We start from the raw sequence: 57,671 nt of genomic DNA, 5'->3' as shown, positions 1-57,671 counted from the left end.
TAATTTTAATTTTAGTATTTTTATTAAGTTATTTCATACTTAAATACACAAAATTTGGACGTAGTGTGTTTAGCATTGGTGGAAATAGAGAAGCTACTAGATTGTCAGGAATAAATGTAAAAAGAACAGAAACATGGGTTTATACAATAAGTGGTTTATTAGCCGGTTTAACAGGAGTAATTTTAACTTCTAGACTAGGGTCTGCTCAACCTACAGCAGGATCTGGATATGAGCTGGATGCAATTGCAGCTGTAATTCTAGGTGGGACAAGTCTCTCTGGAGGACAAGGAGCAATTTTACCTACAGTTATAGGAGCGTTGATTCTAGGGGTATTAGATAACATATTAACATTAATGAATGTTAATCCTTTTGCAGCTAACATTGTTAAAGGAGCAGTTATCTTACTTGCTGTATTGGCTGATAGTAAATTTAAAAACTTATCAAATAAAGTTGATGTAAAATAGTTAATAGCCTCAAACTATTGAGGTTAATATAAAAGGAGGTTTTTGAGAATGAAAAAACTTGTAAAATTATTTTCTATTATTATGACAATACTTATGGTAGGCACAATTGTTGGATGTTCAAATGGTGAGAAAAGCAAAGATAATAAAGAAGCTGGAAAAGATCCTAAAAAGAAAATTGTTATTGGTCTTTCAATGAACACATTAAACAATCCTTTCTTCGTTGATGTTAAAAAGGGAGCTGAAAAGGGAGCACAAGAAAATAACGTGGAATTAATAGTTACAGATGCTCAAAACCAATCAAATAAACAATTAACTGATGTTGAAAACTTAATTCAGAAAAAGCCTGATTTATTAATAATTGATCCATGTGATAGTGATGCTATTGTAGCTGCTATTGAAGAAGCAAATGATAACAAAATACCTGTAATCACAATTGACAGAGCAGCAAAAGGTGGAGAAGTTGTATCACATATCGGATTTAATGCTATTCATTCAGGTAATATAGCTGGAGAATTCTTAGGAAAAGCATTAAATGGAAAAGGTAAAGTAGTAGAGATAATGGGAATTATGGGAACTAACGTAGCTCAAGACAGAAGTAAAGGTTTTAATGAAGCAATATCAAAATTCAAAGATATTAAAGTAGTTGCAAAGCAAACTGCTAACTTTGATAGAGCGGAAGCTATGAAGGTTATGGAAAATATATTACAAGCTAATCCTGAAATAGACGGGGTTTATGCTGCAAATGATGAAATGGCTTTAGGTGCTTTAGAAGCTATAGAAGCAGCAGGAAGACTGGACAAGATAACACTTATTGGATGTGACGCAATAGATCCAGCAGTAGCTGCAATAAAAGCTGGAAAACAAGAAGCAACAATTGCTGAACCACCATTCTTCCTTGGAAAAAATGCTGTATTAACTGCAATAAAAGTGCTAAACGGGGAAAAGGTTGAAAAATCAGTAATACTTGATTCTACACTTGTAACAAAAGACAATGTAAATAATGTAAAGACTAAAGAATAATATTATTGTTACAATAAAAAGAAATGGGGTTAATAACATATGAAAATTCAAGAATACATTGATCATACACTACTAAAACCAGAAGCTAGATTAGATGAAATTATAAAGATGTGTAATGAAGCTAAAGAATATAAATTTGCATCAGTTTGTGTTAATCCTTATTATGCATCTGTTGTAAGTAATGAACTAAAAGATAGTGGAGTTAAAACATGTGTAGTTATTGGTTTTCCTCTAGGAGCAAATACTAAGAATGTAAAAGCTTTTGAAGCGGAAGAAGCTGTAAAAAGCGGAGCTGAAGAAGTGGACATGGTTATAAATATAGGAGCTCTAAAGGATAAGAAATATGACTATGTAAAAGAAGATATTGAAGCTGTAGTAAATGCTGTTAAAGGTAAAGCACATGTAAAAGTAATTATAGAGTGTTGTTTACTTACAGACGAGGAAAAAGTTATAGCTTGTGAAATATCAAAAGAAGCAGGTGCTGACTTTGTTAAGACTTCTACAGGTTTTAGCACAGGTGGTGCAGTAGCAGACGATGTAGAGTTGATGAGAAAAACAGTTGGAGGACATATAGGAGTAAAGGCATCAGGTGGAATAAGAGACTACAAGACAGCTAAAGCTATGCTGGAAGCAGGTGCTAATAGAATAGGAGCTAGCGCAGGCATACAAATTTATAATGAGTCAATTAAAGAGAATTAATTTTGCATTTAAGATAAGTTGTTTTTCCTATTGAAAATTGTTTTATAATATATAAATAAAGCCCTTACCTTTATTTAAGAAGGTAAGGGCTTTATTTATATTACTTTAAAAAGTTTAAAATAAGGAGATAAGTAATAATACTTTCATTGCAGGAAATGCTTAATTTAACCTAAAAATCAGGTAAATTCATATATAAATTCCTTAATATTTGATGTAAAATTATAATGTAAGTGAAATTTTTAACTAAGTTTTATGATATATAATTCTTAGAAAATGCGGGGGAGATGTATGGTAACTTTAAGTGTATGTGTTGGAAGTGCTTGTCATATTAAAGGATCTTCTAAAGTAATAAAATCATTTCAAAGACTTATAGAAATAAATAATTTAAAGAATGAAGTAGAGTTAAAGGGGTCATTTTGTCTAGGAGAATGTACAGAGGGAGTTGCTGTAAGAATAGATGAGGATGACACAATTTACTCTATAAGCGAAAGTAATATAGAAGAATTTTTTAAAGTACAGATATTAGGGAGGATCTCTTAAATGAGTTACATGAATTTTTCTACAGCTAACTGTAAAAATTGTTATAAGTGTTTAAGAAGTTGTCCTGTAAAAGCTATAAAATTTAAAAATGAGCAGGCTGAAATTGCAGAAGATAGATGTATTGCATGCAGCCATTGCTTAGTGATATGTCCTCAGAATGCAAGAGAAATAGTAAGTGACTTAGAAAAAGTTAAGATAGCTATAAGTTCAGGTAAAAGAGTAATAGCTACTGTTGCACCTTCTTTTGCTGGATTTTTTGATATGAATCCTGATAAATTTGTTTCCCTTTTAAAAAAGTTTGGATTTTCTTCAGTAGAAGAGACTGCACTAGGTGCTGACCTAGTTTCAGGTTTATATAAGAATTATATTGAACAAAATTTTAGTTCTAATTATATCACTACAGCATGTCCTTCTGCTAATTATCTAGTAGAAAAGTATTATCCATCTTTAATAAAATATCTGATTCCAGTGGTATCTCCTATGGTTGCCCATGGTAAAATTCTTAGAGATGTATATGGAGAGGATAGTTTTATCGTGTTTATAGGTCCATGTCTTGGAAAAAAGGTAGAGTCTGAAAGTTTTTCAAACAAAGGAGCAATAGATGCAGTATTAACTTTTGAGGAAATATATGAATGGATAGAAGAGAATGCTATAGAAATTGATAAGCTGGAAGATACAAATTTCGATAAAAACTCTTTTATGGGAGGAAGAGGATATGCACTATCTGGAGGAATAGTTGACACTGTAAAAAATACTTTGGATGAAAAGTCTCTAGAAGTAATATCTGTAAGCGGAACTGAAGAGTGCATTGAGTTACTTGAAAGTATAAAAAATGGAGAAATAGAAAATGCATTTATAGAAATGAGCATTTGTAGAGGAAGCTGTATAGGCGGACCTGGTATGGTTAAAAATGAAAATAGGTATTTTAAAAAGTCATTAAGAGTAAGAAAATATATGAAAAATGCTAGAGATTCGAAGGATGATGAGCAGGTTTATAGCAAAGAATGGAATTTTAAAAATTTTACAAGACAGTTTATAGATAAGAGTATATCTAAGTTAGATGTTAGTGAAAGTGAATTAGATATGATAATGAAGGAAATGGGCAAACACAGTAAAGAAGATGAGTTGAATTGCGGAGTGTGCGGATATAATACCTGCAGAGAGAAGGCTAAAGCTATATATGAAGGTATGGCGGAAAGCACTATGTGCCTTCACTATATGAGGAGTAAGGCTGAAAATCTAAGAAATGTAATATTTGAAAATACAATAAACTGTATGATACTTTTAGATGAAAACATGAATGTAGTTGACATAAATCCAGCAGTAGAAAGAGCATTTATGATTAGAAGAGAAAATATAATAGACAAGCCTATATCATTACTTATGGATGATAAAGACTTTAAAAATATTGTGGAAGACAGAAGTAAGATAATAAATAAGAAAATAAGTTGTCTGAGCTACAATTTAGAATTCGTAGCAAATGCTGTGTATTTGAAAGAACAAAATATAGTAGTTGTAGCTATGGTAAATATAACCGAGGAAGAAAAAAATAAAAAGGAACTTATGAAACTTAAAGAAAATACATTAAATGCTGCTCAAGAAGTAATAGACAAGCAAATGATGGTAGCTCAAGAAATAGCTAGTTTACTAGGGGAGACAACGGCGGAGACAAAGATTACCTTAACAAAGTTAAAGAAGATAGTTGAAGGAGAAAATGGCATAATTTAAGGAGGTAGTTTTATGAGCTATTTTATAGATGTATCATATGGTACTTTAACAAAATACGGTGAAGAACTGCCGGGGGATATGGTAAGCATTTCAAGACTTTCTGATTATACTGTAATAGTTATGGCAGATGGATTGGGGAGTGGAGTTAAAGCAAACATATTATCAACATTAACATCAAAGATTGCAGGCACAATGCTAAAAAAAGGTGCAGATATATATGAAACAGTAGATACTATTGCTAAAACTCTTCCAGTTTGTAAGGTTAGGAATATTGCTTATTCCACATTTACTATTCTAAAGATATATGATGACGGAAGAACATATATAACTGAATACGATAATCCTCCAACCTTTATTATGCCCAATAAGCAAAGTATAGAATTAGAAGAAAATGAATTAGTGATAAATGAGAGAATTATAAAAGAAAGATATTTAAAATTAGATGACGGGGATACACTTGTAGTAGCTAGTGATGGTGTTATACATGCAGGGTTAGGTAATATTTTAAACTTGGGCTGGCAGTGGGATGATGTTAATAATTATTTAAAAAAGGTATGTTCTAGAACTAAAAGTGCAAAAATAGTAGCAGACGATTTATTGGAAAGCTGTTGGGATTTATATAACGGCAAGCCTGGAGATGACACAACTGTTGTAGCAGTGAAAGTAAGAAAGCCAAGCTATGTTAATTTATTTGCCGGTCCACCTAACGATAGAAATAATGATTCCCATGTAATTAAAGAATTTATAAAAAGTAAAGGGAAAAAAATTATATGTGGAGGTACTGCAGCTAATATTGCGGAAAGAGAACTTAATAGAAAGCTGAATGTAAGCTTAGAATATTTTAGTGAAGATATACCTCCTACAGCATCTATGGAAGGGATAGATCTTATAACAGAGGGGGTATTAACTTTAAGCAAAGTTATAGAAAAAATTAGAGCTTCCATGGAACCTGTGAATACTTCATTAGAAAAAGTAGATTTTGGAGAAATGGATGGAGCTAGTCAACTATTTGAAATTTTAATTGAAGACTGCACACGCCTTAATTTATGGGTAGGTATGGCAATAAATCCTGCACATCAAAATCCTGATTTTCCATCTCATTTAAGCATAAAATTAAAGCTTTTAGAGGAAATATGTGATCTTATGAAGAGATTGGGAAAAGAAGTTAATATAAAATATGTTTAATAATAAGGGACTGTCGCATTAAGAAATTTACATACAATATACTGTCTTGCAAGTTTAAAGTTAACACAATACATTGTAGTATTTATTCTTAGTGTGATAGCCCCTTATTCTGCTAAGATTTAAAAATATAATATGCTATATTTCATTCTTTGTATATTTTGTATGAAGTAACTTATGAGCTAATTCACTATTAGGTTTTCCAAGGAAATCCTTATAGATTTCTATTATAGCTGGATTTTCATGAGATTTTCTGATAGATTTATGTCTATCTTCTTCGTATATAGCATTCATTCTCTTCTCCAGTATTTCATGTTTACCATGTATAAATGGTTGACCACCACCATCGATACATCCTCCTGGACAAGCCATAATTTCAATAATTTGATAATCTGCCTCTCCATTTCTTATTTTATTTAAAAGAGTTCTTGCATTACCAAGACCACTGGCGATGGCAGCTTTTACTTCCATACCTTTTACATTTATAGTAGCTTCCTTTATACCATGGAAACCACGAACTATTTCAAATTCTACGTTGTCTAAATTTTCATCTGTAATCCATTCATAAGCAGTACGAAGAGCAGCTTCCATAACCCCGCCAGTTACTCCGAATATAACTGCTGCACCAGTAGATTCTCCTAGTATACAGTCAAACTCTTCATCTTTAAGGTCTGTAAAGTTTATACCAGCTTCTTTAATCATTTTAGCTAGCTCTCTTGTACTTATTACAATATCTACATCCTTGTTCATCTCAGGTCGTGCAGCTTCATATTTTTTTGCTAAGCAAGGCATTACTGAGACAACAACTATATCTTCAGGATTTATATTCATTTTTTCTGCGTAGTAAGTTTTTGCTACTGCACCAAACATCTGCTGTGGAGATTTACAGCTGGATGGAATATCTAAAAGGTCAGCAAATTCATGTTCAAAGAAATTTATCCAGCCTGGACAGCAGCTAGTTAACATTGGAAGTCTTCCGCCGTTTTTAATTCTATCCATAAGTTCTGCCGCTTCTTCCATTATAGTAAGGTCAGCAGCAAAATTTGTATCGAATACTTTATCAAATCCAAGTGCTTTAAGAGAAGAAACCATTTTCCCAGTTACAGCTTGACCTGGCTCCATGCCGAAGGCTTCTCCTAGAGCAGCTCTTACTGCTGGAGCAGTTTGAACTATTGTAAATTTTTTTCTATTGTTTAAAACGTTCCAAACTTTTGAGGTATTATTAACTTCAGTTAATGCGCCAGTTGGACATACAGATACGCACTGACCGCAGAAAGTGCAATTAGTATCAAGCATCTTATCTCCAAAGGCAGGAGATATAACTGTCTCAAAACCTCTATCTATAGCAGAAAGAACAGAAACAGTTTGTACTTTATTACATACAGTTTCGCATCTTCTACATAATATACATTTATCTAATTCACGGACTATAGAATAGCTAGAGTTATCTATTGGGAAGGTAGACATTTGACCATCATATTTTATTTCTCTTATACCCATATCTGCAGCTAATTGTTGAAGTTCACAATCTGTATTCTTTTCACAAAGAAGACAATTTTGCGGATGATCTGAAAGAAGGAGTTCAACTATGGTTCTACGAGATTTTATAGCTCTTATAGAATTAGTTTTTACAATCATACCATCTGTTACAGGAGTACTGCAAGCAGGGGCTAGATTTCTTCTTCCAACCACTTCTACCATACAAACTCTACAAGAACCCGGATTATTTTCTATATCATCATGTAGTTTTAAATGGCATAGTGTGGGAATATTTATATCTAATAGTTTTGCTGCTGCTAGGATAGTAGTTCCATCTTCTACCTTTACTTTTTTATCATTTATAGTAAGAGTAACTAAACTCAAAACCTTCACCTCTTTCTCAAAATTCAAAATTATTATTTCTTTATAATTGCGTCTACCGGACAAGCGTTGAAGCATGCACCGCATTTTATACATTTATCTTGAACTATAGTGTGTATTTCTTTTACTTTACCGCTAATACAAGATACAGGACAATTTCTAGCACATTTAGTACATCCTATACATTTATCAGTAATTTCATATCTTACTAGGTTTTTACATACACCAGCAGGGCATGTTTTATGAAGTATATGAGCTTCATATTCATCCATAAAATATTCCATAGTACTTAATACTGGGTTTGGAGCGGTTTGTCCAAGACCACATAGTGAAGTATCTTTTATTGTAGTTGCTAATTCATGTAATTTTTCTATGTCTTCTGGAACGCCTTGTCCATTAGTTATTCTTGTAAGTATTTCAAGTAGACGTTTATTTCCGATTCTACATGGAGTACACTTTCCACAAGATTCATCTACAGTGAATTCTAGATAGAATTTGGCTATGTCAACCATACAGTTCTTATCATCCATAACTATCATTCCACCGGAGCCCATCATTGAGCCTATAGATGATAGTGATTCATAGTCAATAGCAATATCTAGGTGAGAAGCTGGGATACATCCTCCAGAGGGACCGCCAGTTTGAACAGCTTTAAATTTATGTCCGTGTTTTATTCCTCCACCTATATCGTAAATTATTTCTCTTAAAGTAGTTCCCATTGGAACTTCAACAAGTCCTACATTATTTATATTTCCGGCTAAAGCAAAAACCTTAGTTCCTTTTGAAGTAGCAGTTCCGATAGAATTATACCAATCAGCTCCGTTTATTATTATTATAGGAACATTAGCTAGTGTTTCCACATTGTTTACGCAGGTTGGTTTATTCCATAGTCCACTTTCAGCTGGAAATGGAGGTTTATTTGTAGGCTCACCACGGCAGCCTTCTACTGAGTGGATTAAAGCTGTTTCTTCTCCACACACGAAAGCTCCTGCGCCATATTTTATATCTATATCAAAATTAAAACCAGTATTTAGTATATTTTCACCTAAAAGTCCAAGAGCTCTAGCTTGCTCTATAGCTATTTTTAATCTGTTTACAGCAAGAGGATATTCAGCTCTTATATAGATAACACCTTTTGAAGCTCCTATTACATAACCACCAATAGCCATAGCTTCAAGTACGCTATGAGGGTCACCTTCTAAAATTGAACGATCCATGAAAGCACCTGGATCACCTTCATCAGCGTTACAAATAATATATTTTTGATCTGAATCATATGATTTAGCAAAGGCCCATTTTTTACCGATAGGGAAGCCACCGCCACCTCTTCCTCTTAATCCAGAATCTATCATAAGTTTTATAACATCATCAGGAGTCATTTCTGTTAATACTTTTCCTAAAGCTTGATATCCTTTAGCTCCTATGCTTTCTTGTATTTTTTCAGGATTTATAAAACCGCAATTTCTTAATGCTATTCTATGTTGTTTTTTATAAAAGGACATTTGATCTTGTCTATGAACTTTTTCCTTTAAAGAAGGTTCCTCGTATAGAAGTCTTTCCACAATCTTTCCTTCAACCAGATGGCTTTTAACTATTTCTTCAGCATCTTCTGGCTTAACACTTACATAAAATGTATCATCTGGACTTACTTTAACTATAGGACCTTTTTCACAAAATCCAAAGCATCCTGTTATAGATACAGTTACTCTATATGATAATCCTGCTTTTTCAATCTCGTTTTTTAAATTCTCAAGAATTTTATCACTTTCAGATGATTTACATCCTGTTCCACCACAAATTGTTAGAAAGCGATTGCAGGATTGAGCTTCTTTTTCAGTTTTAGTATCTTCTCTTATCTCTAAGTCTAAAGAATATTTTTCATATAAATCTTGTAATTGTGCATAAGAATTTATTTTATTCAATGATAATTCCTCCTATTCTGAATATTCGTCTAAAACTTTATCTACCATTTCTTTAGTAAAATGACCGTAAACTTTATCATTTACAGTTACTACTGGTGCTAATCCACAGGCTCCTACGCATCTTAAAATTTGAACAGTAAATTTACCATCGGAAGTAGTTTCTCCAACCTTAATACCTAATTTTTTTTCAAATTCAGAAAGTATATCACCAGCACCTCTTACAAAGCAAGCGGTCCCCATGCATATATTTATAACATATTTGCCAGTTGGTTCTTCGGTAAAATAAGAATAGAAGGTTACAACACCATTAACTTTGGAAACGGGTATTTCTAATTTCTTGGCTATAAATTTTTGTACTTCTTTAGATAAGTAACCAAAGATATTTTGTGCCCTATGAAGCACTTCGATTAAGGCACCATTTTTGTCAGGAATGTTGTCAATGAATTGTTCCAGTTCTGTAAAATTTTTATTATCTTGATTATTACAACACAATTAAGTGTACCCCCTTATGTTTAAAAATAAAATTCCGTTTGTTTAAATTATATCAAACTTTACAAAAAAATAAAGATATTTATAAAAAAATAAAGGAATAAATTATATGATAAATTTTATTTTAATTAAAAAAATATCAAAAATTTTAAAGCGTTTGTCGTGAAATGGAGGAAAACCCTGTTATGTTCTATGTAAAAACTCTTAATATATGGTTTTTAAGTACTTAATATAGTTATTATAAAATCGAAAAAAGAAAGTAAAAGTACTAAAAATGGTTATAAATAACTCTAAAACATTGTTAATTTTAAAACATAGATTTGTTTTGAAATATTTAAACATTGACGATGATAATATGTTATAGTAATATAATTTTATAAACAGAGTTCTTGGCTTCAGATGGAGTCTGAAGCTTAGAAATCGTTATCCAGGGACGTAGCCGCCCTTTACTCCCACTTTAAAAAAAAGCAGAGAGTCCAAATCTTCGATTTGGTGCGAATCGCTTTCACAGAGTGCCATGGGAGTATTAGAGCGGGTAGTCATCGGATAAAAATAAAATTGAATAATAAAATTTAGTATAATAATCCCAGGGGAGCTGGTGTTTGCCGGCTGAGATTAGGAACGATATTCTTAGACCCTTTAACCTGATCTGGATAATTCCAGCGTAGGAAGAGGTTTTTAAACTTTGCTAATAATAAAAATATTAAAAGTATAAGTATAAGCACAAATCTCTTTTGAGGTCTGTGCTTTTTTATTTTTAACTTAATTGAACTTTATAAAAATGAGGAGGATTTGAAATGAAGTTTTCGAAAAAATTATATAAAACCGTGGAGGAAATCTGGAATTCGTATTATGAACATCCATTTATAAAAGGGATAGGTGATGGTACTTTAGATGTAGAAAAGTTTAAATTTTATATGATTCAAGATTATATTTATCTATTAGATTACGCTAAAGTATATGCCTTAGGTATAGTTAAGGCAGATAGTGAAGAGGTTATGCAAGGGTTCTCTAAAATGGTAAATGAAATATTAAATGGAGAAATGAGTATACATAGATCATATATGAAAAGACTTGGGATTACTTCAGAAGAAATTAAATTAGCTAAGGCTTCTCTTACTAATATTTCTTACACCCACTATATGCTTGCAATTTCTCATGTTGGAAATTTGGCGGAACTTACCACTTCATTATTAGCTTGTATGTGGAGTTATCTAGAAATTGGCGAGAAGTTAAGTCAATTACCAGGTTCTACGGAACATGAATTTTATGGAGAATGGATAAGAGGTTATATTTCTAATGAATATAAACAAGCCACCCAATGGGTTATAGATCTAGTAGACAGTTTGTCAGAAAACATGTCAGATAGTGAACTTAAAAAGTTGGAAGAGATATTTGTGAATACCAGCAAATATGAATATATGTTTTGGGATATGTCTTATGGCAAGGAGATGTAAAATTTTATGTTGAGGTTCTGTAATGTTAATTTTAAATATAAAAATGATTCAAAGTTTCTTATAGAAGACTTAAGCTTTCATGTAGATAAAAATGATTTTATAAGCATAATAGGACCCAGTGGATGTGGGAAAAGTACTATCTTTAGACTAATATTAGGTCTTGAGAAAGTTTCTAATGGAGAGATTTTTATAAATAATAATAATATCAATAATTTAAATGGGTATATAGGGTACATGCCCCAAAGAGATCTATTGATACCATGGAGAACTATTTCTGAAAATGCTTCTTTACCATTAGAGGTTAATGGTAAAAGTATAAGTGAAGCAAAGCAAAAGGCAGAAGAATTTTTGAAAGTTTTTGGACTTGAAAAATATAAAGATAAATATCCTAAAGATTTATCAGGTGGTATGAGGCAGAGAGTTTCTTTTATTAGAACCTTGCTTACAGGTTCTGAAGTTATGCTTTTAGATGAACCTTTTAGCGCATTGGATGCTATAACAAAAATTTCTATGCAGGAATGGTTATTAACTCAATGGGTTAGTCTGAGGAAAACTATATTATTTATAACTCATGATGTAGAAGAAGCATTATTTTTATCAAATAAAATATTTGTTATTTCAGAAAAACCTATAGCCACATTAAAAGAAATAATAGTTCCAGCTGATTATCCCAGAGATAGGCATATGTTGAGCAGACCAGAAATATTGTGCATAAAAGAGGAACTTATAAACGAATTAAAGCAGAGGATTGAGATATGAGAAAGTATAAATCATCAATAATAGTAGGAATTTTATTTTTTATAATCTGGGAATTGGTTGCAAGGTATATAAATGCCATGTATATACTCCCATCACCCAGTAGAATTTTACAAAAAACTTGGGAGCTGAGGGAACCTTTATTTTTAGTTCATCTGCCATCTACACTATTGATTACGTTTATAGGTCTTATCATTTCAGTTGCTTTGGGAGTTTTTTTAGCTGTAATTATGAGTTTAAACGAAAAAATAGAAAAGGCTGTATATCCTATTGTAGTAGTGACCCAAACTATACCAATTACTGCATTAGCTCCAATATTTGTACTTTGGTTTGGGTATAGCATTTGGAGCAAAGTAATAGTAACTATATTAATTACCTTTTTTCCTATAACAGTAAATGTATATGATGGTCTTAGGTCTACTAGAAAGGATATGGAGGAATTGCTGATTACCTATGGAGCAAGTAAGAAAGATATTTTCATTAAATTAAAACTTCCTTCTGCAATGCCATATTTCTTTTCTGCATTAAAAATATCTGTTCCACTAAGTGTAATAGGGGCTGCCATCAGTGAGTGGCTGGGAGCACAATCTGGTCTTGGATATTTTAGCAAAAGAATGATGACTCAATTGGATGGTGCTGCAGTCTTCGCTCCAATATTGATTTTATCTGTTGCTGCAATAATTTTAGTTTGTATAATAAATATCTTAGAAAATAAAATAATAAAATGGAGGAATGAAGCGTGAAAAAAGTAAAAGTATTATTAGTATTATTAGCGTTACTAAGCTTTATAGTTACAGGATGTTCCAGCAAAGGGGCTAGTGTAAAGAAATCAGACAAGTTAGAAGATGTAGATTTAGTACTGGATTGGTATCCGAATGCATTACATAGCTTTATATATGCAGCCATAGAAAATGGATATTTTAAAGAAGAGGGATTAAATGTACATATTAAATTTCCTTCAAATCCAACAGATCCATTGGCTTTACCAGCTGCAGGCAAAGCAACTTTAGGAATTTATTATCAACCAGATGTAATAATTTCTAGGGCAAACGAAAAAGTTCCGGTAAAATGTATTGGGACTATAGTACAATCCCCATTAAACGTTATTATTTCATTAAAAGAAAAAAATATAAATTCGCCTAAGGATCTATCAGGAAAGACCGTTGGATTTTCTGGAAACCCACTTAATACAGAGTATGTTAAGACAATGGTAAAAGCAGATGGGGGAGACCCAAATTCAGTAAAGATAGTAGATGTAGGATTTGAATTGCTTTCTTCAATGATAACAAAAAAAGTTGATGCAACTACTGGTGGACTTATAAATCATGAAGTTCCTGTTTTAAAACATGAAGGTCATGAGATAAATTATTTTGATCCATCTAAATATGGAGTACCTAATTATTATGAAGCAATTTTTGTTACAAGTGATAATACTTTAAAAGAAAAACCTGAAACTCTAAGAAAGTTTATGAAGGCTTGCCAAAAAGGCTTTGATTTTATGAAAAATAATCCAGATAAATCATTAAAAATACTATTAGATAATCAACAAAAAGATAATTTTCCACTTATAGAAGCAGTAGAAAAAGAAAGTATAAATGTATTACTTCCTAAAATGGAATCAAAAGAACAACCGTTTTTAAGTCAAGATAAGAAAGTTTGGGAAGAAAATATAGATTGGTTATATAAGAAAGGCCTTCTGAAAGAAAAGGTTAAAGCTGAAGATTTTTATGTAGACCTATTAAATACAAAATAGCACTGTAAAAAAGTAAACTATGTGAAATTTGCTGGTGAGCAATAATTAGTTTATAATATATTTGTTATGTAAATAAAACTTCTTAAGGATTTTATTTCCTAGGGAGTTTTATTATATTATATTGAAAAATATATTAAGAAGGTGTTAAATTGAAAAATAAACTCTTAGCAGGGATAATTTCTTTAAGTTTAGTTTTTTCAATGGTTGCTTGTATAGGTAAAACAGAAAATTTAAAAAGCAATACAAGCGGTAGCAATATAGAAAACAATAAAAAAGATCAAGCTCCAAAATATAAAGATACAGAAAATATAGAGGTTGGTAATAAAGATAAGCAATTAGAGAATAAAGAAGATAAAGAGAAAGAAGATAAAAATAAAGAAGTAGTTTCACCTAATAAAGATAATAATAAATCAGATAATGAGAATATAAAGAATCTTAATTTAACTGATAGGGAATGGTTTTTTATACCTAATACAAAAGGAAACCAACCAGATGAACCTAAAGAAGTTTTAGATATAATAAAAAATAAAGATGCATACTATGTTGGCAGTAAAGATGAAAAGGTGCTGTATCTAACCTTTGATGAAGGATATGAGAATGGTTATACTACAAAAATATTAGACATATTAAAAGAAAACAATGTGAAAGCAGCTTTTTTTGTTACAGAACCATATATTAGGGCAAATAAAGAGTTGATTAAAAGGATGGTACAGGAAGGACATTTAGTTTGCAATCATTCAAAAAGGCATCCTTCTATGGCTAAGCTTGCTAAATCAAATAAAAATGAATTTAATAATGAAATCTTATCCACTGAAAAAGCCTTTGAACAAGTTGCAGGAAAGAAAATGGATAAATTCTTTAGACCGCCAATGGGAGCATACAATGAACTTTCATTATATTATACAAAAAAGTTAGGATATAAAACAGTATTTTGGAGTGTTGCTTATAGAGATTACGAGGTAGACGACCAACCATCTCTTGAGGAGGCTAAGACAATATTATTAAATAGAACTCATAATGGGGCTGTTATACTTCTACATGCTATCTCAAAAACTAATACAGAAGTTCTAGATTATTTAATACATGAGTGGAGAAATAGAGGATATGATTTTAAATCACTAACGAATTTAAGTTAAGGAGGAACTATGAGAAGAGAATATATAAGTTTTATGGAACATCTTCCTCTTAGTATTAGTCTGCAGTCTATAAAAGATTATCCACTTCACTGGCATAACTGTCTTGAGATAATATTTGTATTAAAAGGAACTATATATGTTCAAATGGAATCAGAAACATATGAACTTAGAGAAAAAGAAATTGAAATAGTAAATGCAGATGAAACACATAGAATATATTCTGAGAGCGGAGATAACAAAATATTAATATTTAAGATGGACTTAGATTTCTTTGAAAAGTACTACAATGATGTTAAAGATATATACTTTTATACTAACTCATCAGAGGAAGATGTGCAGGAAAAGGAAAAGTATCAAATATTAAGAAGGGTTTTAGCTATCCTTGCCTATGAGGCAATCCAAAAAAGCGACGATTACGACGAAGAGATAGAAGAGCAAATGGTAAAATTATTATTTCATTTGTTAAACAATTTTCATTATCTAATATATGATGAAGAAGGTTTAAAAGAGAATGACATACAATTTCAAAGATATCATAGAATTTCCAAGTTTATATATAACAATTATATGAACAAGATAAGTCTTAAGGATATAGCAGAACGTGAATTTTTAAGTTCGTACTATCTATCCCATGAAATAAAAAATATGGCAGGAACTAATTTTATGGACTTTTTAAACTCAACAAGAGTTCATGAATCTGTAAAATTATTATTAGATACAGAAAAGACTATATCTGAAATTTCTGAGGAAGTTGGATTTTCACATACCAGGTATTACAATAAGTATTTTAAGATGTATTATAATGTTACTCCACTTCAGTACAGGAAGAAAAACTATATACCTGAAGAAAAATATGAAATGCGGAAAAAATATAAAGAACTTGAACTATTAGAAGCTATTGATTATATCTCTATGTATCTTGAAGAATATGATAGATTTAATTATGAAAAAGAAATTATAAAAATAGAAGTTGATACGTCTAATGATATTGGCCAAGTAAATGATTATTGGAAAGAAGTTATAAACCTAGGTGATGCAATAGAGCTTATAAAGGAGAAAGAACAAAGTTTTGTTAAAAGTATTCAGAAGGATATAGGGTTTAAATATGGAATAGTCCAATATTTATTCCATAAGGATATGAGAATCTACTTTAACAAAAATGTAGACTTTCTTAACTGGAATGAGGCTGAAAAACTTATGGAATTTCTTGTAGATATTCAACTTATGCCAATTATTATATTAGATAAGGTATTTGATGAAATAGAACTGTTTCTGAGACTTTTAGAGAGCTTTATTCTGTATTTTTCTGATCTTTATGGTATTGAAGAAGTTCAAGTGTGGAAATTTAGAGTAGCTAAAGATCTTCCAAAAGATTATATCGAGGCTGCTCAAAAGATATTTGATAGATATGAATTAGAGGATATAGTAGAAGAACCATTTGAAGAATATAACTCAGTAAACGCAATATTTGATACATCATATATGGTTCCTTATGTAATTCATAATTTTATTAATGAGAAAAATGATATGCTATTTTTGAAAGCTTATGATACTGTAGAAGAAAACAGTGTAATGAATAACGAATTGTTCTTTGGGGCACCGGGAATAACAACTCTTAATGGAATAAAAAAAGCTTCATATTATGCTTATTACTTTTTATCAAAACTTGGAGATGTTCTTGTTAAAAAAGATAAAGGATATATTGTAACTTCTTCAGAGGATAACTATCAAATACTCCTTTATAGTTTTAGTGAAGATCTAAATAAGCTTATAGATTTAGAAGCTCTAAAAAATAAAAGAATAGAAAAAAATGTTTTAGAAAGAGAAATATCATTGTCTTTAAAGAATTTACAGTATGACTACAAGGTAACTATATATGAAATAGGCGAAAAAGCAGGATCAGCTTTTAATAATTGGATATCTATGGGGAGACCTAAAAGACTTACAGATGAAGAAATGAATGTTTTATACAGTATATCAAAACCTAAAATATCATTAGATTTTGCAAAAAAGAAGCCTGTTTATAACATAATATCAAAAATAGAAGGGTATGGAGCTGTATTAATTACTCTTCAAAAAGTACAAAAACACCTATTTTAAGGTGTTTTTTTGTTATTTTGCAAATTGGAAACTTGTGCATGTGGGCAATTTAGTACTTTTTGTTCAGCAACTTAGTGAATGCCGGCAACACCTGAAAAGAACTATAATATTATTATAAGAATAAGTTTAGAGGTGAAAGATCATGTCAGCCAGTGCAAAAGTCACGGAAAAAAATGTACAATTCACAACTGAGAATATAAGTAAGCTGGTACTAAGATTTTCTATACCAGTTATAATTTCATTATTAGTAGCTGAAATGTACAATATGGTAGACTCGCTATTCGTAGGTCGAGTTGTAGGTGCAAAGGGTATAGCAGCATTAACCATTGCATTTCCGGTTCAAAGGTTGTTCCAAGCTATTTCCCTTCTTGTAGCAATAGGAGCTTCTACTGCTGTAGCAAGAAGTAGTGGTGAAAACAACTATTCAAAAATTAAGAAAATAGTACCCAATGCATTTATTATTTTAATTTCAATGATATTATCTTTAATATTAGGAATGTTTATTTTCAAGGATTCTATAATTATGAAATTAGGTTGTAGTGAGGCAATATTTCCATATGCCAATACTTATATATCAATTATTTTAATAGGAGTGTTATTTCAAGGACTAACCTTTTTAATATCATATATTCTAACTTCCTTTGGAGATACAAAGATAATCTTATTAAGTACTTCTATTGGCGCAATGTTTAATATCGTATTAGATTATATTGCAGTAGTTATACTAAATTATGGAGTTGGCGGTGCAGCATTTGCTACAGTTGTCTCTCAAATAATAGCCTTTATATATGCTCTTATCAAGTTTATCCATATAAAAAATAAAATGAGTTTAAAGTTTACAGGTAAATTAGATAAAAGTATATCTAAAGCCATTGTATTTGTTGGATTTTCTACATTTGTAATAGAAATATCAGATGCTGTGGTAGCAGTTATTTTAAATAAGATACTAGTTCAAATGGGAGGGGACGCAGCTATCGTAGCTGTAGGATTAATAAGCAGAATTTCTATGTTTTTGTTTATTAATATTATAGGAATAAGTTCAGCTATGCAGCCTATAGCAGCTTATAATTATGGAGCTGAAATGTATAATAGAGTTAGAGAAATAGTAAAGTTTTCAGTGAAACTAGTTACTATAAGTTCAGTGATATTATGGGGATTAACCATGATATTTACAAAACAGCTTATTTCAGTATTTGTTAATGATATGGATATTATTAACTATACTACAGGCGCTTTTAGAGTGGTAGTTGCTCTGTTGCCTTGTATAGGAATATACTATGTTACAATATACTATTATCAAGCAAGGGGAATGGCTAAGACATCATTCTTACTTTCTATATTTAGACAAATAGTAGTATTTATACCACTTCTATATATTATGGTTTATGGATTTGGACTTGGAATAATGGGAGCATGGATAGCTTATCCTATATCAGATGTCATTTCATTAATAATTTCAATAATTTACATCAAGAATGATGAATTAGAAGATATGGAACAAGAACTAGTAAAAGAGAAGAGAGGAATTGTTACAGCATAAGACCATTGGAATTACAATGGTCTTTTTATTTTTTGATTGCTGTCAAATTTTAAAAGTTATTGTTGAAAAGTGTTAATAAACCATGTATTATGTAAATATAATATAAACAAATAATATTACTGAATAATAAAAATAAAATTCTCAAAATTCTGAATAATAACTCTCCGTATATTTATCATAGTAAAACGAATAAAAACTTGAAAGAGGTGTTATTTATGAAAAAGATAAGTACAAAAATAGCATTAATATTGGTCTTAGCAGTTGTAGCTACTTCCTCTTTAATAGGTATAACTTCAGTTTTTGAACTAATTTCACTAAAAAATGAACTTATTAAAGATCAAAAGGAAACTATGTTTGGAGATTATGATATGAATATAAAACATCAAGTTGACGCCGCCATTACTGTTTTAGATTCAGTATATAAAAGATATGAAAAAGGGGAATTATCTTTAGAAGAAGCTAAAACTCAGGGTGCAAATATATTAAGAAATATGAGATATGGCAAAGAAGGATACTTTTGGGCAGATACTTTAGAAGGTGTCAATGTTGTATTATTAGGAAAAGATGTAGAAGGTAAAAATAGATATGAAGATAAAGATGCAAATGGAAAATATCTGATAAAGGAAATTATAGAAAATGGGAAAAAAGAAGACGGCGGATTTAGTAATTATTACTTTCCAAAAGAAGGAGAAACTAAACCGCTACCAAAGAGAGCTTATAGTAGACTAGCTAAGGGCTTTAATTGGGTAGTAGGAACAGGGAATTACATAGATACTATAGAAAGTGCTATTAATGAAAAAGAAATAGCTTTAGAACAAAAAGTAAAAAATAGAATAATGCTATTTGTAGTATTGGCATTAGGAGTTACTGTGATATCAGTTTTTGTAGGAATAATTCTTGGAAAAAGAATATCGAAGCCTATACTCCATATAACAAAGCTAGTAAATAGAACATCAGATTTTGATTTAACTTATGATGAAAGATTTAATAATATATTACAATATAAGGATGAAACTGGTATAATAGGTAAATCTGTAATTGATTTAAGAAAACAATTAAGAGAAATATTTGAAAGCTTAAAAATAGATTCTGGTAAAATTAAAGGTAACTCTGAAGTTTTATCTGAGTCATCGCAAACTACAGCTGAGTCTATAGAAGCTGTAAGTAAGGCTACAGAAGAATTAGTTAAAGGATCTGTAGAACAAGCGAAGGATTCTCAAAATATAGCAGAGATGTTATCTGATTTTTCTGATGAGATGAATGATGTAGTAAATAGCTCTGATATGGTTAAAGATTTTTCAAAGAAGACAGAAGAGGTTAATTTAAAAGGTAGAGATACTATGAACTTATTAAATCAAAAATTTGATGAAAATAGACAAGCGTTAATTAAGGTTGGCGATAGTATAAACAGTTTATCTGGAAAATCTACTTCCATAGATAAAATCGTAAGTAAAATACAAGGAATAGCAGAACAAACTAACTTATTATCCTTAAATGCTGCTATAGAAGCGGCAAGAGCTGGAGAAGCAGGAAAGGGATTTTCGGTAGTTGCAGCAGAAATCAGAAAGCTATCAGAACAGGTTGAACTAGCTACTAGAGATATATCATCTGAAATTGAGATTATACAACATGAAATAGAAAAGTCTAAAAGTAGTATGAATCAAGGAGAAAATATAATTTCAGAGGTAAATGAAGCAGTAGAAGAAACTCAAAATATATTTAATATTATAGATGAGAGTACTAAAAATTCAATAAACCAAATTAATAATTTATATGACAAAGTAATACATGCTTCTAATAATAAAGATAAAATATTAGAGTCAGTTCACTCTATATCTTCAATTTCAGAAGAATCAGCAGCAGGACTTGAAGAGGTATCAGCATCTATGAATGAACAGACTAAGATGGCAGATAATACTATGAATGCAGCAGAAGATTTAAAAGAGATAGTTGAAAATCTAAATGAAATAATTAATAAATTTAAGTTATAATAATAAATTTTTTTATTTTTGTGTTAAAACTCATAGCCTCTAAGCTATGGGTTTTTTATTCTGTAGGAAAAGAATCCTATGAAAAAATCCTAAGGGATACCTGTGCAGTATTAGGAGATAGAATGGCTATAAATGGAATTGCATTAAAAAATGAAAGGCAAAGATTTATCAAGTTCTATGACGCCAAGGAGGTAATAGATTTAAATGTAAGACCAAGAATAAAAGTTAAATTTGAGTAAAAAGAGGGTAAAACCTCTTTTTAGTATTTATATAAACTACATTGAAAGTTATAAAATAATACTTTATAATATTAATAATTAGTTAATTATTGATATTAACAATCAGAAGAGGGGGAGGGAATAGCCCGTGTTGAAAGAATTTAAGGAATTTGCTATGAAAGGGAATGTAGTCGATTTAGCTGTGGGTGTTATTATTGGAGGAGCTTTTGGGAAAATTATTTCGTCCTTAGTTAATGATATTATAATGCCATTAGTAGGTCTTTTATTAGGAAAAGTTGATTTTTCAAATTTATTTTTTGCTCTTGATGGAAAAACCTATAAAACTTTAAAAGAAGCTAAAGATGCTGGAGTAGCTACATTAAATTATGGAACATTTTTAAATAATGTAATAGATTTTCTAATTATAGCTTTTTCCATATTTATAGTTGTAAAACAGTTAAATAGATTTTCTAAAAAGAAAGAAAAACCGTCAGTACCATCAACAAAAAAATGTAGTTATTGTTGTTCTGAAATACCTATTGAGGCAACAAGATGTCCTCATTGTACATCTATTTTGGAATAATTAAAGTTAATAGTTATATGAGAATACCTATTGCATTTTATAGTATATCTGATATAATAATTTTCAGATAATATAATTTTAAATTAGCGAAAGAACTTATTTGACATATTTCTGAAATATTCGTGGAGCTCTTATTTTGAACCTACAGAGTTGACAAGGGAGCCCAAAATCTAGATGTGAATTGTTCTATAAGACCAGGTTTATTGGCTAGCAGGCAAGAACAGAGAAGCATCTTTGAGGACACCCACCTATCGGAGAGATAGGTGTCAAAATCAGAGCAGCGGTATTTTGGATTTTTATTTAAAATTAATTGTAAATATTATAAAAAGAGAGGTAATTAAGCCTCTCTTTTAATTTTACCTATAAAAATTTATAATTTAGATTTATCATAATGAATTCAACAATTTTTAAAACAGAGATTAATATAAATTAAATAATTGCTTATAATTAACAATAAGTTATATTGAACTTATAATTATTATGATAAAATAGTGGTGTAAAACAATATGTAAAATTAAGGAGGCATAAAGATGAGTGTGCACATTGGAGCGAAAGAAGGTCAAATAGCAAACACAGTTTTATTACCAGGGGATCCATTAAGAGCAAAATTTATAGCAGAAACTTTTTTAGAAAACCCTGTATGTTATAACGAAGTTCGCGGCATGTATGGATTTACAGGTACATATAAAGGCAAAAAAATATCAGTTCAGGGTACAGGTATGGGGGCACCATCTATATCTATTTATGCAAATGAACTTATAGAAAGCTATGGTGCAAAGAAACTTATTAGGGTAGGTACCTGTGGTTCTATACAGGAAGATGTTAAAGTAAGAGATGTTGTATTAGCCATGGGTTCAGCAACTAATTCAGGAATTAATAAAATGCGATTCAAAGGAATGGACTTTTCACCTATTGCCAGCTTTGATTTATTGAGAAAAGCTTATGATGTTGCTATAAGTAAAGGGATTGATGTAAAGGTTGGAAATGTATTAACTAGTGATTTATTTTATAATGACGATCCTGATGCATGGAAGCTATGGGCTAAATATGGTGTTTTAGCAATAGAGATGGAAGCTGCAGCGCTATATACTCTTGGTGCAAAATATGGAGTAGATACACTTACAATTTTGACAGTTAGTGATAATATTGTAACTGGTGAAGAGACTACAGCACAAGAACGTCAAACTACATTTACAAAAATGATAGAGGTTGCATTAGAGATAGGATAGACTTATGAGTAAATATTTAGTAAAAAAAGATTTAAGCAGAGTTAAGTGGGATGAAGTGCAAAACCTATTAAAAATAGCAGGATTAGCACATCCACCAGCTGAGTTAATTGAGAAAGCTTTTAAAAATAGCTATTCAGTAGTTTTTATCTATAATGAGGATAAAATTATAGGTGTAGGAAGAGGAATCTCAGATGGAGCATATCAAGCAGCTATATATGATATTGCTGTCCATCCTGAATATCAAGGAAATGGTTTAGGAAAAACAATAATAGGTGAAATATATAAAGATCTTAAGGAATTTAATATAATTTTATATTCAAGGCCTGCTTCAGAGAACTTTTATAGAAAATTAGGATTTGAAAAAATGCTAACAGGTATGGCAATATTTAAAGATAGAAATGGTATGAAGGAGAAAGGTTTTACTGAGTAGTTAGTTGTTAAATCAGACTTTTAAGATAAAATTAAATTGTTAAAAATTTTATTGAATAGAATCTAAAATAGAGCAGATATTAAAAGTTAATATCTGCTCTATTTTATTCGATAAATTAATATTGAAATGTTCAATAAAAATAATAAGTATACATGTCCCCCTTTTATAAAATTACTCATATATCATTATTAGATAGGTGTTTTATAAAGGAGGGAAGTCTATGAATGATATAATTATACAATATGTATTGATAGTTCTTTTAATTGTAGGGTTATCCTATTTTGTCTATTTGCTTAAGGATAAAGGTATTAATATTAAGGAAGATTATTTTGGAATAACTTATACAATATTAAGGACTTTAAGTGACATTGATGCAACTCCTCAAAACGTAAAAAAGCTATTAAGAGCTGTATCTGATGCAGTAAAATATGTGGAAATAAATTTTAGAAATGAGGATAATGATATAAAAGAACAAAAGGCTTTAATCCTAGCAAGAGAAACTGTAGAAGGGTTAAAATTTGAAAGCAGCATTGATGATGAATCCTTAATATACATTATAAGACTATGTGCAGCTATGATGCCAGCTACTAATAAAGATAAGGAAAAGGCGGATTTGTAAATTAAAGTTTATGAAAATAAAAGTTAAATGATTATTTAAAAATTTTTAATGATAAGGTATACAACCTCTGTATACCTTATTTGCCTTAAAAGTTCCTTAGTTACAAAAATAAACTTGTAATAAATTGTGTAAGTAGGTAAAATAGAAGATAGTTGAAAAATAAGAACATGTGTTTCTGTTTGATATATTGCTGCAGTTAATTTAGGATATAATATAGAGTGCAAATTTGGAGGAATATTATGAACATGGAAAACAATAATAATTATTCTTATGATGTTACGGACTTAACATCTTTAGAAAAATTAGAACCAGTGAGAGTAAGACCAGGTATGTACATTGGTTCAACTGGAGTAAAGGGTCTTCATCACTGTATATGGGAGATACTGGACAACTCTATAGATGAGATTACAAATGGATATGGTGAAAAAGTTGTTATTATATTAAATAAAGATAAAAGCGTAACTATTCTAGATGATGGAAGAGGAATTCCTACTGGGATACATCCTGTTAAGAAAAAGTCTGGAGTGGAAATGGTTTTTACAGAACTACATACTGGTGGAAAATTTAATAATAAGAACTATATAACTTCTGGCGGACTTCACGGAGTTGGTGCCTCTGTGGTAAATGCACTATCAGAGTGGCTTGAAGTAGAAGTTAGCCAAAATGGTCATATATATAGGCAAAGATTTGAGTATGCTGAAGATAGAGAGTTAAAGAAAAAGATGCCTGGAACCCCTGTAAGCAATCTGGAGATTGTAGGTAAAACAAATTCTACAGGAACAAAGATAACATTTAAACCAGACAAAGAGGTTTTTAGCACAACTGATTTTAAGTTTGACATAATTGATGAGAGACTTCAAGAATTGGCCTTTCAAAATAAAGGTATAACTTTAGTACTTAAGGATGAAAGAAAAGAAGAAGTAATAGAAAAGGAATACAGATCAGAGAGAGGATTGCTAGATTTTATTGAATATCTTAATGAAAGCAAAACTCCTATACATAAAGAACCTATAGTTTTCGAGGGAGAAAAAGAAGTTGAAGGAATCAAAGTATATGGAGAAGTATGTATTCAATTTACAGATTCTACAACCGAAAACATAGCTAGCTATGTAAACAATATACCTACAACAGAATCGGGTACTCACGAGACTGGTTTTAAAACTGGCATGACTAGAGCTTTTAAGGAATGGAGTAAGAAGTTAAATATTGTAAAGGAAAAGGATAAAGGTTTTGAAGGGGATGACTTAAGAGAAGGGATGACTGCTATCCTAAAAGTTAAAATAAGTAATCCTATTTTTGAGGGACAAACAAAAACTAAATTAGGAAATAATGAAGCATATACAGTTATGAATGAGCTAGCGTATTCAAAAATTGGAGAATGGATTGAAGATAATAAGGAAATAGCTACTATTATAATAAATAATTCTGTTTATGCTGCGGCGAGAAGAGAAAAAATAAAAAAAATAAACGAAGCTGAAAAGAAAAAAATAGGAAAAGGTACTGCACCACTTGCAGGCAAAGTAGCTATATGTACTCTGAGAAAGCCAGAAGTTTGTGAATTTATCGTAGTTGAGGGAGATTCAGCAGGAGGAAGTGCTAAACAAGCTAGAGACAGGAGATTTCAAACTATAATGCCTTCAAAGGGTAAAATAATGAATACAGAAAAGCAAAAGTTAGAGAACGTGCTGGCTAGTGAAGAGCTTAAGCTATTTAATACTGCTATAGGCACAGGAGTGTTAGAAAATTACAATGAAAATGATTTAAAGTACAATAAAATAATCATATTAAGTGATGCTGATGTAGATGGTTATCATATAAGGACATTATGGATGACTTATATTTATAGATATATGAGATCATTAATAACAAATGGACACTTATATATAGCTCTCCCACCTCTTTATAAGGTCTATAAAAATGGGAAAAATGGAGAAATTCAAAAATATGCTTATAGTGATGATGAACTATTAAGTGTAAAAAAAGAAATAGGAAAAGGTGCTCTAATTCAAAGATATAAGGGACTTGGAGAAATGAATCCAGATCAGCTTTGGGATACTACATTAAATCCAGAAACAAGAACTCTTCAACAAGTAACTATTGAAGATGCTGCAAAAGCTGAAAAAATGATATCACTTTTAATGGGAGATGTTGTAGAACCTAGAAGAAACTACATGTATAAGTATGCTGAATTCTAATAATGTAGTAGAGTTGATGGAATAGTTTGAGTTTAAGAAAGGAATGAAATTATATGGCTAAAAAAAACACGGATATTCCAGTAGATAATAATATAATAAAGGTTCCACTTTCAGAAGTTATGCCTGATAACTATCTTCCTTATGCTGTAGAAGTAGCTAAAGAAAGAGCACTTCCAGATGTAAGAGATGGATTAAAGCCTGTACATAGAAGAATCTTATATGGTGCATATAAACTTAAGGCTACACCAGATAAACCTTATTATAAATCTGCAAGAATAGTAGGGGATATACTAGGTAAGTACCATCCTCATGGAGATACTTCTGTATATGATGCCATGGTTATATTAGCTCAAGATTTTAGCACAAGAATTCCACTTATAGACGGACATGGTAACTGGGGAAGTGTTGATGGAGATAATGCAGCTGCTATGCGTTATACGGAGGCTAGACTTACTAATGTAGCACTGGAAATATTAAGAGATATAGAAAAAGACGTAGTAGATATGGTAAACAACTATTCAGATACAGAGTTAGAGCCTAAAGTTCTTCCGGCTAGGATTCCTAATTTACTTGTAAATGGGGCTTTTGGTATTGCTGTTGGACTTGCTACAAATATACCACCACATAACCTTGGAGAGGTAATTGATGCATCAATAGCCTACATAGATAATAATGATATTACTGTACAGGAATTGATGAATTATATAAAAGGACCTGATTTACCTACTGGAGGTATCATAATTGGAGAAAAGGCATTGTTATCTGCTTATGAAAGCGGAGAGGGTAAAGTTACGTTAAGAGCTAAAACAAGTATAGAGAAGTTGGAAAATGATAGATACGGTATAATAATAAATGAATTCCCCTATAGAAGAAATAAAGCTAAAATACTTCAAACTATTTCAGAAATGACTGCAGATAAAAAACATTCAAAAGTTCTGGAATCTATTGTAGATATAAGAGACGAATCAGATAGAAATGGAATAAGAGCTGTAATAGAGTTCAAAAAATCTACAGATAGAGATACTGTTGATAAGGTATTAAAGTATTTATTCAAGAGAACGGATTTGCAAGTTAATATAATTTTTAATATGGTGGCTATTGCTGATGGAAAGCCTGAAACTTTGGGATTGAAGAGCATATTAGCTCATTACGTAGATCATCAGAAGGATGTAGTTACTAGAAAGACAAAGAAAGAATTAGAAATTGCCATGAAGAGATTTCACATTGTAGAGGGATTTATTAAGGCAATAAGTATAATGGATGATATTTTAGCTACAATTAGAGCTTCTAAATCTAAAAAAGATTCAGAAACAAATCTTGTAAATAAGTTTGGTTTTACTGTAGAACAAGCTCAAGCTATTGTGGAACTTATGCTATACAAGTTAACAGGACTTGAAATAAAGGTCTTTGAAAAAGAGTACAATCAATTAGAAAGGCAAATTAAGCTTTTGCAAAAGATTTTAAGCAATGAAAAGGAACTTTTTAAGGTTATTAAGAAAGATCTTCTAGAGGTTAAAGAGAAGTTTGGTGACTCAAGAAGAACTGAAATAATACACAATGATGATGCAGCAATAATAGATGTAGAAGAATTTATATTAGAAGAAGATATAATAATTACAATTTCTAATGAAGGATATATAAAGAGAATATCTGATAAATCTTATAAAAGATCTAATGCTAATGTAGATGAGATAGAGTACAGAGAGGGTGATTTTAATAAATACCTTTTAAATGCTAATACAAAGGATAACTTGCTTATATTTACAAATTACGGCAATATGTATCAATTAAAATGTGCTATGATACCAGAAATGAAGTGGAAGGAAAAAGGAGAGAGAATAGATACACTCATCAAAACATTTGATTTAGAAAAAGAAAAAATCATAGGGATACATCATTTATATGAATTAAAAGCTGATAAGTATTTTACTTTTTTTACAAATAGAGGGGTAATTAAAAAAACATCTCTAGATAAATTTCAAACTAATTACTCTAAATTAGTAGCCTTAAAGTTAAAAGAAGATGAAAAGTTAATCCATGTAAAAGTTAACGATAAAGACAGAGCAGAAAAATATATTAGAGTTATTACTAAAAATGGATTAGAGTTTACTGTAGATGAACCTAAAGTTGAAATTACCGATAGAAATATATTTGGAGTACAAATGTTTAATATTTCTAGAGAAGACGAAGTAATATCTGTAGAATACACTGATGAATTTGAAATGAAAAATTTTACTGTAAATATAAACTCTAGTGGTCATATAAAATTATCTAGTGTTAAACCCTATAAAAACTTTATGAGTTGTTTAACTAATTCGTTTAGTAAAATCCTTATTTTTAGTGACAATGGCAATGTATTTTTAATTCCTGCATATATGATACAAAATGTGGATAAAGAAGGAATAAAGTTAAATAGATTAGTTGACGATTTTGATGAAGTGCATGATAAAATAATAAATATATTTTCCATTTTAGAGTTTGATGAATCCACTAGTTTATATTTCTTTAGCAAAGAAGGCTATGTTAAAAGAACAAACTTAAGCGAATTTAGTGGAGATTACATTATTACTAAAGGATACAAGTTGAGAAATGATGACGACAGATTGATTAAAGTTAAATTAAGCAGTGATAGCATAGAAAAAGATATATTACTTATAACAAAAGAAGCCATGTGTATTAGATTTGATGCTAATAGCATAAATAGTATGGGTAAGATAGCATCTGGAGTTACTGGCATAAGCTTAAAAGAAAATGATGAAGTTATATATGCTGAATTTATATTAAAGAATAAAATTAGAGATGAAATAGCTGCAGATGCAGAAAATATGGACACTTTATATTTAATCTCTAAAGATAGAGTTGAGGAAAATATACCTCTTAAAAATATCAAATTGCAAAATAGAGCAGGTATAGGCAAAAAAATAGTAATTCTAGAAATTAATGATTATATAACCGAGATAAAATAGCGGCATGTAAGATTACTAAGCTAACGCATATATGTATCATTGAGAAACCTTAAGTACTACTAGTTATTCCTTCAAAGTTTCTTCAATTGACAGATATATGCTAGCCAGTAATCTTACATGCCTTAATTAGTTGCAATTAAAAAGTACTATAGTAAATATTACGAGAACTTCAAAAAACAAAATGATAATTTTACACACCTTAATTAATAGCATCCAGAGAATACTAGTATAACTTCAACAAGCTTCGCCTAAAACCCTGGCACCCTCATCGGGTTAAGCGCTCTGCGTTTTTTAAAAAGTTGATTAATATTAATACTTACATCAACCAGTAAATTAGCTATAGCCAAAATAGTAATTACTACTGCAGTTCTTAACATATATTTTGTAATAAGTAATAGCGGCCTTAGTTTACCTTGTATAATGAACTCATAGTAAATTCATTATACTTTTCCTTTCTTAAAGATAATTTACTATAATAACATAAGACGCTGTGGATTAGTTTTTTTACATATAGCTAGACTATTTAAATTAGGATATAACCACAGCTTTATGCTTATTTGTTAATTAGTTAGATAACGCATGACGTTTTATATAGAGCAAGGATACATTTAGCATAAAGTGAGTGGAACATAGCGGACTAAACTATAAGGAGTGTTCTTATGATTTATATTGGAATCGATGTAGCTAAAGAGAAGCATGACTGCTGTATCGTTGATTCAGATGGTGTTATTATTAATGATTCTTTACGTATATCCAATTCTCGTGAAGGCTTTGAATTGCTTTATTTCTCAATTCTTTCCTCTCTGCCTGACAAGGATATTTCTAACGTAAAAATAGGACTTGAATCAACAGGTCATTATAGCACTAATCTCCAAAACTTCTTGTATGCTAAAGGTTTCAAGCTTTCTATTCTCAACCCTTTAGCTACAAATCTTTTCCGTAAGGCTCAAACCCTTAGGAAAACTAAGACCGATAAAACGGATGCATTAGTTATTGCTAAAATGCTCTTTTCTGATGATACAAAATCCTATTCACCAGTATCATATCAGATTCAAGAGCTAAAGTCACTAACTAGACATAGATATCGTTTAATCGGTTATAGAGGAAAATTAAAAATATCAATAACAAGACTAATAGATATCATGTTTCCTGAACTACCTAAATACTTTTGGTCAATTCATCAAAATTCCTCTTATTGCCTCCTGTCGGAGTTACCTGGTCCGCAGGACGTGGCTAATTGCCATCTCACTAAGCTTACTAGTATTCTAAGTAAGGCTTCTAGGGGCAAATATGGAAAAGATAAAGCTACCGCTTTAAAAGAAGCCGCTAGGCATTCAATTGGAACTAGCACAAAATCTTTATCTTTTGAATTACAACAAACTATTAGGTTAATTCAATCAGTTCAAGCTGAGATTGATGCTTTAGACCTTCAAATAAAAGAAGTTGTTACCGAGATTAATTCTCCAATAATGAGTATTCCAGGTATCTCATATACTCTAGCAGCTATAATACTTTCTGAAATTGGAGATATAGAGAAGTTTACAAGCCCAGCTAAACTTTTAGCATTCGCTGGATTAGATCCTTCTACATATCAATCTGGTAAATACAGTGCTTCTCATACACCGATGGTAAAACGTGGCTCTACATATCTCCGTTGGGCTATACTTACTGCATCTAGAACTGTTTCAATGAGAGATTCAACCTTTGCATTATACTTATCAAAGAAACAGTCAGAAGGTAAGCATTACTATGTTGCCATGAGCCATGTTGCTAAAAAGCTTATACGTGTTGTATTTTATCTTTTAAAAACCAATACCACATTTATTCCACAAATGTAATCCTGACTTTTTAAAAAAGGCAACTAGGTTGCTTTATTTGTCATGCACTTTTTTAAGAAACTAAAAATATAACTTTTCTTTTAAAATTACCTTGACTTCATATAGTTAGTCTAATTTAAGGTACTAAAAGTTAGAAGGTATATAATTCATTAAGAGAATTTTGAGAAAGTCTTAGAACTTCTTAACGCAGCGAAGATTCTCTGTTGAATTATATACCTTCGATTTTTAGCACTTTATTAATATTATTAAGGGAAGTTTATTTAACTCTTCTTAATATAGAAACTACATTTGTAGCACCACTACCGCCAACATTTACAGTAACTGCATTTTTAGCACCTTCAACTTGGATACCAATAGCTTCTCCTAACAATTGTTTAGCTGCAAGAACGTGCATTGATACGCCTGTTGCTCCAACTGGATGTCCTTTAGCTTTTAATCCGCCGGAAACGTTTACTGGAAGTCTTCCACCTGGATATACAGAACCATCAAGTACGGCTTCTCTTCCTTTTCCTGGTTCGGTTAATCCTAAAGCTTCATATATAACTAATTCATTTATTGTAAAGCAATCGTGAACTTCTGCTAAATTTAAATCATTTAAAGTTAAACCTGTTTCTTCTAGGCACTTATTGAAAGCAAGTGTAATTGCTTCATGTTCCCAGTTATGTCTTTTGCCTTCTACTATTGAAAGATAGTCACAAGCCATATTAATAGAGGAAATTTCAACAACTTTATCTTTTAATTCCATAGCTTTTTCAGTTGTTGTAAGAACTACAGCAGCAGCACCATCAGAGACTAAAGAGCAATCTGATAATTTTAAAGGCTCTGCAACCATAGGGTTTTTATCTGAAAGATTTAAAGCATATTCCATTGAGCTTCCCTTTTGCATTTGAGCTAAAGGATTTTGTGTGGCATTTGTATGTGCTTTAACAGATATACGAGCTAATGTATCACTAAGTTCTTCATCACTAATTCCAAAATGAGCTTTATATCCCTTTGCAAGTTCAGCATATAATCCAGGGAAGGTATATCCTTGCTCACCTTCAAGGGGCCAGTAAGAAGCTTTTGCAAGAGCATTTGTAACTCCCTTAGTATTAAGTGAAGTCATTTTTTCAGCTCCAACAACTAAAACTGTTTTATATCTTCCAGACTCTATTCCTTTTACAGCTTCATAAACGCCTAATGAACCAGATGCACATGCAGCTTCTACTCTTATACAAGGTTTAAATCTTAAAGCTGGGTCTATTTCTACCACATATGGTCCTAAGTGTGATTGGTTATTAAAGTCAGTTGCGTTGTAGTTAGTAAAAAAAACTGCATCAATGTCCTCTCCAGTAAGATTTGCATCAGCCAATGCTGCTCTTCCTGCATCTAAGATTAAATCATAAATAGTTTTATCCTCTAGCTTTCCAAATTTAGAATGAGATGTACCTATAATTGATACTGCCATAATAATATCCTCCTCGTTATTATAATTAAAAATAATTAAGTACCTGCATTTAATGGGAGCAAGAAATATGCCAATAGAGATAAGTTACTTCTATGCATCTACAATTAAATAGCATAAAAATAAATATATATTGAAGGTTTTATAAAAATTATTCTAAATTATATCTTATAAAATTATGAATTAACAATAAATTAGTTTTAAAAGTTAGAATATTAAGAAAAATGTCCTAAAATAGGACTGATGTCCTGTTTTAGGACATTTTCATATTATAAGATGTAAATTTAAGTTTTACTTATTATAAGAACTATAATATAGTAAGCATATAAAAGGTTTCATATATTATAAATTTTATTAAAGGATGTTTAATTATGAATTATTTAAAAAGTAAGGCGTTTTTAGATTTTTGTTATAAAATTTTTGATAAATTACCTATACCTATCGATATTGTTGATGAAAAAGGGGTGCTTATATATGTAAACACTATGTTTGCAGACTTTTTTCAAGTACATCAAAATGAGCTAATTGGAAAAGATATTTTAGAAGTACATCCATACTCTATTTTTAGAGAAGTATTAAGGACAAAGCAAGCTAAAATAGCGGCTAAACATAAATTTGAAAATAGAACAGATAGCGCCATAGTGCACATTATACCTATTTTAGATGATGATGGATATGTGTTAGGCGGTATAGGAATGATACTCTTTGAAGATGTAGATAAAATGGAGAGTGTAATGTTAAAGTATAAAAGTTTAGATAAAGAGATAAAGCTATTAAGAAATGAAATAGCTAAAATGAATAAAGCTAAATATAATCTAAACTCAATAGTAGGTAACTCAGAAGAAATATTAGAATGTAAAAATAGAGTAAGAAAAATAGTTAAGGTTAATTCTAACATACTAATTTATGGTGAAAGTGGAGTTGGTAAAGAACTTTTTGCCCATTCTATACATAATGAAAGTGAAAGAAAAGAGAGACCCTTTATCAGTGTAAACTGTTCAGCAATTCCTGAAAATCTTATAGAATCAGAACTTTTTGGATATGAAGAAGGATCATTTACAGGGGCTAAAAAGGGTGGAAATATTGGAAAGTTTGAACTAGCAAATGGAGGCACAATATTTTTAGATGAAATAGGAGAGCTTCCAATTTATCTACAGGCAAAACTATTGAGAGTATTGCAAGAAAAAGAAGTGCATAGAATCGGAGGGAAAAAGACTATTAATATAGACGTAAGAGTTATAAGTGCTACTAATAGAGATCTAAAAGAAATGGTTAAGGAAGGCAAGTTTAGAGAGGATCTCTACTATAGGTTAAATGTTCTTACATTAGAAATCCCTCCACTAAGGAAAAGGCCAAAAGATATACCACTATTAGTAAAGGAGCTTGTAGACGAATTTTATAAAGAGACTGGTTTATATAGAAAAATAGGAGAAGATGTTATAGAAGCTTTTCTTAATTATGATTGGCCAGGTAACATTAGAGAACTTAAAAATGTATTAGAAAAAATATGTGTAATTGCTGATGATATTAATGTCTCAATAAAGGACATGCCTAAATACATTATTCAGAATTCTATGAAAAATAGGTGGGAAAATAGTAAAACTGGACTTAAAAACATTATGAATTCCATAGAAAAAGAAATTATATTAAATACATTAAAACAGTGCAAGGGAAACAAAAGAAAAGCTGCAGAAATACTTGAAATCCCTAGATCATCACTATATAGAAAATTAGAAGAATATAATATATGTTTATAACTGTTAATGATAATTATTATAAAAAATTATAATAATAGCATATTGGCATGTTAATTGCTGAATGTTGTTATAGAATCAATGTATTTTAAGGAGGTATATTAGATATGAAAAAAATATGTGTACTTGGTGCTGGAACAATGGGCGCTGGAATAGCTCAAGCATTTGCTGTAAAAGGTTATGAGGTTGTTTTAAGAGATATAAAAGATGAATTTGTACAAAAAGGGCTTACTGGAATAAATAAAAACCTTTCCAAAATGGTAGAAAAGGGTAAAATGGAAGAAGCTAAAAAAGAAGAAATACTTTCAAACATAACAGGAACAGTTGACCTAAACATGGCAGCTGATTGTGATTTAGTAGTAGAAGCAGCAGTAGAAAATATGGAGATAAAGAAACAAATATTTGCTGAATTAGATAAAATATGTAAAGCAGAAACTATTCTTGCTTCAAATACATCTTCATTATCAATAACTGAAGTTGCTTCAGCAACAAAGAGAGCAGATAAGGTTATAGGAATGCACTTCTTCAACCCAGCTCCAGTAATGAAGCTTGTTGAAATTATAAGAGGAATGGCAACATCACAAGAAACTTTTGATGCTATAAAAGAAGTTTCTTTAGCCATAGGAAAGGATCCAGTAGAAGTTGCAGAAGCTCCAGGATTTGTTGTAAATAAGATATTAGTTCCAATGATAAATGAAGCTGTAGGTATATTAGCAGAAGGTGTAGCATCAGCTGAAGATATAGACAAGGCTATGATGCTTGGAGCTAATCATCCAATGGGACCTTTAGCTTTAGGAGACCTTATTGGCTTAGACGTATGTCTTGCAATAATGGATGTATTATATAAAGAAACAGGTGATTCAAAATATAGAGCTCACACATTACTTAGAAAATATGTAAGAGCTGGCTTACTTGGAAGAAAATCTGGAAGAGGATTCCACAACTACGCAAAATAATCTAACAAAAATATAATTATTAAAAATTGGCTACTGGCATTTTTGTCAGTAGTCTTTTGTGTTTTTTGTATAAGGTAAAAGCTCCAGGTTAGCTGAGACATACATAATACTTTATTAAGAAAAATTATAGGAAATCTATTAGTATCTAAAAGAAACTAAGTATACTTAGGTATATTATATATGTATATTACTACTATAATACAAAAAAGTGTGTACTTGTCTTTGCGAATGCAATCAAATAAAATCTAAAGTGTAAGGATAAATATCGATACGGTCAAATATAAGCAAATATTTTTGACTAAATAATTTGACTAAATAAATAGTAAGAAAATTTAATTAGGAGGTATTTTACATGGATTTTAATTTTACAAGAGAACATGAATTTGTAAAGCAAATGGTAAAAGAGTTTGCAGAAAAAGAACTTAAACCTATAGTTGCTGAATGTGACGAAAAAGGTGAGTTTCCTATGGAAGCTTACAAAAAATTAGGTAAGCACGGTATAATTGGATTACCATTTCCTAAGGAATATGGCGGTGCAGGTGGAGACTACTTATCTTATATTTTAGCTGTAGAAGAAGTTTCTAAGGTTTGTGGAAGTACTGGAATTGCATATTCAGTAAATACTTCCTTATGTGCAGGAGCTATTTATCAAAATGGTACTGAAGAGCAAAAGAAAAAATATCTTCCAGATATAGCTACAGGTAGAAAAATAGGATCATTTGGACTTACTGAGCCAAATGCAGGTACAGATGCAGGTGCAGGACAAACTGTAGCAGTTAAAGATGGAGATAATTATATATTAAATGGTCAAAAAATATTTATAACTAACAGTCCTATTGCTGATACATTTGTTATATTTGCTATAACTGATAAAAGCAAAGGTGTTAAGGGATTGTCTGCTTTCATAGTAGAAAAATCTTTCCCAGGAATATCAATAGGTAAAGTTGAAAATAAAATGGGAATAAGATCAGCACAAGTTGGAGAAGTAATACTTGAAGATTGCATAGTTCCAGCTGAAAACCTTTTAGGAGGAAAAGAAGGAAAAGGATTCTCTGTAGCAATGAAAACTCTTGATGGAGGAAGAATTGGTGTAGGGGCTCAAGCTCTAGGAATAGCTGAAGGTGCTTTTGAAGAGGCAAAACAATACATGAAAGAAAGAAAACAATTTGGAAAAGCACTTTATAAAAACCAAGGATTAGCTTGGAGAATGGCAGAAATGGATTTAAGAATTGAGCAAGCTAGATATTTATTATATAAAGCAGCTATGGATAAGAATAATGGATCACCATATTCAGTTTCAGCAGCAAGAGCAAAATGGGCATGTTCAGATGCAGCTATGTATGTTACAACTGAAGCAGTTCAACTATTTGGTGGATACGGATTTATGAAGGATTATCCAGTAGAAAGAATGATGAGAGATGCTAAGATAACTCAAATATACGAAGGAACTAACGAAGTTCAAAGAATGGTTATTTCAGGAGATATATTTAAATAAGGATTAATTAAGGAGGGAATTGAATAATGAAGATAGTTGTTTGTTTAAAACAAGTTCCAGATACAAACCAAGTTAAAATAGATCCAGTAACAGGAACACTTATAAGAGAAGGAGTTCCATCAATAATAAATCCAGAAGATAAACACGCTTTAGAAGAAGCATTAAGAATAAAAGATGCTAATGGAGCACATGTAACAGTTATAACAATGGGACCTCCACAAGCAGAAGCAGCATTAAGAGAAGCAATGGCAATGGGAGCAGACGAATCAATATTAGTAACAGATAGAGCATTCGCAGGAGCTGATACATTAGCTACATCTCATGCATTAGCAGGAGCATTAAAGAAATTAGAATATGATTTAATATTAGCTGGAAGACAAGCGATTGATGGAGATACTGCACAAGTAGGACCAGAAATAGCAGAACATTTAGGACTTCCACAAGTAACTTATGTACAAAAAGTAGAAGTTGCAGGAAATGGATTAAAAGTAACTAAAGCTTTAGAAGATGGATATGAAGTATTAGACGTTCAAATGCCATGTCTATTAACAGCTATAAAAGAATTAAATGAACCAAGATACATGGATGCAAGAAACATATTTGAAATCTTCAGCAAAGAAGTTCAAGTATGGAGTGCTGATGATATAGATGTTGACAAAGCATTATTAGGATTAAAAGGATCACCTACAAAGGTTAAGAAATCTTGGCCAAAAGAAAACAAAGGTAAAGGTGAAGTTGTTAACATGTCAGCTAAAGAAGCAGCAGCATTTGCAGCTTCAAAATTAAAAGAAAAACACTACATTTAGTATATAAGTAGAGTGGAGGTAAGATTAATGAATATAGCAGATTACAAAGGCGTTTGGGTATTTGCAGAACAAAGAGATGGAGAACTACAAAAAGTAGCTCTAGAATTATTAGGAAAAGGAAGAGAAATTGCAGATAAATTAGGAGTAGAATTAACTGCAGTTCTTTTAGGAAACAAAATAGATAACATAGCTAAAGAATTATTAGCATATGGAGCAGATAAAGTAATATATGCAGAAGATGAAAGATTAGCACACGTTACAACAGATGCATATACAAAAGTAATATGTGACTTAGTAAACGAAAAGAAACCAGAAGTAATGTTCATAGGAGCATCTTTCTTAGGAAGAGACTTAGGACCAAGAATAGCAGGAAGATTAGGAACAGGATTAACTGCTGACTGTACAGGATTAGATGTAGAAGAAGGAACTGGACACTTATTAATGACAAGACCTGCATTTGGTGGAAACTTAATGGCAACAATCATGTGTACAGAACACAGACCACAAATGTCAACAGTAAGACCAGGAGTATTCGATAAATTAGCTAAAGATGAATCAAAAGTAAGCGAAGCTAAAATAGAAAAAGTAACTCCAGTATTAGAAGCAGCAGACTTAAGAATAAAAGTAGTAGAAGCAGTAAAAATAGCTAAAGAAGTAGCAGATATCGGAGAAGCTGAAGTATTAGTTTCTGGTGGTAGAGGAGTAGGAAGCAAAGAAAACTTTGCATTACTACAGGAATTAGCTGACGCATTAGGCGGAACAGTAGCAGGATCAAGAGCAGCTGTAGAAAATGGCTGGATAGATCACGCATTACAAGTAGGTCAAACAGGAAAAACTGTAAGACCAAAATTATACATTGCAGTAGGTATATCAGGAGCAATCCAACATTTAGCTGGAATGCAAGACAGTGATTACATAATCGCTATCAACAAAGATGCTGATGCTTCAATCATGCACGTTGCTGATTTAGGATTAGTTGGGGATTTCACTAAAATTATACCTGAATTAGTAGCTCAAGTTAAAAGCTATAAATAATTAAGTTTAGTTAAATAAATTTAATTATATAAATTTATTTATATAAATTTTGACAAAATCTATTACAAACCTACTATCTATATAATAAAGCCAAGTAAATATTATAATATTTACTTGGCTTTATCTTTAAATACGAAAAGTTTATTTACTATAAAAGTTAATATACCAATTGTAATTGAAGCAATAAATTTTGAAAGGTTTAGCCAGAGAACTTCAGAGAGGTTAAATATATTTATCATTGTAAGCAGAGTAAACAAAGTAGAGTTTAAACATATGGCAGAAACCCATAATACAGAAGCATATTTTAAATAAGAACTACCTTGTGTCTTAAATGTAAATTTCTTATTTAATAAATATCCATTAACTGAATAGATTAAAAAAGCTATATTGTCAAAAATAATCATAGTTGGACCTGAGTATATATGAGTAAAGTAAGATAGTATATTTAATACAAAAATATTTATAAGAAAGTTGCTCCCTCCAATTACTGCATATGAAATAAATTGGAGTAATGTTTTCTTTATTTGTAGATGAGTATTCATAGAAATTCCTCCAAATTTAAAAATATATAACAATTATAGCACAATAGAAAAAATATGAATAAAAAACTTATCTATTTTTTTAGCTTATAAAATATAGTAAAATCTAAATGGAGGTAATTTATATGATTGAGTATATATTAGAAAATGGAATAAAGGTATGCTATGTAAAAAGAGATGGAAATATCTCATCGTTTTGTATAGGATTTGATGCAGGTGCACTAGTTGAAGATAAATATGAATTAGGGCTGGCACATGTAGTTGAACATATGTTGTTTAAAGGAACTAAAACTAGAAATGAATATGAAATAAATAAGATATGTGACGAAATATTTGGATTTCACAATGCTATGACTAATTATCCTTATGCTATATATTATGGGACAACTTTATCAGAAGATTTTAGAAGTGGATTTGAAGTTTATTCTGATATTATATTAAACCCTACTTTTCCAAAACAGGGGTTTAAAGAAGAAATAGATATTATTTTAGAAGAACTCAAAGAGTGGAAGGATGATCCCTATCAAGAATGCGAAGACGAATTGCTATTTAACTCTTTTAATAAAAGAAGAATAAAGGAATTGATTATTGGGAACAGTGAAAACATAAAAAAAATAACATTGAATGATATAGAGAGGTTTTATAATACTAATTATACTCCACCTAATTGTGTTATAAGTGTGGTTTCATCTATGAGTTTTGATAAAGTATTAAGCGTTATAGAAGATTGCTTTGGTAGTTGGAGAGGGAGCTATAGCTTTAAAAAGCATAATTTATATGAGGATAACAATGAGGGTATTTTTTATAAAACAAAACAAGATTTAAATGGTGCAAAAATACAATACTGTTTTCCAATACATTTTTTAAGTGATGATGAAATAAAATTGTTAAAAATATTTAATTTTAAATTTGGTGAAGGTACAAGCAGCATACTCTATGATAATATAAGAACTAAAAATGGATTAGCTTACGATATAGGGAGTGTAATAAAAAATGAAAGTGGAATAAAGCTTTTTACAATAAGAATGGGCACTTCAACAGAAAATATAAATAAATCAATAGAATTAATTAATAGAAACATAGATTGGGCAGTTACAGCAAAGGATGTTTTTAAGGAAGAAAGTATTAAAAATATAATAAAAGGAATTGAGCTGAAAAATGAGTTAAGTGTGGAAAAATCAATTGAACTTTGTAAAAAAATAACTACACAAAAGATTATGTTTGATTCAACTAGAGATATTTTTGATGAATTTTCAAACTATAAAGACATAAATGAAAGTAAGATATTAAATGTTATAAATAAAGTTTTAAGAAAACCTAGTATTCAAGTTTTGAAGCCTGAAGAATAGAATATCAGCTAAATAAGTAATTATAGACTATGTTCTAATTAAATTTTATATATTGGTATAAAATTTAATTAGAACATAGTCTTATTATTTTAGGGAAAAAATAAATTAAAATTACTATTGATTTTTTGTGAAAAATAGAATATTATAATTACAAACACACCACCCCACCGGGTGGGGGAGGGGGTGAGGTGATGAACGAAGATAAGCGTAAAGCAGAGCAATATTTAAAAACAGCTAAAGGCCAAATTGATGGAATATTGAGGATGATAGAAGAGGGCAGATACTGTATAGATATATCAAATCAAATAATTGCATCTCAAGCATTGCTTAAAAAAGCCAATTCTATGATACTTAAACAACATCTAAATCACTGTGTAAAAAATGCATTTCTGCATAATGAAGGTGAAGAGAAGGTTGATGAGATAATAGCTGTTTTAGATAAACTTATGAAATAAAGAAGGAGGCTTTAAAATGAAAAAAGCTTTTAAAATAGAAGGAATGACATGTTCAGCATGTGCAAAAGCAGTAGAGAGGGCTTCTATTAGGACAGAAGGAGTATCTAAAGCAAGTGTTAATTTTGCATCAGAAAAGTTATATGTAGAATATGATGAAGGTATTGCATCGGAGGATAATATAATAAAAGCTATTGAAAAAGCAGGGTATTCAGCAGAAGAAGATAGAGAATTAAAAAAAATCAACATTGGTATAGGCGGAATGACATGTTCATCTTGTGCAAAAGCAGTAGAAAGGGCAACTAAAAAGCTTGATGGAGTAGAAAAATCAGAAGTGAATTTTGCATCTGAAAGACTTTATATAGAATATGATCCATCTAAGGTTAGACTTTCCTTAATCAAGGAGGCTATAGAAAAAGCTGGATATAAAGCTCTTGAAGAAGAAGTTTCAGTTGATTTAGATAAAGAAAGAAAAGAGAAGGAAATCAAAAGCATATGGATAAACTTTATATTATCAGCTATTTTTACTGTGCCGCTTTTAATTATATCTATGGGGCATATGGCAGGTATGCCTTTGCCTGAGATTATTGATCCTATGATGCATCCTCTAAACTTTGCATTAGCTCAATTTATTTTAGTACTTCCTTCATTATTTGCAGGAAGAAGATTTTATAAAGTTGGATTTAAGACACTGTTTAAAGGAAGTCCTAATATGGATTCTTTAATTGCCATAGGAACTAGTGCAGCAGTGCTTTATGGTATATTTGCAATATATCAAATATCAAAGGGGAATATGGAATATACAATGGACTTGTATTTTGAGTCTGGGGCAACAATAATTACGCTAATACTTCTTGGAAAATATTTAGAAGCTAAGACAAAAGGAAAAACTTCAGAAACCATAAAAAAACTTATGGGACTTGCACCTAAAAATGCATTAGTAATACAAAATGGAAATGAAATTGAAATACCCATAGATGAGGTTGAAGTTGGAGATATAATAATAGTTAAACCTGGTGAGAGAATACCTGTAGATGGAATTATTATAGAAGGAAGTTCTTCAGTTGATGAATCTATGCTTACTGGAGAGAGTCTTCCTGTGGATAAGAATCCAGATGATCAAGTATATGGGGCTACTATCAATAAAAATGGACTTTTAAAATTTAAAGCCACAAAGATAGGTAAAGATACAGCTCTTTCTCAAATAATAAAATTAGTTGAAGGAGCCCAAGGATCAAAAGCTCCTATAGCCAGACTTGCAGATGTAATAGCAGGATATTTTGTACCTACTGTAATAGTCATAGCCTTAATATCAGGATTGAGCTGGTATATTGCTGGAAGGGGAACAATTTTTTCTCTTACAATTTTTATTTCAGTTCTTGTAATAGCTTGCCCCTGTGCTTTAGGACTTGCTACACCTACAGCTATAATGGTTGGCTCAGGTAAGGGTGCAGAAAATGGAGTGCTTATAAAAGGTGGAGAAGCTCTGGAAACTGCACATAAAATAAATACTATTGTATTTGATAAAACTGGAACTATAACTGAAGGCAAACCTGAAGTTACAGATATAATCGCATTAAATGGATTTGATAAAAACTATATTCTACAAATTGCAGCTTCAGCAGAAAAAGGATCAGAACATCCATTAGGAGAAGCAATTGTAAAATATGCAGAAGGAAATGAAATAGAAATTTTACAAGGAGAGTCTTTTAAAGCTATAACTGGTAAGGGAATTGAGGTAAATATTGATAACAAATTAGTACTCATTGGAAATAAAAAATTGATGTTAGAGAAAAATATATTACTACAAGAATTAGAAGATAAATCTATAAAATTAGCTGAAGAAGGAAAGACTCCTATGTATATAGCTATAGAAAACAAGATTAGTGGGTTAATAGCAGTTGCCGATGTTCTAAAAGAAAATAGCAAAAAGGCTATTGAAAAGTTAAATAAAATGGGAATAGAAACTGTTATGATTACTGGTGACAATCAAAGAACGGCAGAGGCTATAGCTAAAAAAGCTGGCATAGATAAAGTTTTGGCAGAAGTTATGCCAGAGGATAAAGCTGAAAATGTAAAAAGGCTTCAAGAGACTGGACAGATTGTTGCCATGGTTGGAGATGGAATAAATGATGCACCAGCCCTTGTTCAAGCAGATGTTGGTATTGCAATAGGATCTGGAACAGATGTAGCAATTGAATCAGCAGATATAATTTTAATGAAGAGTGATGTTTTAGATGTGGTAACTGCAGTTCAATTAAGTAAAGCCACTATAAGGAATATAAAACAAAATCTTTTCTGGGCATTTGGATATAATATTTTGGGAATACCAGTTGCTGCAGGAATACTTATACTCTTTGGTGGACCAAGACTAAATCCTATGATAGCAGCTGGTGCTATGAGTTTAAGTTCAGTATCAGTGCTAACAAATGCATTACGACTTAGAGGTTTTAAAAGAGAAATTTAAGAACATTTATATTTGAAAAACTTAAACATTAGCATCATATCAAGGCTAGAATATTTTAAAAAAAATATATAAATTAAAAAACTAATATTTTTAGGAGGAATAAAATATGAAAAAAAGATTAAATATTGAAGGAATGTCTTGTAACCACTGTGTTATGCATGTAAAAAATGCTCTTATGGAAGTTGAAGGGGTTAAAAATGTAGATGTAAATCTAAATGCTAAATATGCTTTAGTTGAAGGTGAAAATTTAAATGATGAAAAAATGAAGGCAGAAGTAGAAGATGCAGGTTATGATGTAACTAGCATTGAAGAAGCATAGAAATTCAGAAGTGTGATTTCCAAACAATAAATAATAAAAATCAGCTATACAATATAGCTGATTTTTATTACTTTAAAAACTTTACTTTCTTTTTTTCTTCTTTTTGCGCACAGAAAATCCAAAGCTACCTAATGAATTTTTAGAAAGTCCAAAATATTCTCCGTGAGAATAGCAGATAAGATTTGCCTTTTCATAATGAATTTTTCCGCTTTTATCTATTAAATCTTCTTCTACATGAACGGATAGAACTTCTGCCAAAAATAAATCATGGGAGCCCAAATTAATAATATCTTTCACTCTACATTCTAATGAAATAGGGCAATCATCTAAGTATGGAACAGAAACTAGTTCACTTTCAGATAGACTTAAATTAAGTTCCTTTATCTTATCTAAAGTTTTTCCAGATCTAACTCCACAAAAGTCTACAATCTTTACCATTTCTTTTGATGGAAGGTTAACTACAAATTCTTTTGTAGCTTTTATATAATTGTAAGAAAGGCGTTCTGGTCTTATAGCGATAGTTATCATAGGGGGCTTTGTACAAGCAGTTCCTATCCAACCAACAGTAAATATGTTAACTAGGCCTTCCTCATTTTTAGAAGTTATGAGTACAGCAGGAACAGGGTTTAACATAGCGCTTCCTTTAAAAGTTTTTTTGCCCATAATTTATCTCTCCTATATATTAAGTATAATTATTTAAATAAAATTAAACATAATTTAGATATAGTTTTAAAAGCACAATAATTATAACAGTTTTATCTATGTAATAGCAAATAGATTTATATTATACACAATAGGAACTTGTTGTGGAATTATTCATAATTTTTACTTTATTACCTCTACTACACTATGTTAAAAAACATATTTTGATAATATAATTAAGCTACATAAATTAACCAAACATAAAGGGATAGGGGGAGTAATAAGTGGAAAAAAAGGAGTTAGAAATATTAGAAAAAATTTTAAGAGAACTTCAGGATATAAAGATAATGATCCAAGAAAATTTAGATGTTGAGGATTTAAATACTAAAAAGTAAAAACTTGTATTTTGTGTACATAATAATTCTATAATAAAAAGTGGACAAGGTAAAATGTCCACTTTTTATTATAGATAAAGAAAAATAACTATATGAAAATTTAAAAAATTATTATAGTGATTCATAATAGTTTTTAAGTAATAATGCATCTTTTTCTAATAAAGGACTTTCACAAACAACGCATCCCTTAACATTAAATTTTTGGAAAGCTTGAATACATGCCTTATAATTAAAATCGCTTTCTTCAAAGGGTAAGTGATTTTTTTCACCCTTTAAACCATAATTAATGCCTGACATATGAACGTGAATGTCATTTAAAGCTTCACTTCCAAGCTCATTTCCTATATAATTTAATATTTTTGCAAAGTCATCATAGGTTCTTAATGAGCCATTATCACGAGCATGTAAATGAGAAAAATCTATACATGGTTTGCATAAAGAAATTTCTTTAGACAATTGCACAATTTCTTCTAAAGATCCAAATTGAGTACCTTTTCCTGTTGTTTCAAGCCTGTAATCTACATTTAAATCCGGAAGTTTTAATAAGTTATCTTTTATTGTAGCAAAAGTTTCCTCTTTAGAGTCTTTAAGATAAAAACCAGGATGAAAAACAAGACTTTTTCCTTGAACCTTTTTTAAAGCTTCAGCGCCACTTATAATCCTCTCTATAGATTTTTCAATTTTTTCATCTTCATCTGCATTTAAATTAATAAAGTATGAACCATGGGCAGATAGATAAAATTTATTTTTAAGTTTTGAATCTAAAACTTGTTCTTTATTTTTATCGGTTATATTTACAGATCTAACAAAAGGAAGCTCCATTGCATCTAAACCTAATTCATTTAAGTATTCAATGCCTGTTTTATAGGTGAATTTTTTTGTACCATCACCAATTGGCAAGCCAGATATTCCAAATAATAAAGCATCCATGTAATCACCTCCACTAAAGATTATACCACAAAAATTTTAGGGATTATGATATAATAGCAAAGAAGAAGGTGATGATTATGGAAAGAGAATGGAGATTGAGAGTTACTAAATGTGATATTGAAGCTCTAGCTAGAGAAGCAAAAATAAGTAAGGTTACTGCAAAGATTTTAGCTAATAGAAATATTCAAACTGTTGAAGAGATAAAAAAGTTTATGAATGCTTCTTTAGATGACTTATATGATCCTTTTTTAATGAAGGATATGGATAAAGGTACTGATATAATTTTGGATGCCATTGATGAGGGTAAAAGTATTGTAGTATATGGAGACTATGATGCAGATGGGGTAACCAGCACTACAATTTTATATAAAGGACTATGTAATTTAGAAGCAAATGTTAAATATTACATTCCTGATAGAGAAGCTGAAGGTTATGGAATGAGCAAGGATAGAATAAAAGCACTAAAATCCCAGGGAACAGAAGTTATATTGACATGCGATAATGGAATAAGTGCCATAGAAGAAGTTAGATTAGCAAAAGAGTTAGGCATGAAGGTAGTTATTACAGATCATCATGAACTGCCATTTATGGATGAAGGTGGTGAGAGAAAATATCTTATTTCTCAAGCAGATGCAGTAATAAACCCTAAAAGAAAAGATTGTACATATCCTTTTAAAATGCTCTGTGGAGCTGGAATAGCCTTTAAGTTTATACAAGCCCTATATATGAAGCTTGGAATGGCAGATAGTGATATATATGAATTTATTGAAATAGCAGGAATAGGTACCATATGTGATGTAGTTGATTTAGTAGATGAGAACAGAATTATAGCTAAAAATTCATTAAAGCTAATAAGTAATACTAAAAATGTTGGATTAAAAGCTCTTATGAGTGTTCTTGGAATAAATAATAAGGAAGTAAAATCATATAATATTGGTTTTATGATAGGACCGTGCATAAATGCCACTGGCAGATTAGATACAGCGGCATTATCAGTAGAACTGCTTACTACTGACGATTCTGAAAGAGCTATGGAATTAGCGAATACATTATTTCAATTAAATAAAATAAGACAAGATATGACTATGGAAAATGTAGAAAAAATAACAGGAATTATAGAGAATTCAGATTTGAAGAATGATAAGGTTCTGGTTGTATATAAAGAAGATGTTCATGAAAGTATAGCAGGAATAGTGGCAGGAAAAATAAGAGAAAAATTTAATGTGCCAGCAATAATACTTACAAAAGGAAAAGAAATGCCAAAAGGTTCAGGAAGATCAATAGAAGAGTATAATATTTTTGAAGAACTAATAAAATGCGAAGACTTATTAGAGAAATTTGGAGGGCATCCTATGGCTGCAGGATTATCTATTAAGGAAGAAAATATAGAAAAATTTCGTAAAAGGTTGAATGAAAATTGTACACTTTCAGACTATGATATTATTCCTAAAATAAAAATAGATAAAAGAATCCCCCTAACTGCAGTTAATGACATTTTAATTAATGAATTAGAGGAATTAGAGCCATTTGGAAAAGGTAATTCTACTCCTATATTTGCAGAAAAGGGAGTAGTGATTTCTGATATTAAAGTACTTGGTAAAAATCAAAACACATTAAAGTTAAGTTGTGTTATTAATAAAAGTGAAAAAATAGATGCTATAGCTTTTAATAAAGTTGAAGAGTTTAAAGAAATGTTAAAAAATAAGTACAAAAACGATTATGAGAAAGTAATGAATTATCCATCAGGATTAAAATTAGATTTAATATTTTATCCTATTGTAAATGACTACAACGGATATAAAAATAGACAACTAAGAATAAAAGACTTTAGACTTTCTAACTAGTATATAAATCTTCGTGTAGTTAATCTATACGAAGATTTTTTATTTTTACGCAATTAGTATAACTAAAATTTGTATCATGTGGAATATTGCAGATAATATACAATACTGTAAAATGATTATAAAAATAAACTAAATTATGGAAAAAGAAGGAAAAACAATATTTGTATAGAATAATAAATAAGAAATATATATTGGAAACAGAGGGGTAAATGATATGTATGATCTATACAATGAACTGCCTTTTAGCATAATAATTTTAAATAGTTATAAGCTAAATGTAGATTATATCAACAATAAGTTTATTAAGATATTTAATCTAAGCAATAAAATACTTGGTACTTCAATAAATGATATTAATATATTTGAACCTATAAGAAATATTTTAAATACATGTTCTAAAAGCAAATGCAATAAAAAATTAAAAAAGGTAAATATATTAGATAATAGATACTTTGATTTAATGATTAAATGTAAGGATGATAAGTTAGAAATTTTTATGTATGAAGTAACTGAATATATAAAAAAAGAGATGAAAATAAAAAGTGACGGAGAAAGGTTTTTATCTATTTGGTCGGAAATGAAAACTAAGTGCGACATTATTCAAGAATTAAGAACAAAAGAAAAAACATATTTATCCTATTTAAAGGATGTAGTAAATAATATATCAGAAGGACTTATAGTTTTAAATAAATTTGGAGAATTAGACTTTTGTAACAAAGCTGCACTAAACATAACAGGACTTAGTATAAAACAACTTTCAAACTATAAAGCAGTTTTTAGAGAGGGTGGAGTATGCATAGATGGGCATAACTACGGTGAAAAAGAAATAGAACAGCTATTAAGTAATTACTTATATGAGCAAAAACCAATTAATGGACTTGTTGTAAGATTAAAAAGCAGTGATAGTAATTTTAAGTACATAGAATTAAATTGTAATCCAATTAAAAATAAAGATAATATGCTATTTAATACTGTTATAACTATAAAAGATATAACAGAAGTAAAAGAACATGAATTTAAATTGAGAGAACAAACAAAATTTATTAATGACGTTGTAGACACAATAGATGTGCCTATTGCAGTATTAGATTATCCAAGCTTAAATTATAAACTTATAAATGAAAAATATAAAAGTATTGTGGATTTAATAAAATATAATAAGAATAATAACCTTGAAAAAAATTTATTGCCTAGTGAAATTGATATATTAAAAAATTTAGAAGAAGAAAAAATTAAAGAGTACATATACGCACCTCTCAGCGTAAAAAATGTGGACGGAAATCAAAGGCATTTTAAAGTTAAATTTTCATCTCAATTAGATTCTAATGATAAAGTAAGTAAGGTCTTTATTCATGCATTGGATATAACAGATGAAATCAGAAGAAACAATGAGTTAGAAGAAATTAGTCGGATGAAAGATGAATTTTTTAATGTTATTTCTCATGAATTAAGAACTCCTTTAACCATAATTCACGCTTCATTACAATTAGCTAATGATATATACAAAAATGAAATTACAGATAATTTAAATAAAATTTTATCCAAGATAGATCAAAATTGCAGAATACTTTTAAAATTAATCAATAATATATTAGATATATCAAAAGCAGAAGCAGGGTTTTTACAAGCAAATTATTCATGTTTTGATATAGTTTATCTTACTGAGAGTTTAGTAAGTTCAGTGAATTTATATGCTAAGAGCAGGGGAATTGAACTGATTTTTGATACCTCAGAAGAAGAAGCTTCAGTTATGTTAGATAGAGATAAGTATGAAAAAATAGTATTGAATTTGCTTTCAAATGCTATTAAGTTTACTCCTGCAAACAAAAGAATATTAGTAAGCACTGTATTTGAAAAAGATTTTTTTGAGATTAAGGTTAAAGATGAGGGTATAGGAATACCAGAAGATAAGTTAGAAAAAATATTTGATAGATTTGTACAAGTTAATAATATATTCTCACGTAATTCTTCAGGAACAGGACTTGGTCTTGCACTTGTTAAAAAATTAGTAGATTTAATGAATGGAGAAATAAAAGTTCTAAGCAAAATTGGAGAAGGAACTGAATTTAGTATAAGATTTAATAATGAAATTATTAAAAATCATAATATAAATAACCTAAATGAATTAGATTCAAATAGCAATAATGTTATAATTGAATTTTCAGAATTAAATTAGGAAGAGAGTATAGAATATTTCTATACTCTCTATTTTATTATATTATCTATATACTATAGAAAATTTCTTTCATAATGTTCTACCATTCTTTTAACCATTTCTCCACCAATAGAACCACATTCTCTAGTTGATAGGTCTCCATTATAGTCAGTTAAAGGAATACCCAACTCATTAGCTACCTCCATCTTAAATCTATTTAAGCCTTCTCTAGCTTCTGGTACTAATTTACGTGCCATCCCTTTCACCTCCATTTTGTTGTTCATTAATAGCTTGCACATTTTAATAATAAATATAATATAGATTTAAAGGTAAGAGTGGAATAAAAATTAATAAATTTTAAAATTAAAATATATTAAAAAAGTACAAAAAGGATAGGTGAAATAAATCCACCTATCCGCATAACTTTAGTTTTTTATTAGCAAACTATTATAGTCCTCTTTCGTATTGTTCTACCATTTTCTTAACCATTTGTCCGCCGATTGATCCAGCCTGTCTTGCAGTTAAGTCTCCATTATAGCCTTGTTTTAAGTTTACTCCAACTTCATTTGCAGCTTCCATTTTAAATCTGTTTAATCCTTCTCTTGCTTCTGGAACTAAAGCTTTATTGTTTCTTGCCATTATAATCAACCTCCTATTTTTATATGTGGTTTATTTGTGTTACATTAGTATCTTATCCTTTTTTTCGATTATTATATTAGTATGTTATAGGTACAAGTTGAAGTTTGTACTTCTATTAGAAAATTGGACATTAAATGTAATTTTTTATATAAAATTTTATATAATTATAATTGACAATATATAATGAATCGTAGAAAATTAGTATGGAGTAAAATAATGAATAGCATAATATATTACTTACTTGTTATTAGTAGTTGGGAGATGATTATTTGGAAAAGTTAAAGATTATTATGACTGGAGGCGGGTCTGCTGGTCACGTGACTCCTAATTTAGCGATTATTCCTAAATTAAAAGAATTAGGATATGAAATTGAATATATAGGAACACAAGATGGTATAGAGAGAAAGATAATTAATGGAGAAAATATAAAGTATCATATTATTTCTAGTGGAAAACTAAGAAGATATTTCGATATTAAAAATTTTTCTGACCCTTTTAAGGTTATAAAGGGCATTTTTGAAGCTGCAAGTATAATAAAAAAGGAAAAGCCTAATATAGTTTTTTCTAAGGGAGGATTCGTTTCTGTACCAGTAGTAATAGGAGCATATTTAAATAGGGTTCCAGTAATTGCTCATGAATCGGACATTACACCGGGACTTGCTAATAAAGTTGGAACACCCTTTTGCACCAAGGTGTGTGTAACTTTTCCTGAATCTTTAAAGTATATAAAGGGAGACAAGGGGATACTTACGGGCACTCCAATAAGAGATGAGCTCTTTGAAGGAAGTAAGATAAAAGGGTATCAAATATGTGGTTTTGAAGAAAAGAAGCCTGTACTTATGATAATTGGAGGAAGTTTAGGATCAAAGATTATTAACAATACAGTTAGAGATATATTGGGTTTACTGTTAAAAAAATATAACATAATTCATATTTGCGGGAAGGACAATTTAGATAAGAGCTTGTCTAATAAGATAGGATATAAACAATTTGAGTATGTGAAAGAAGAATTACCGCATTTAATGGCGGCTGCAGATATATTTATTTCAAGAGCAGGAGCTAATGTTATTTTTGAATTATTAGCATTAAAGAAGCCTAGCTTACTTATACCATTGTCTGCAAAGGCTAGTAGGGGAGATCAAATATTAAATGCTAAATCATTTGAAAACAGTGGATATAGCGTAGTAATTCAAGAAGAGGAACTAGATACTAATATCCTTATGGAAAAGTTGGATTATTTATATAGCAATAGGAACCAGTTTATTGTGAATATGAATTCTAGTAAATCAAACAGTGGAGTAGAGAATATAGTTAAATTAATTACAGAGTATACAAAACATTAGTACATAGAAAAAATACTTAAGAATAAATTATTCTTAAGTATTTTTTCTATGTATATATTTCAGAAATTTTCGATAAATATTATATATATAATCAATTTAAATAACGGTAATAATAGAAAGGAGCAAAAGTATGAAAATAGAATTTTACGGAGCAGCAAAATGTGTTACAGGGTCTTGCCATATTTTAAAAGTTAACAATAAAAACATACTTTTGGACTGTGGACTATTTCAAGGTAAGGATGAAAAAGAAAAAGGAAATGATGACTTCCCTTTTAACCCTAAGGAAATTGACTATGTTATTTTATCACATGCCCACATAGACCACAGTGGAAGAATACCTTTACTTTATAAGAATGGATTTAAAGGTGAAGTCATATGTACAAAGGCTACTAAGGAGTTGTGCAATATAATGCTTCCAGATAGCGGGTATATTCAAGAAAATGAAGTGGAATGGAAAAATAGAAAGAGAGTAAGACAGGGGCTTGACGCAATTGAACCACTATATACTGCTAAAATAGCAGAACTTTCATTATACCTTTTTAGAGAATATAATTATGATGAGTTTATTGAAGTTTTTAACGGATTTAGAGTTAGATTTAGAGATGCTGGGCATTTATTAGGTTCATCCATAGTTGAAATTTATGTTGTGGAAGATTATCAAGAAGAAGTAAAAATAGTTTATACAGGAGATTTAGGTAATACTAATAAGCCAATTATTAATGATCCAACTTATATAGACTTTGCAGATTATGTTATTATGGAAACTACTTATGGAGATAGACTACATGGTGAAATAGACTGGACTTTTAAAGAGTTAGTAAATATTATAATTGATACTTTTAAAAGAGGTGGAAATGTAGTAATACCTTCTTTTTCAGTTGGAAGAACTCAAGAAGTACTTTATGCACTTAGTAAATACGTAGAAAATGATAGTCTAAATGATATTACAATATTTGTAGATAGTCCTCTTGCAGCTAATGCAACTAGGATATATGAAAAATCTAGTGAGTATTATGATGAAGAAATGAAAAAACTAACTGAGAATGGATTTGATCCATTAAATTTTAAGGGAGTCATCTATACCAATTCTCCTGAGGATTCTATAAAAATCAATAAATTTCAACAAAGCTCAATAATTATTTCTGCCAGCGGAATGTGTGAAGCTGGGAGAATTAAACATCATTTAAAACATAATCTTTGGAGAAAAGAATGTTCAATTGTATTTGCTGGATATCAAGCGGAAGGTACATTAGGAAGAGCTATCTTAGATGGAAATAAAAAGGTTAAACTATTTGGAGAGACAATAGCAGTAAATGCTAAAATATATAGTTTAGAAGGCTTATCTGGACACGCTGATAAAAAAGGACTTTATGATTGGGTAAGTAAATTTGAAAGAAAACCAAAAGAAATTCTTCTAGTTCATGGTGATTCAAAAGCTCAAGAAGATTTTAAAGAACTCCTATATGCGGGAGGATATAAAGCTAAAATAATGGACATAGGGGAGACATATTATATAAATGAAAATTTAAAATTAAATGATGAAAATGTAAAATATAGAATTATTAAATTACTAAATTCAATAGATAATATTGAAAATATGAATAAAGAAAATCTTCTTAAAGAGATAGAAAATGCTATAGATAATCAATAGATAAAAAATAGATAAATTTTGATTATCTTAATATAAGCATTAATTATCTGACAATTAAGAAAAAATGAAATTTTTTATTGAAATATTTAGCTAATGTGGTATAATTATATTAGAACAAAAATTATTAAACAATAATAGTTATTAATTATGGATAAGGGAGAGGATATTATGAAAAAAATAGCAGTTGTTTATTGGAGCAATTATGGTAATGTTGAAAATTTAGCTCAGAAAATAGCACAAGGAGCTAAAGAGGCTGGAGCTGAAGTAGATATAAAATTAGTTCAAGATGCAAAAGTTCAAGATATAATTGATGCTGATGCAGTAGCATTAGGAAGTCCATCTCTAGATAATAATAGAATAGAGCAAGAATACATGGCTCCTTTCGTAAAAGAGTTAAAATTATTACCAGCTCATAACAAAAATTTAGTTTTATTTGGATCATATGGTTGGGATGAAGGAAAATTCTTAGAAGATTGGGCTAAGATTATGGATGATTATGGATTTAACATAATTGGAAAACTAGCTGTTAAAGAATCTCCATCAGAAGAACAACTCAATGAAGCAAAGAAGCTAGGCGCTAAGTTAGCAGAGTAAATAATTAATATTGAATATAAAAAATAAAGTAGTATAACTAATTATACTACTTTATTTTTTATGTTTTTATTTTTTGATAATTTCTAAAATCATTAATTACATTAGGATTATCCTTAAAAAAGTTTAATAAATCATTTATGCAACTTAAAGTTTCTCGGTCAATAGTATGTTCTATTTTTTCAGTTTCCTCAAGTATACCTTTAGAGACACCAATCAATTTTAAAAAGTTTTCTATTATGTTGTGGCGAGTTAAAAGAGCCATACCTATCTTGATCCCTTTTTCCTTTAAAATAATAACACCATACTTTTCATAATTTATAAGTTGAAGTTTTGATAACTTTTGAACCATTTTTGTTGCAGAGGGAGGCTGTACGTTTAGGGAGGAAGCTAAATCATTTATTCTAGTGAAACCCGATTCAGTGGATAACCTATAAATCATTTCTAAGTAATCTTCCATGGATGGTGTCAAAGAATTTTCTTCATTTTTCATATATTCTCGAAAAGTAAAGAAATCTTCCTCAGCCATAATATCACCTACTTTAAATTAAAGAATTTGTTAAAGTATATGTTTCTAAATGTAGAATTATTAATGTAGTGTAACAATTAAATAGATTTTTCATAGTTTATATTATAGGAAAAGTTAGACTGGGCTAAAAATATTAGCACTGTGAAAATAAAAAAATTAGGGAGAGATTTTTATGAAGTATTTAGATAACATAAAAAAATTAAGTGATACAGCTGTAGGAAATTGGGTTAAAGTAGAAGAACTATTCTCCAGTGGACTTTCAAAAGAAAGAATGCTAGCTTTAGGACTTACAAAAGGTGCATTAATAGAAGTTGTTCAAAAGGGACCATCAGGAGATCCTACAATATATAATATAAGAGGAGCTATGATTGCTCTAAGAAGAGAAGAAGCATCTTTGATAAATGTTAGAACAGCATAAGGTTTTCAGCATGTAGTTTAGGAGGAGGAAAATGGGACTTACTTATAAATCAACACAAAAAAGTTCTTTAGTGGATATATATAAGATTGAAAAAAATGAAGGGCAATATGTTATTGCCTTAGCTGGAAATCCTAACACAGGGAAAAGTACAGTGTTTAATTCCTTAACAGGGCTTCATCAGCACACTGGTAATTGGCCGGGAAAAACTGTTGCAAATGCTAGAGGAGAATTTAACTATAAAAATAGAGAATATATCTTGGTGGATTTACCAGGAACATATTCTCTATTTGCCACATCTGCTGAAGAAGAAGTAGCAAGAGACTTTATTTGCTTTGGACAACCAGATGCTGCAATAATAGTTACAGATGCTACTTGTCTTGAAAGAAATATGAATTTAGTATATCAGGTAATGGAACTAACTGATAATGTAATTTTATGTATAAATCTAATAGATGAAGCAAAGAAAAAAAATATAATAATTGATAGGACAGGTATAGAAGAAGAATTGGGAATACCAGTAGTGTTAACATCAGCAAGAAATGGTATAGGAATTTCTGAACTAAAAGATGCAGTATACAATGTAGCTTCTAAAGGCATAAATTTAAAACCTAAAATAACCATCTATAGTGATGATATAGAAAGCATGGTAAAAAATATACAGCCTATAGTAGAAAACATTATATCAGGAATAAATTCTAGATGGCTTTCTTTAAGGCTCATTGATGGGAACCAAGCTATGTTAAATTCAATATTTAAAGATTTAGAAGAAGAAAATATTAATATAATACTGGAGAAGATAAAGGAAGTATGTAAAGACTATAATAGAGAAAAAATTAGAGAATATATAACAGAGGAAATTTATAAAAATGCAGAAAGAATAAGAGATAAATATATAACTATAGATAAAAATAAGATAAACAGAGATAGGAAAATAGATAAATATATAACCTCCAAAGTATTTGGTATTCCAATTATGTTGTCTATATTGGCATTAGTATTTTGGATAACTCTTATAGGTGCAAATTATCCTTCAGAACTTATTGCTAATGTACTGTTTGATTTTGAGGAAAAGCTTACTGAATGGTTTTTTTATATTAGTGCTCCTACATGGCTTCATGGAGTACTTGTACTTGGGCTATATAGAACCTTGGCTTGGGTTATATCAGTTATGCTTCCACCTATGGCTATCTTCTTTCCGTTATTCACATTACTAGAGGATTTAGGATATTTGCCAAGGGTTGCTTTTAATCTAGATCATTTATTTAAGAAAGCTTGTGCCCATGGAAAGCAATGTCTTACTATGTGTATGGGATTGGGATGTAATGCAGCAGGAGTTATAGGGTGTAGAATAATAGAATCTCCAAGAGAAAGATTAATTGCTATAATTACAAATAATTTTATGCCATGTAATGGAAGGTTTCCTACCTTACTAGCTATATCTTCAGTTTTTTTAGTTACAAGCTCTAAAAGTAACTTTTCAGAGGTATTACCTGCACTTGCTATAACCGGAATGGTAATAATAGGAGTTATAGTTACTTTGGTGGTTTCTTATGTTCTTTCTAAAACATTATTAAAAGGAGTACCTTCAAGCTTTACCCTTGAGCTTCCACCATATAGAAAACCTCAAATAGGCAGAGTTTTATATACTTCTGTTATTGATAGAACTATATTTGTACTTGGAAGGGCTGTATTAGTGGCTGCACCTGCAGGCGCTATAACTTGGATATTAGCCAATGTATATATAGGAGATATGAGTATAATAGCCCATATAGCTGCATTCTTGGACCCATTAGCTAAAATTATAGGATTAGATGGAGTTATTCTTATGGCTTTTATACTTGGGCTACCAGCCAATGAAATTGTTCTACCTATACTTATAATGTCATATCTTTCACAAGGTTCTATGATAGATTTTCAAAGTATAGAATCTTTGAAAAAAATACTTTTGGATAATGGGTGGACATATCTTACTGCACTAAATGTTATGTTATTTAGTCTTTTACATTGGCCTTGTGCTACCACTATATGGACAATAAGAAAGGAAACGGGAAGTGCTAAATGGACTGCACTATCTATATTAATTCCAACGGGAATAGCAGTTATAATCTGCTTTATAACTACAACTATATTTAGAATGCTTCGAATTAGTTAAATAAAATTATAGTAAATACTAAATAATTAAAAGCGGTGATTTTCACCGCTTTTAATTATTTAAATTGATTATCTGAAAAAAATTCATCTATCATCTTCTCAGCTAATCGTTTTCTTATATTAGATTCATTTATTAGAGATAATACAGCTATAATCATCTGAGAAAGTTCTAGATTATTAGGGGATAAATCGCTAGTATTATCTTTTATTAATTTTATTTTTGTTGCTAGTTCATTACAGACTTCATCTGCTTGAGATTTTTTTATATGTAGAAATGATTCATAAATTTTATCTAATTCAATATCATTTTCATTATTTAGATTATGTATTAAATCTGTAAAAAGTAGTTTTATATCATTTATTGATAGACCTTGCTTTAAATTATATATAAGTATAAGTAATATTATATGATTTTTAGTATATTTTTTTTTGATAGGAGGCATTAATATTTTAGCCTTAGCGTAATTGTTTATCATAGTTTTTGTTATAACTTTTTCATCATCATTTCTTTTTAAATGAGTTAATTTATCATCAAAGAGAGTTATGATTTGATCCATATATAAATCTAAATCAGGTATATCTAAAAGTTCTATATCATCATATAAAAAAAGTTCTTCTATAAGTGAAGCAATTTTTTTTTCATTAAACTCCATTAATAACACTCCCAATCATGTAATTGCGTTAAAAAGATAGTAACACATATATAATGATAGTTCAAGAGATAGTATTTTAAACCATGTTGTTAAATATAAATATGAAATAATGATATTTCACTAGAGAAATCAAGTAATATAGATCTTTAGCAATATATTTATCAAATTTATCAATATATTAGGTAAAATTACTTTTTATAGAGTTTATAATTTCAATAACTTTGTGGTAACATAAGTATATAACACCACGTAGTATTGAAAACTACGTAATGCAAAAGAAGATTTTTGTTTTTCTAAATGTGTTTAGAGAAAAATAGATTACATAAGAGGGACTGAGATTCCATAGGGAAAAAATGCAGGAGCTTTTTTATAGAAAATATTAAATATTGGAGTGATGAT

At 30.0% G+C, this 57,671-nt stretch carries 48 protein-coding genes, 1 other RNA gene and 1 riboswitch (1 of these 50 running past the window's edge); of the genes, 38 read left to right on the top strand and 11 right to left on the bottom strand.

What is annotated here, in order from left to right; translation table 11 throughout:
• From ACWW38_RS01440 to ACWW38_RS01415, 6 genes are all read left to right on the top strand, one after another.
• Positions 1–464 carry the 3' end of an ABC transporter permease gene (locus ACWW38_RS01440; protein WP_456259053.1) on the top strand. Its footprint begins 490 nt before the window's first position, so only the last 464 of its 954 coding nucleotides appear in the window; its start codon lies off the left edge, out of view; its stop codon occupies positions 462–464.
• A 48-nt stretch (positions 465–512) separates the two neighbouring features.
• Positions 513–1,484 carry a substrate-binding domain-containing protein gene (locus ACWW38_RS01435; protein ID WP_456259052.1) on the top strand — a complete coding sequence of 324 codons (972 nt, stop codon included), beginning with the start codon at positions 513–515 and terminating at the stop codon, positions 1,482–1,484.
• Positions 1,485–1,523: 39 nt separating this feature from the next.
• Positions 1,524–2,183 (top strand): deoxyribose-phosphate aldolase, encoded by a 660-nt coding sequence (gene deoC, locus ACWW38_RS01430; protein WP_456259051.1) that lies wholly within the window; start codon positions 1,524–1,526, stop codon positions 2,181–2,183.
• Positions 2,184–2,471: 288 nt separating this feature from the next.
• Positions 2,472–2,723 (top strand): (2Fe-2S) ferredoxin domain-containing protein, encoded by a 252-nt coding sequence (locus tag ACWW38_RS01425; protein ID WP_456259050.1) that lies wholly within the window; start codon positions 2,472–2,474, stop codon positions 2,721–2,723.
• A complete protein-coding gene (locus tag ACWW38_RS01420) occupies positions 2,724–4,451 on the top strand; it encodes a [Fe-Fe] hydrogenase large subunit C-terminal domain-containing protein (RefSeq protein WP_456259049.1) in 1,728 nt (575 codons plus the stop codon).
• 12 nt (positions 4,452–4,463) lie between these two features.
• Positions 4,464–5,636, top strand: coding sequence for a SpoIIE family protein phosphatase (locus tag ACWW38_RS01415; RefSeq protein WP_456259048.1), 1,173 nt, complete (start codon positions 4,464–4,466; stop codon positions 5,634–5,636).
• A 135-nt stretch (positions 5,637–5,771) separates the two neighbouring features.
• Here the strand turns inward: ACWW38_RS01415 and ACWW38_RS01410 are convergent, their stop codons facing one another.
• From ACWW38_RS01410 to nuoE, 3 genes are read right to left on the bottom strand one after another with little or no spacing between them, the layout of a single operon-like run.
• Entirely contained in the window at positions 5,772–7,496 is a 1,725-nt protein-coding gene (locus ACWW38_RS01410) for an NADH-dependent [FeFe] hydrogenase, group A6 (protein WP_456259047.1), read from the bottom strand.
• Positions 7,497–7,528: 32 nt separating this feature from the next.
• Positions 7,529–9,415: an NADH-ubiquinone oxidoreductase-F iron-sulfur binding region domain-containing protein gene (locus tag ACWW38_RS01405; RefSeq protein WP_456259046.1), complete on the bottom strand. Its 1,887-nt coding sequence runs from the start codon at positions 9,413–9,415 to the stop codon at positions 7,529–7,531.
• Between the two features lie 12 nt (positions 9,416–9,427).
• Complete coding sequence (gene nuoE / locus ACWW38_RS01400) at positions 9,428–9,907, bottom strand: NADH-quinone oxidoreductase subunit NuoE (protein WP_456259045.1); 480 nt, start codon at positions 9,905–9,907, stop codon at positions 9,428–9,430.
• 575 nt (positions 9,908–10,482) lie between these two features.
• Positions 10,483–10,592: riboswitch (TPP riboswitch) on the top strand.
• Positions 10,593–10,701: 109 nt separating this feature from the next.
• Between nuoE and tenA the strand changes: the two genes are divergently transcribed.
• The 16 genes from tenA (at position 10,702) to ACWW38_RS01320 (ending at position 30,715) form a co-directional block, all read left to right on the top strand.
• A complete protein-coding gene (tenA, locus tag ACWW38_RS01395; RefSeq protein ID WP_456259044.1) occupies positions 10,702–11,361 on the top strand; it encodes a thiaminase II in 660 nt (219 codons plus the stop codon).
• 6 nt (positions 11,362–11,367) lie between these two features.
• Entirely contained in the window at positions 11,368–12,120 is a 753-nt protein-coding gene (locus ACWW38_RS01390; protein ID WP_456259043.1) for an ABC transporter ATP-binding protein, read from the top strand.
• Complete coding sequence (locus tag ACWW38_RS01385) at positions 12,117–12,860, top strand: ABC transporter permease (protein ID WP_456259042.1); 744 nt, start codon at positions 12,117–12,119, stop codon at positions 12,858–12,860. The genes ACWW38_RS01390 and ACWW38_RS01385 overlap by 4 nt, the downstream gene beginning before the upstream one ends.
• Positions 12,857–13,870: an ABC transporter substrate-binding protein gene (locus ACWW38_RS01380; RefSeq protein WP_456259041.1), complete on the top strand. Its 1,014-nt coding sequence runs from the start codon at positions 12,857–12,859 to the stop codon at positions 13,868–13,870. Before ACWW38_RS01385 ends, ACWW38_RS01380 begins: the two co-directional genes overlap by 4 nt.
• Positions 13,871–14,019: 149 nt before the next feature.
• Positions 14,020–15,006, top strand: a complete 987-nt coding sequence (gene pdaA, locus ACWW38_RS01375; protein ID WP_456259040.1) for a delta-lactam-biosynthetic de-N-acetylase — start codon at positions 14,020–14,022, stop codon at positions 15,004–15,006.
• Positions 15,007–15,015: 9 nt separating this feature from the next.
• Positions 15,016–17,106 (top strand): helix-turn-helix domain-containing protein, encoded by a 2,091-nt coding sequence (locus ACWW38_RS01370; protein WP_456259039.1) that lies wholly within the window; start codon positions 15,016–15,018, stop codon positions 17,104–17,106.
• A gap of 142 nt (positions 17,107–17,248) precedes the next feature.
• Positions 17,249–18,646 carry an MATE family efflux transporter gene (locus ACWW38_RS01365; RefSeq protein WP_456259038.1) on the top strand — a complete coding sequence of 466 codons (1,398 nt, stop codon included), beginning with the start codon at positions 17,249–17,251 and terminating at the stop codon, positions 18,644–18,646.
• A 215-nt stretch (positions 18,647–18,861) separates the two neighbouring features.
• Positions 18,862–20,637 (top strand): methyl-accepting chemotaxis protein, encoded by a 1,776-nt coding sequence (locus ACWW38_RS01360; protein ID WP_456259037.1) that lies wholly within the window; start codon positions 18,862–18,864, stop codon positions 20,635–20,637.
• A 366-nt stretch (positions 20,638–21,003) separates the two neighbouring features.
• A complete protein-coding gene (gene mscL, locus ACWW38_RS01355) occupies positions 21,004–21,438 on the top strand; it encodes a large conductance mechanosensitive channel protein MscL (RefSeq protein WP_456259036.1) in 435 nt (144 codons plus the stop codon).
• Between the two features lie 105 nt (positions 21,439–21,543).
• Positions 21,544–21,737: non-coding RNA, 6S RNA (gene ssrS / locus ACWW38_RS01350), on the top strand.
• Between the two features lie 231 nt (positions 21,738–21,968).
• Positions 21,969–22,667 (top strand): purine-nucleoside phosphorylase, encoded by a 699-nt coding sequence (deoD, locus tag ACWW38_RS01345; protein ID WP_456259035.1) that lies wholly within the window; start codon positions 21,969–21,971, stop codon positions 22,665–22,667.
• 4 nt (positions 22,668–22,671) lie between these two features.
• A complete protein-coding gene (locus tag ACWW38_RS01340; protein ID WP_456259034.1) occupies positions 22,672–23,097 on the top strand; it encodes a GNAT family N-acetyltransferase in 426 nt (141 codons plus the stop codon).
• Positions 23,098–23,317: 220 nt separating this feature from the next.
• Positions 23,318–23,716 carry a hypothetical protein gene (locus ACWW38_RS01335; RefSeq protein ID WP_456259033.1) on the top strand — a complete coding sequence of 133 codons (399 nt, stop codon included), beginning with the start codon at positions 23,318–23,320 and terminating at the stop codon, positions 23,714–23,716.
• A gap of 239 nt (positions 23,717–23,955) precedes the next feature.
• The gene (locus ACWW38_RS01330; RefSeq protein WP_456259032.1) at positions 23,956–25,911 is read left to right on the top strand and encodes a DNA gyrase/topoisomerase IV subunit B; all 1,956 of its coding nucleotides are present in this window, start codon (positions 23,956–23,958) and stop codon (positions 25,909–25,911) included.
• Between the two features lie 53 nt (positions 25,912–25,964).
• Positions 25,965–28,877 (top strand): DNA topoisomerase IV subunit A, encoded by a 2,913-nt coding sequence (locus ACWW38_RS01325; RefSeq protein WP_456259031.1) that lies wholly within the window; start codon positions 25,965–25,967, stop codon positions 28,875–28,877.
• A 659-nt stretch (positions 28,878–29,536) separates the two neighbouring features.
• Positions 29,537–30,715 (top strand): IS110 family RNA-guided transposase, encoded by a 1,179-nt coding sequence (locus tag ACWW38_RS01320; protein WP_456257925.1) that lies wholly within the window; start codon positions 29,537–29,539, stop codon positions 30,713–30,715.
• 256 nt (positions 30,716–30,971) lie between these two features.
• On the opposite strand, the gene ACWW38_RS01315 is transcribed toward ACWW38_RS01320, so the two are convergent.
• On the bottom strand, positions 30,972–32,162 hold the full coding sequence (locus ACWW38_RS01315) for a thiolase domain-containing protein (protein ID WP_456259030.1): 1,191 nt from the start codon (positions 32,160–32,162) through the stop codon (positions 30,972–30,974).
• 368 nt (positions 32,163–32,530) lie between these two features.
• Here ACWW38_RS01315 and ACWW38_RS01310 point away from each other — a divergent pair, with 368 nt between their 5' ends.
• From ACWW38_RS01310 to ACWW38_RS01290, 5 genes are all read left to right on the top strand, one after another.
• Positions 32,531–33,916: a sigma-54 interaction domain-containing protein gene (locus ACWW38_RS01310; RefSeq protein WP_456259029.1), complete on the top strand. Its 1,386-nt coding sequence runs from the start codon at positions 32,531–32,533 to the stop codon at positions 33,914–33,916.
• A gap of 104 nt (positions 33,917–34,020) precedes the next feature.
• The gene (locus ACWW38_RS01305) at positions 34,021–34,869 is read left to right on the top strand and encodes a 3-hydroxybutyryl-CoA dehydrogenase (protein ID WP_456259028.1); all 849 of its coding nucleotides are present in this window, start codon (positions 34,021–34,023) and stop codon (positions 34,867–34,869) included.
• A 352-nt stretch (positions 34,870–35,221) separates the two neighbouring features.
• Positions 35,222–36,364 (top strand): acyl-CoA dehydrogenase, encoded by a 1,143-nt coding sequence (locus ACWW38_RS01300; RefSeq protein WP_456259027.1) that lies wholly within the window; start codon positions 35,222–35,224, stop codon positions 36,362–36,364.
• 26 nt (positions 36,365–36,390) lie between these two features.
• Positions 36,391–37,170, top strand: a complete 780-nt coding sequence (locus ACWW38_RS01295; RefSeq protein ID WP_456257944.1) for an electron transfer flavoprotein subunit beta — start codon at positions 36,391–36,393, stop codon at positions 37,168–37,170.
• A 27-nt stretch (positions 37,171–37,197) separates the two neighbouring features.
• Positions 37,198–38,205 (top strand): electron transfer flavoprotein subunit alpha/FixB family protein, encoded by a 1,008-nt coding sequence (locus ACWW38_RS01290; protein ID WP_456257945.1) that lies wholly within the window; start codon positions 37,198–37,200, stop codon positions 38,203–38,205.
• A gap of 110 nt (positions 38,206–38,315) precedes the next feature.
• Here ACWW38_RS01290 and ACWW38_RS01285 read toward each other — a convergent pair whose 3' ends face one another.
• Entirely contained in the window at positions 38,316–38,747 is a 432-nt protein-coding gene (locus tag ACWW38_RS01285; protein ID WP_456259026.1) for a GtrA family protein, read from the bottom strand.
• A 122-nt stretch (positions 38,748–38,869) separates the two neighbouring features.
• Between ACWW38_RS01285 and ACWW38_RS01280 the strand changes: the two genes are divergently transcribed.
• The 4 genes from ACWW38_RS01280 (at position 38,870) to ACWW38_RS01265 (ending at position 43,331) form a co-directional block, all read left to right on the top strand.
• Entirely contained in the window at positions 38,870–40,093 is a 1,224-nt protein-coding gene (locus tag ACWW38_RS01280) for a M16 family metallopeptidase (protein ID WP_456259025.1), read from the top strand.
• A gap of 191 nt (positions 40,094–40,284) precedes the next feature.
• Positions 40,285–40,548 carry a metal-sensing transcriptional repressor gene (locus tag ACWW38_RS01275; RefSeq protein ID WP_456259024.1) on the top strand — a complete coding sequence of 88 codons (264 nt, stop codon included), beginning with the start codon at positions 40,285–40,287 and terminating at the stop codon, positions 40,546–40,548.
• Between the two features lie 16 nt (positions 40,549–40,564).
• The gene (locus ACWW38_RS01270; protein WP_456259023.1) at positions 40,565–43,012 is read left to right on the top strand and encodes a heavy metal translocating P-type ATPase; all 2,448 of its coding nucleotides are present in this window, start codon (positions 40,565–40,567) and stop codon (positions 43,010–43,012) included.
• A gap of 106 nt (positions 43,013–43,118) precedes the next feature.
• Positions 43,119–43,331, top strand: a complete 213-nt coding sequence (locus tag ACWW38_RS01265; RefSeq protein ID WP_456259022.1) for a heavy-metal-associated domain-containing protein — start codon at positions 43,119–43,121, stop codon at positions 43,329–43,331.
• Positions 43,332–43,412: 81 nt separating this feature from the next.
• Here ACWW38_RS01265 and ACWW38_RS01260 read toward each other — a convergent pair whose 3' ends face one another.
• A complete protein-coding gene (locus tag ACWW38_RS01260) occupies positions 43,413–43,994 on the bottom strand; it encodes a flavin reductase family protein (protein ID WP_456259021.1) in 582 nt (193 codons plus the stop codon).
• A 485-nt stretch (positions 43,995–44,479) separates the two neighbouring features.
• The gene (locus ACWW38_RS01255) at positions 44,480–45,298 is read right to left on the bottom strand and encodes a TIM barrel protein (protein WP_456259020.1); all 819 of its coding nucleotides are present in this window, start codon (positions 45,296–45,298) and stop codon (positions 44,480–44,482) included.
• A 77-nt stretch (positions 45,299–45,375) separates the two neighbouring features.
• Between ACWW38_RS01255 and recJ the strand changes: the two genes are divergently transcribed.
• Together recJ and ACWW38_RS01245 are read left to right on the top strand one after the other, a co-directional pair.
• On the top strand, positions 45,376–47,142 hold the full coding sequence (gene recJ, locus ACWW38_RS01250) for a single-stranded-DNA-specific exonuclease RecJ (protein ID WP_456259019.1): 1,767 nt from the start codon (positions 45,376–45,378) through the stop codon (positions 47,140–47,142).
• A gap of 214 nt (positions 47,143–47,356) precedes the next feature.
• Positions 47,357–49,318 (top strand): ATP-binding protein, encoded by a 1,962-nt coding sequence (locus ACWW38_RS01245; protein WP_456259018.1) that lies wholly within the window; start codon positions 47,357–47,359, stop codon positions 49,316–49,318.
• 53 nt (positions 49,319–49,371) lie between these two features.
• Here ACWW38_RS01245 and ACWW38_RS01240 read toward each other — a convergent pair whose 3' ends face one another.
• Both ACWW38_RS01240 and ACWW38_RS01235 read right to left on the bottom strand, forming a co-directional pair.
• Positions 49,372–49,554 carry an alpha/beta-type small acid-soluble spore protein gene (locus ACWW38_RS01240; protein ID WP_456259017.1) on the bottom strand — a complete coding sequence of 61 codons (183 nt, stop codon included), beginning with the start codon at positions 49,552–49,554 and terminating at the stop codon, positions 49,372–49,374.
• 190 nt (positions 49,555–49,744) lie between these two features.
• Positions 49,745–49,936 (bottom strand): alpha/beta-type small acid-soluble spore protein, encoded by a 192-nt coding sequence (locus ACWW38_RS01235; RefSeq protein WP_456259016.1) that lies wholly within the window; start codon positions 49,934–49,936, stop codon positions 49,745–49,747.
• 269 nt (positions 49,937–50,205) lie between these two features.
• On the opposite strand from ACWW38_RS01235, the gene ACWW38_RS01230 reads away from it, so the two are divergent.
• From ACWW38_RS01230 to ACWW38_RS01220, 3 genes are all read left to right on the top strand, one after another.
• Positions 50,206–51,279, top strand: a complete 1,074-nt coding sequence (locus ACWW38_RS01230; RefSeq protein WP_456259015.1) for an undecaprenyldiphospho-muramoylpentapeptide beta-N-acetylglucosaminyltransferase — start codon at positions 50,206–50,208, stop codon at positions 51,277–51,279.
• Between the two features lie 130 nt (positions 51,280–51,409).
• Positions 51,410–52,930 carry an MBL fold metallo-hydrolase RNA specificity domain-containing protein gene (locus tag ACWW38_RS01225; protein ID WP_456259014.1) on the top strand — a complete coding sequence of 507 codons (1,521 nt, stop codon included), beginning with the start codon at positions 51,410–51,412 and terminating at the stop codon, positions 52,928–52,930.
• A gap of 168 nt (positions 52,931–53,098) precedes the next feature.
• A complete protein-coding gene (locus ACWW38_RS01220) occupies positions 53,099–53,524 on the top strand; it encodes a flavodoxin (RefSeq protein ID WP_456259013.1) in 426 nt (141 codons plus the stop codon).
• Between the two features lie 58 nt (positions 53,525–53,582).
• On the opposite strand, the gene mntR is transcribed toward ACWW38_RS01220, so the two are convergent.
• Complete coding sequence (gene mntR, locus ACWW38_RS01215) at positions 53,583–54,050, bottom strand: transcriptional regulator MntR (RefSeq protein ID WP_456259012.1); 468 nt, start codon at positions 54,048–54,050, stop codon at positions 53,583–53,585.
• A gap of 172 nt (positions 54,051–54,222) precedes the next feature.
• Here mntR and ACWW38_RS01210 point away from each other — a divergent pair, with 172 nt between their 5' ends.
• Entirely contained in the window at positions 54,223–54,468 is a 246-nt protein-coding gene (locus ACWW38_RS01210) for a FeoA family protein (protein ID WP_456259011.1), read from the top strand.
• Between the two features lie 31 nt (positions 54,469–54,499).
• On the top strand, positions 54,500–56,620 hold the full coding sequence (feoB, locus tag ACWW38_RS01205) for a ferrous iron transport protein B (RefSeq protein WP_456259010.1): 2,121 nt from the start codon (positions 54,500–54,502) through the stop codon (positions 56,618–56,620).
• Between the two features lie 55 nt (positions 56,621–56,675).
• Here the strand turns inward: feoB and ACWW38_RS01200 are convergent, their stop codons facing one another.
• Positions 56,676–57,272, bottom strand: a complete 597-nt coding sequence (locus ACWW38_RS01200; protein ID WP_456259009.1) for a DUF1836 domain-containing protein — start codon at positions 57,270–57,272, stop codon at positions 56,676–56,678.
• Positions 57,273–57,671 lie beyond the last annotated feature (399 nt).

The sequence above is a fragment of the Clostridium sp. JNZ J1-5 genome (assembly GCF_053901425.1).
This window is presented reverse-complemented; position numbering and strand designations above follow the sequence as displayed.

Excerpts from the sequence above, each read along its gene's own strand:
- ACWW38_RS01385 (WP_456259042.1), top strand. The coding sequence starts at position 12,117 with ATGAGAAAGTATAAATCATCAATAATAGTAGGAATTTTATTTTTTATA.
- ACWW38_RS01285 (WP_456259026.1), bottom strand. The coding sequence starts at position 38,747 with ATGAATACTCATCTACAAATAAAGAAAACATTACTCCAATTTATTTCA.
- mntR (WP_456259012.1), bottom strand. The coding sequence starts at position 54,050 with ATGGCTGAGGAAGATTTCTTTACTTTTCGAGAATATATGAAAAATGAA.
- feoB (WP_456259010.1), top strand. The coding sequence starts at position 54,500 with ATGGGACTTACTTATAAATCAACACAAAAAAGTTCTTTAGTGGATATA.
- ACWW38_RS01310 (WP_456259029.1), top strand. The coding sequence starts at position 32,531 with ATGAATTATTTAAAAAGTAAGGCGTTTTTAGATTTTTGTTATAAAATT.
- ACWW38_RS01255 (WP_456259020.1), bottom strand. The coding sequence starts at position 45,298 with ATGGATGCTTTATTATTTGGAATATCTGGCTTGCCAATTGGTGATGGT.
- ACWW38_RS01330 (WP_456259032.1), top strand. The coding sequence starts at position 23,956 with ATGAACATGGAAAACAATAATAATTATTCTTATGATGTTACGGACTTA.
- ACWW38_RS01275 (WP_456259024.1), top strand. The coding sequence starts at position 40,285 with ATGAACGAAGATAAGCGTAAAGCAGAGCAATATTTAAAAACAGCTAAA.
- ACWW38_RS01390 (WP_456259043.1), top strand. The coding sequence starts at position 11,368 with ATGTTGAGGTTCTGTAATGTTAATTTTAAATATAAAAATGATTCAAAG.
- deoD (WP_456259035.1), top strand. The coding sequence starts at position 21,969 with ATGAGTGTGCACATTGGAGCGAAAGAAGGTCAAATAGCAAACACAGTT.
- ACWW38_RS01305 (WP_456259028.1), top strand. The coding sequence starts at position 34,021 with ATGAAAAAAATATGTGTACTTGGTGCTGGAACAATGGGCGCTGGAATA.
- deoC (WP_456259051.1), top strand. The coding sequence starts at position 1,524 with ATGAAAATTCAAGAATACATTGATCATACACTACTAAAACCAGAAGCT.
- ACWW38_RS01365 (WP_456259038.1), top strand. The coding sequence starts at position 17,249 with ATGTCAGCCAGTGCAAAAGTCACGGAAAAAAATGTACAATTCACAACT.
- ACWW38_RS01315 (WP_456259030.1), bottom strand. The coding sequence starts at position 32,162 with ATGGCAGTATCAATTATAGGTACATCTCATTCTAAATTTGGAAAGCTA.
- ACWW38_RS01340 (WP_456259034.1), top strand. The coding sequence starts at position 22,672 with ATGAGTAAATATTTAGTAAAAAAAGATTTAAGCAGAGTTAAGTGGGAT.
- ACWW38_RS01270 (WP_456259023.1), top strand. The coding sequence starts at position 40,565 with ATGAAAAAAGCTTTTAAAATAGAAGGAATGACATGTTCAGCATGTGCA.
- ACWW38_RS01360 (WP_456259037.1), top strand. The coding sequence starts at position 18,862 with ATGAAAAAGATAAGTACAAAAATAGCATTAATATTGGTCTTAGCAGTT.
- ACWW38_RS01290 (WP_456257945.1), top strand. The coding sequence starts at position 37,198 with ATGAATATAGCAGATTACAAAGGCGTTTGGGTATTTGCAGAACAAAGA.
- tenA (WP_456259044.1), top strand. The coding sequence starts at position 10,702 with ATGAAGTTTTCGAAAAAATTATATAAAACCGTGGAGGAAATCTGGAAT.
- ACWW38_RS01325 (WP_456259031.1), top strand. The coding sequence starts at position 25,965 with ATGGCTAAAAAAAACACGGATATTCCAGTAGATAATAATATAATAAAG.
- ACWW38_RS01225 (WP_456259014.1), top strand. The coding sequence starts at position 51,410 with ATGAAAATAGAATTTTACGGAGCAGCAAAATGTGTTACAGGGTCTTGC.
- ACWW38_RS01295 (WP_456257944.1), top strand. The coding sequence starts at position 36,391 with ATGAAGATAGTTGTTTGTTTAAAACAAGTTCCAGATACAAACCAAGTT.
- ACWW38_RS01370 (WP_456259039.1), top strand. The coding sequence starts at position 15,016 with ATGAGAAGAGAATATATAAGTTTTATGGAACATCTTCCTCTTAGTATT.
- ACWW38_RS01300 (WP_456259027.1), top strand. The coding sequence starts at position 35,222 with ATGGATTTTAATTTTACAAGAGAACATGAATTTGTAAAGCAAATGGTA.
- ACWW38_RS01415 (WP_456259048.1), top strand. The coding sequence starts at position 4,464 with ATGAGCTATTTTATAGATGTATCATATGGTACTTTAACAAAATACGGT.
- ACWW38_RS01335 (WP_456259033.1), top strand. The coding sequence starts at position 23,318 with ATGAATGATATAATTATACAATATGTATTGATAGTTCTTTTAATTGTA.
- ACWW38_RS01245 (WP_456259018.1), top strand. The coding sequence starts at position 47,357 with ATGTATGATCTATACAATGAACTGCCTTTTAGCATAATAATTTTAAAT.
- ACWW38_RS01220 (WP_456259013.1), top strand. The coding sequence starts at position 53,099 with ATGAAAAAAATAGCAGTTGTTTATTGGAGCAATTATGGTAATGTTGAA.
- ACWW38_RS01320 (WP_456257925.1), top strand. The coding sequence starts at position 29,537 with ATGATTTATATTGGAATCGATGTAGCTAAAGAGAAGCATGACTGCTGT.
- ACWW38_RS01425 (WP_456259050.1), top strand. The coding sequence starts at position 2,472 with ATGGTAACTTTAAGTGTATGTGTTGGAAGTGCTTGTCATATTAAAGGA.
- ACWW38_RS01265 (WP_456259022.1), top strand. The coding sequence starts at position 43,119 with ATGAAAAAAAGATTAAATATTGAAGGAATGTCTTGTAACCACTGTGTT.
- ACWW38_RS01280 (WP_456259025.1), top strand. The coding sequence starts at position 38,870 with ATGATTGAGTATATATTAGAAAATGGAATAAAGGTATGCTATGTAAAA.
- recJ (WP_456259019.1), top strand. The coding sequence starts at position 45,376 with ATGGAAAGAGAATGGAGATTGAGAGTTACTAAATGTGATATTGAAGCT.
- ACWW38_RS01260 (WP_456259021.1), bottom strand. The coding sequence starts at position 43,994 with ATGGGCAAAAAAACTTTTAAAGGAAGCGCTATGTTAAACCCTGTTCCT.
- ACWW38_RS01420 (WP_456259049.1), top strand. The coding sequence starts at position 2,724 with ATGAGTTACATGAATTTTTCTACAGCTAACTGTAAAAATTGTTATAAG.
- ACWW38_RS01240 (WP_456259017.1), bottom strand. The coding sequence starts at position 49,554 with ATGGCACGTAAATTAGTACCAGAAGCTAGAGAAGGCTTAAATAGATTT.
- ACWW38_RS01235 (WP_456259016.1), bottom strand. The coding sequence starts at position 49,936 with ATGGCAAGAAACAATAAAGCTTTAGTTCCAGAAGCAAGAGAAGGATTA.
- ACWW38_RS01210 (WP_456259011.1), top strand. The coding sequence starts at position 54,223 with ATGAAGTATTTAGATAACATAAAAAAATTAAGTGATACAGCTGTAGGA.
- ACWW38_RS01200 (WP_456259009.1), bottom strand. The coding sequence starts at position 57,272 with ATGGAGTTTAATGAAAAAAAAATTGCTTCACTTATAGAAGAACTTTTT.
- ACWW38_RS01435 (WP_456259052.1), top strand. The coding sequence starts at position 513 with ATGAAAAAACTTGTAAAATTATTTTCTATTATTATGACAATACTTATG.